This window comes from Candidatus Fermentibacter sp. (assembly GCA_030373045.1).
In the GTDB taxonomy this organism is placed as follows: domain Bacteria; phylum Fermentibacterota; class Fermentibacteria; order Fermentibacterales; family Fermentibacteraceae; genus Fermentibacter.
Window position 1 is genome coordinate 55,602 of sequence record JAUCPW010000060.1, and the last position, 57,671, is coordinate 113,272.

Sequence of the window (57,671 nt, forward strand, 5' to 3'; positions counted from 1 at the left end):
CAGTGACCCCTTGCATGTCAAGCAAGTACTCTAGCCAGCTGAGCTAATCGCCCACCGCATTTGTTCGGCAGGGATAAATAGGGCGGAACGGCCTTGCCGTCAAGGATCGGACGGCTTCGGCGGTTCCCCGGAGCGGTCGAGCGAGCCCTCCGAGCCCGGGACGATGACACCGCCCTCCGCCACTCTGCAGAAGACTCCGCGGGAGGGCATCACGCACCTCCCGACCTTCCTGAATATCGCGCAGCCGTCGCCGTGGCAGGCCTTCCCGACGGCGGTGACCACGAGCAGGGCTCCGCCGGCGGTGATCATGTCCCCCGGCCTCACGTCGCCGAGATCGATGCCGCGTGTGGTCAGGTTCTCTCCGAAGTCGCCGGGTCCCGCCTCGATGCCGGCGTCACGGGCGAAGGCCTCGATGGATTCGATGTCGAGGAGGCTGACTCCCCGGCCGGGAACACCCCTGTGGGCGTCTCCGGCGAGCCCTTCCGGGTCCGCCACTGCCCCGGGGACGGGGGTCTTTGCCGTCCCCTTCCGGGCTGACGTGTTGACCGAGACGATCCGGAAGGCGGCCATCCCGTCCGCCCTCAGTTCCCGCCGGCGGCTGCGAGCGCGCTCCCGAGGTACCACGGCCATATCAGGATCGCCAGCACGGCCTTCCAGAAGGCCAGCCGGAGGAACCCGATCGTGAAGAGCCATCCGATCGTCCACAGGGGGGCGGACACGCCGGCATGGCACCTTGTCGTGCAACGATCTCCCATGTCGCATCCTTCCACGCCCCGGCCGTTCCGGTAGCGGCCTGGAGCTCGAGAGTACCGGAGAGTCCGGCATCGGACACCCGCACCGGCAATATGCCTGCCGGGCGCCTCGGGGGACAGAGACCGGCCCGGATCTCAGCAGCCCTGGAATCTCTCCCTGATGCGGGATGCGAGCTCCGCCTGACCGTCGGTCTCGGGGCCCGAGCCGGCTGCGGACACTGCCTGCGAGGCCTCTCCGGGAGGGATGCCGAGCGCTGCCAGCACGCAGAGGGCGAACGTGCCCGTCCTGCCAATCCCCGCTCCGCAGTGCACCAGCACGCGGCGGCCGGCGAGGAGCAGGGAGGCCGCCCGTCCGACCTCGGCTGCATAAGCCTCGGGATCTTCAGGGACTCCGAAGTCCTCCACCGGGACCACCCTGAACTCCCACGGGAGGCTTCCCCGGTCCAGCAGTCCGGCATAGGCCGGCGACTTCGTGCGGATCTCCCGGAGCGGTGCGAGCGAGATCACCTCGTCCACTCCGATGCGGGCCATCTCGTCGAGCATCGCCTCGAGCGGGCCGTACCTGCCCGGCATGTGCGACAGGAAGAGCGATATTCCGGTTCTTCCGGTCACGACCCTGCGGATGCTCCCGCCCTCCGTAGCACGGTTCACAGGGGACCCCTGACGCCGGGGAGGAGGCTGCTCCATTCCAGGGCGGCCGCCCCCCGGGGAGTTGCGGACATGCGCCCGGCCAGCTCGGAGAACTCGTTCGGGTCGCGCGGGATCGCCGGTATGGTCGCTGTCACGGGTTGCATCTCTCTCCTCCGCCGTGCCGGCGCGCCCGACCGAGGCAGAGGAATGCCGCCAGAGGGAGCGCCATCGTGAACTGGCCCGCGAAGAAGCGGAGCCACGCCGCTGGGAAGACCAGGAAGTGAAGCAGAGCCGACAGGCCTGCCGCCATCAGCATGGATCGCGCATCCCCTTCCGGCCCGCGCGGGGAAGCCCGGCCTGGGGTGCCCGACGACAGGCCGATGACCACGACGGCAGCGAACAGGAACACCCAGGTCTCGGCGTGGGGGATCGCAGCCAGCGAGCTCCTGATCACCGCGAGGTAGTCCGCGGGGGTCACCGATCCGGACATGAGAGCGGGATGGGCGGCCTGTTCGAGGAATGTGTACCGGAACGTCGTCCCCCAGCCATACCCGCCGGTAAGATGGTGGAGCAGAGGCGCGAGGACTGTCGAGGCTGCCGCGCACAGCACGGTCGTGACCCTCGGGAAGGCCGGCCTGGCCAGCGCGAAGGCGCACAGGGGCAGGACGAACAGGAGCAGGTCGGTCCTCACCAGGACGCACAACGGAAACATGGCCGGGGCTGCCCTCCTGCCCCGGAGCAGGAGCGCGGTGACCGACACGGCGCAAAATGAGGCCAGAGCGTCCGGGGTGGCATGGCGGGCCACCTCGACCAGGCCTGCCCCCAGGCTCCCGATGGCGACTGCGGCCGTTCGTCCGGGCGTGCGCCTGCCCGGGACCAGCTGCAGCAGCAGCAGGAGCGTGGCGATGGCCGCGGCGGTGGATATCGCGGAAGACGCCTGCAGCGGATCGAGCCCGGCCTCCGTCAGCCCGGCCAGGAGGGCCGTGTAGACGGGTCGGGTCCTGTAGAACGGCAGGTGCTGGAGGAGGCTCGCATCGTCGGTGGCACGGGCGATGCGCCCGGGCGTCGAGGAGGCCATGTCGGCGTAGGCTTCGGGAGGGAGGGAGCCCTCGAGGCTCCGGTACGTCTCCTCCCGGAGCGAGGACTCCGGCGTACCGCGCAGTTCGAGCGCGCAGGCGGTGTAGCCCGCAAGGTCCCAGTTGCACAGGGGATCGGCGAGTCCGGCCCATGCGAGCACCGCGGCCGAAGCGAAGACCGCCGCGGCGGAGGCGGCCTGACGAAGCCCCTTCGGCATCCTCAACGCACAGGGATCACGGGAGCCCGCTCCCGATCCCGACCGAGAGGACGAGGTCCTCGAGCGCCTCTCCGGAGATCCTCCTGTAGACTCCGCCGTACAGCGACACGAGCATGACGGAGACGGAGGCCTCCAGGCCCAGGAACGCCGAGTCGTCACCCTCCCAGACGTACATCCCCGACACGGCGAGGCCGCCCCCGTATGCCGGGAGGAAGCTCATCCACCTGCGCCCGCATCCTATCCCGAGCTTCATCCCGTCCCTCCCCGCATCCACGGAGACGCCTGCGACGGAATGGGAGAACCGGGACGATCCATCGGGCTCGAGCAGGTTCAGGCCGATGCGACCGCCGAGATGGAGCGGCCAGGAGTATGTGGTCTGGGCCGTGGGGAAAAGGAAATGACCGCCTGCCGCGGGTGTTCCGGACGCTGCCAGCAGGGCGGCGAGCAGCAGCACGCATGGCTTCACGTTCCACCTCCCGGGTGCGGCGTCCGGCCCGCCGTTGACCGGCAGCGGGGCCTCGTGCCCATTATATCACCGGGGCGGGCCGGTATTCCAACCCCTGTGCGCCACACCGGAGGTGACGATGAGCCTGTTCATGCCGCTGTTGCTGCTGCCGTCCGCCCTCCCGGGGGCGGGATCCCCGTCTCCGGAGAGCAGGGCGGACTACAGGATCGAGGCGTCCCTCTCGCCCGAAAGCGTGCTGGTGACAGGGAGGATCGGGATAGACTTCATGCCCGCGTATCCCGCGGACACCCTCTGGCTCCACCTTTATCCGAACGCGTACCGCGATCCGTCGACATCCTTCGCAGGGGATCTGGCAACGATGGGTTACTACGACTTCGCAGGGGCCTCGGACGACGAATACGGCTGGATACTGCTCGACGGATGGACCGTGGACGGCTGCCCGGTCGATGTCATGGTAGACGAGACGATCGGCTCCGTTGCCCTGGGGAGGACGGCCCAGCCCGGAGACACGCTGAGGCTCGAGGGCGGCTTCACGGTGAAGGTCCCCACGATCTGGAGCAGGATGGGGCATGACGGAGACCACTACGAGATGACCCAGTGGTATCCGAAGATGTGCGTGCTCGACTCCGGAGGCTGGCACACATCCAGGTACCGTTCCGACGGCGAGTTCTACAGCGACTTCGGCGACTACCGGGTGACACTCACACTTCCTGACAGCTTCGTGACCGCCGCGACGGGCTCGGTGGACTCGGTGAGCTACTCGCCCGACTCCCTCTTCCGGACAGAGACCTGGACGGCATCTCCGGTGCACGACTTCGCCTGGGCCGCCGACCCCGCCTTCGTGCTCCTCGAGCACAACTTCATCCCTCCGGCCGGGTCGGGAGCCCCTCCCGTCAGGGTGCACCTTGCCGTGCAGGAATGCAGCGCGGATGCCTGGTCGGAAGTCGGCGCCTGGGCCGATTCCACGCTCCTCTACTACGGAGAGTGGTGCGGCTGGTACCCGTACGGCGATCTCTGGGTGGTCCAGAGCGCGATGTGGGGAGGCATGGAGTATCCCCAGCTCGTCATGGTCGAACCGTACGACCCCCCGTTCACCAGGTACTTCGAGATGGTGGTGATGCACGAGATAGGGCACCAGTGGTTCTACGGGATGCTGGGCAACGACGAGGTGGACGAGGCCTGGCTAGACGAGGGCATCAACAGCTTCTGCGAGATCAGGTACTTCGAGCGCAGGTACGGGATGTCGGGGAACATGACCAGCCTCCCGGGATGGGTCTCGGGCATATCCGACGCCGATTTCACGAGTTCGAGCTACGTCGGGATGGTCGCTTCCGGCGAGGAGGTGCCCGTGCTCAGCACGTCCACCGAGGCCGCCGGGGGCAGGTACGACTACGGAGCCCTCTACTACTCCAAGCCCGCCCTCTTCGTCAGGATGATCCAGAACCAGATCGGAGACGAAGCCTTCGACGACTTCCTGCTCGTATACTGCGACAGGTTCAGGTTCCATCACCCGCGGACCGGCGATTTCATGGCGATCCTCGAGGAGGTCACGGGCAGGTCCTGGCAGGAGGAGTCCGATTTCTGGCTCCGGACGACCGGATCGGCCGACGTCCGCGTCGAAGGGCTGGACTGGAGCGGAGACACCACTGTCGTCTGCGTGTCCGGAGACATCCCTCACCCGGTGGAGCTCGACCTTGCCGTAGGTCCTCCCGGCGGAGGCGTCTCGGCGCGGGTCGCGCTGACGCCCGGGGAGGTGTCGCAGGTCAGGATCCCGGGGCGGTGGTACAGGGCCGAGGTCGACCCCTGGACCCGCTTCCCCGACCGCCGTCCATGGAACAACTCCCTGCCTGCGGCGGGAACCGTTCGACCGATGATCGCTCCCATGGATCAGCCCTCGAGGTTCAACACGTGGCTTGCTCCGTTCCCGGGATACGCGGACGGCGAATGGGAGGCGGGGATCTACGGCTCGACCCATTCCGCCAGCAACTGGGCGGGCGGGCCGCTCGAGGTCACCGGCTTCCTGAGGCTCCCGGTCGAAGGAGGCCGCCCCGGTTCCTGGGCGCTGGCCCTGGACAGGCCCCTGGCCCGGAGCACCACCGGTTCGACCGGCCTCTCGGTGGACATGTCCTCGATGTACGGTCGCGAGGAGGTCTCGGCATCGGTCTACAGGACGTTCGAGGGGGTCTACCCGTCGGATCCGTCCGGATCGGTCTCGGCCGGAGCCTCCTTCGAGAGCGTGTCGGACAACTCCATGCTGGACGGGTCGGAGTACGACGAGGGTTGCGGAGCCGTGCTGAATGCCTCGGCCTCGTCGTGGGACATGGGCATGTCCTCGTACAGGAATGCATGGATCGCTCTCCGGGGCAGCCCGGACTGGGACGGGGAGCCATGGATCGCGGTCGAGGCGGAGGGTTCGCTCGGGCTCACGGCCCTCCCGGGGACGCCGGGGACGCGCGTGTTCGCCGGCTGCGCCTCGGAGGACACCCCGCTGCAGTACTCGTACCGCCCGGGAGGGGGCCTCGCATCATACGGGGCGCTCGGGTGGATGCTGCCGCCCTCGGGATACCTGTCGCCCCTGGAGCACTTCTTCGTCGAATCGGGCCCGGCCATGCCGGGTTACGGTGAAAGCGACCTGCACGGCACTGTCGGGATCGGGATCGGCGAGACCGTCTCGTTCTCGCCCCTGCCGGTCTCGGTCTTCGCCGATGTCGGCTGGATCGAGGACTCCTTCGGCGACATTAGCATGCCGGGCATGCTGGCGAACGCGGGCCTGAGCCTCCGGGCGGCCTTCGTCACGGCATGGTTCCCGGCGTGGGTCTCCGATCCGCCCGACGGAGAGGACGAATGGGAGATGCGCTGGAGGTTCGCCTTCAGCTTCTGGGGGCTGGCCTCGCTGCTGGGTTGAGCGGCCCCTTCAGCGGATCCTGGCCCTCTCCATCATGGCCTCGTAGTCCTCGAGCAGCGACTGGAGGTCCTCCTCGTGCTCGACTTCGTCGGCCAGGATGGCCTGGGCCATGTTGTACGTCACCATGTCCTTCTGGAAGGTCTCCTTAACGAGGCGGTCGTAGACCTCGATGGCGCACTGCTCCCCCTTGATGTTCTGCTGGAGGACCTTCTGGATGAAGGGGTCCTCGGGGGCGTCGTAGCCGCAGTTCGAGAGCCCGTACCAGTCCCCGGGCTTCAGCACGGGCGTCCCCCCGAGCTGCACGATGCGCAGCGAAACCATCTCCGCGTGCCGCATCTCGTCGGCGGCGTGCTGGACGAGCTCTGCGACGGCCGCGTCCTTCATCGGGCCCATCACGACCTTCGAGCCGACCCAGTACTGGTAGTGCGCCAGCCACTCGTCCGCGAGGGCCCTGTTCAGCGTGGCCACGAGCCCGTCGACGTCTAGACCCACGATCTGCCTTCCCCTGGTTCCCATGCCAGTCCTCCCGTCGATACGGTCGATCCCGATCCGCGGCTCGCGCCGCGGAGCCTGCCTTCAGCGAACCGTCTCCGACGGCGCGGCGCTCCCGCCGCCGCCGGAGTCCTTGGTGCCGTCACCCATGACGTAGACGTCGAAGAAGGTCTGGAAGTTCAGCCTGTTGTCGGCGGAGCAGGTGTCGAGGTAGGTCATCCCCGACTCGGTGACCCTGGCCGAGACGTTCTCGTTCGCGGCCAGGGCCCTGAGGACCGCAGCGGTCGTGGGGAATCGGAACGAGACCTCGTAGCCGCCCGAGGCGAGCTGCACGGGCGTCACGCAGGCGGCGGAACCCAGTGTGAACCTCGCGAACGGCGCACCGTCGGCCTCGAGGCGCAGGACCTCGGGCGAGCCCTGGACGTCGAGCCATGTTTCGTGGCTCGTGAGCACCAGTGTCAGGAAGTACTCGCACTCACCGGAGGAGATGTCGCGCCATGTCTCCGGGTTGAGCGAGATGCCGCGGGGGCTCTCCTCGGGGATGGCGCTCCGCCTGCCGTTGATCCCGTTCCCGAGGACTCGGTAGATCACGAGCGAATCGATGGTCGAGACGATCGTTTCCAGGCGGGCGGTGCCGGGCGTGAGCGTCTGCACCGAGGACCAGCGCCCGGGGATGATCGCACCCGTCCCCGAAGTGTCGGGGGGGACCGGCTGGACGGTGTCTCCGGAACCCGGGCCGGGGATGTGGGGTCCGGGCGGCACCGGGGTCCCGGATGAGGGCTTCACCACGAAGACGGTGTCCGGTCCGGGCTTTCCGGTATCCCCGTAGTTGTAGATGATGGTGGTGCTGGTGCACCCCGGCAGCAGCAGCAGGGATGCAATCCCGAAGAAGAGCACGATCCTCGTCAAGCCGGCCTCCTTGCCGATCCGCCCGACATGGGCGCAGCAATTATAGCCCGAGAGCCCCCCGGTGTTTCAGCCCGCGTCTCTGAAGAGCAGGAATCGCAGGCTCGCAGAGGGAGCGAAGCCGATCCTGGCCGCGCGCCTCCTCAGCCTCTCCCCCTCCGCGGCGAGTTCCCCGGCCCCGGGCGCGTCTTCCGGTATCCTGGCGGAATATGAATCGATGACGGCTCCGAGCCTCCCGATCTCCTCCGCTCCCGGAGAGGGACTTCCGCAGCCCTGCTTCGTACCCCGGCCGGCCCCGTCGTCGGTCCACGCCTCCAGGCGAAGCCCGTGTCCCGACAGGAGGCGGTGCATGGCCGCCCTCGTCATGGTCTCGAAGTGGGGGATCCCGTTCAGCCTGTCGATCCTGCCCCACCATGAGTGCATCAGCACGTGGGTCATTGACGGCCCCTTCTGCCCGTCCCGGTACATCTCGACCACGAGCATCGCCCCCCCGGGGCGGAGCAGTTCCGCCGCCCGGTCGACGACGATGGCGGGCCGCTCGAAGTGATGGAGCGAGTTGACCACAGATACGAGATCGGCCGATCCGGGCCTGATGGGGGGGTTCGATGCGTCGCCTGCCGCCAGCGGGAGCCCTGCCGCGTCATCCTGTGCCCGGGCCGCCCTGAGCGCCTTCAGGGACGAGTCGAAACCCACCGGGACCGAGCAGGAAGGGCAGGCCGCGAGTATCGCGCGGAGGGAGTCCCCCCTGCCCGTGGCCACGTCCACGCATATGCGGGGTTCGAGGCGCCCCAGGAGCGCATCGAAATCCCCGGGCGTGACCGGTGGGATCCTAGTGGTGATCCTGACATCCTCCGCCGTGGTGGCCGTGACCGGCGCAGACCGACCATGGGCCTGCCTTCGGGGCGCCGCCGGAGACCACGGCCGCGACAGCCTCGCCCACCGTGGAGGCCGAGACGATGTATACGTCTATCCCGGAGGCCGAGAGCCTTTCGAGCGCTCCAGCCCCCATGCCCGCTGCGGCCACCGCATCGGGCAGATCGCCCTCGAATGCCGCGAGGGGTCTGCACATGCCGTGGCCGTGCTCATGGCCCGGATTGGGCAGGTACGCAGCCGTCATCGTGGCGGTGTCTACCACCACGAATCCCGGCGCCGAGCCGAAGTGTTCGCAGATCGGGCTTTCCAGCCCGAGATCGGCCCTTGCCGGACAGGCGATTCTCATCACGGGACTCCCTTCGATCGATCCACACGTCAGTGTACGGAGCGCCCCGCCCCGCGGCATGCCGCCCGGACCGCCCGCATCCGCCCTGCGGCAGGAGGGACAGGTGCAGCAGCCGTCCCCTGAGCCGTGCAGGCCCGGTTCCATCGCGAGAGCGGACCCTGTGACGACCGCACGGGCGGTCTTGCGCCTGGCCCTCTCGAGTATCCTGCCGAAGGTGGCCCTGGAAACGCCCATGGAGCAGGCGCCCTCTTCCAGGTACAGGCCTTCGAGGTCGGCCAGCCTCAGGGCCTCCACCTCGTCGGTGCCCAGGACTTCGTCACAGGCTTCTCCACGGCCGTGGAAGACCGCGCGGCGACGAGCCGGGACATGCGAAACGTTGCAGGCGGTTCTGGGTCTGGCCATGGCCAATTATGAGAATATTCTCATTTCCCGTCCAGTCCCGGCCGGTGCTGGACTCGTCCGGCCGGCTGTTCAGCAACCGGCCAGCATGTCCGATTCGTGATCCGGGACGGCCGGTAGGGACGAGACGTCCTCGCCCATCGAGCGCAGCCTGGAGGCCGTCACCCAGGGGTACCGCCCCTCCGCGAGCCATCTCCGGTTGGATTCCACCGCCGCCGACCTGTCGGCATCGAGCGATGTGAGCCTCCAGAGGAGCCAGGAGGCTTCCGCGGCCGTCTCGAGGTCAGCCGAGCGGGCCTCTGCAGAGAGGATCACCAGGGATTCGCCCCTGCAGCCGGTCTGGGCGAGTGCGGCCGCCGTGATGATGGCGGCAGGCTTCCTGTAGTCGTCCATCATCGGGTGGCCGATGGCCTCCTCCACGGCCTCCATGGCCTCGCGCGGCCTTCCCGAACAGAGCAGCGCCCTCGCATGGACCAGGAGGAAGCTCCCGATGTAGTATTCGAACCCCTTCTCCCTGCAGAGTCTCACGGCTTCGGTGGAGTTGTGGAGCGCCTCCGCAGTTTCGCCGGTCCTGAGGCAATGATCACAGAGGTTCGAGCGCGCTATCCCCTCGTGCTGCGCCGCTCCGAGGTCGGCCGCCATCCGCGCCGCCCGCCTGAAAAGGTCGGCCGCACCGGCCCACTCCCACCCGCGGGAGAGCGAGCTGCCCAGATTGCCCAGGGCGAGCACCGCAAGGAGGTGGTTGCCCATCTCGTTCGCCAGCGCGAGCTGCTCCCTGAAGAGGGTGACCGCCCTCGCCTCGTCGCCGAGGTACTTGCTGGCGAGGGCCATGTTCCCCAGCGACAGTGCCTTGAGCTGGGTTATCCCGAGCCTCTCGGCTCCGTTCCTGACGTCCTCGTAATGGGAGAGCGCCGCGGCGAAGTTGCCGACCTCGAGGCAGTAGTTGCCCATGTTCCCCCTGACCCTGAGGCACTGCTCCTCGTCGCCCGACTGGATGGCGTACCGGAGCCCGGTCTCCAGGGCCTCCTCCATCCCCTCGCGGGTGTTGGACTGGAGCAGGAAGCTCGTTCTGACCATGATGATCCTCGACCTGGTGGAGTAATCCTCCTCCCTGTCGAGGCAGGCTTCGGCCTCGCGCAGGGTCTCCATGCCTGCATCCTCGTCGCCCGTGTCGAGCAGTATCCTCCCCGCCCGCTGGCGTGCGTTCGCCTCGAGCGCATGCAGCCCGAGAAGGCGGCACATGTCGATGGCCCAGCGGCAGTGGGCGAGGGCCTCGTCCCACGAGCCGGAAGCCCATTCCACGTCGGCCATCGCCAGGATGGCCCGGGCCTTCCCGCGCCCGTCGGGCAGCAGGGAGGCCAGCCGCGAGTAGAGATCCACGGCCTGGGAGTTCAGATAGCTGTGCGCAGCCTGGGCAGCGGCGAGCCCGAGGTACTCGACCGCCTCCGGGATCATCCCCGCGCGTTCGTAATGGTACGCCAGATCGTCCAGGAAGGCGGGATCCCCGCCCCGCAGAGCCCTGATCGCGCCGGCGGCGAGCGCGTGGAGCTCCGCGAGCCTCGCGCCGAGCTGCATCGAATAGGCCGCATCCCGCAGGAGCGCATGCCGGAACATGTGGAGCCGGCCCCCCGCGGGCTGCCAGATCTGCTCCTCGACACCCCGGAGGAGCACGGCCCCGGCATCGTCCTCCCCCAGCATGGATGCGAGCACGTCGGCCTCGAACTCCCTTCCGAGCACGGAAGCGGCCTGTACGGCCTGCCGCACACTGGTCGGAAGGCGGTCGATCCTGGCCACCAGCACCGGGTTGAGGTCGGCCGGAAGGCCCTCGACGACAGAAGAGAGCGCGAGGCCTCCGGAAGCTTCCTCCACCAGGCCGCGCTCAGAGAGGAAGCGGCAGTACTGCTCCACGAAGAGCGGGTTTCCCCCGGTATGGGCGTGGATGTACCCGGAAAGGGCTTCGGACGGGCTGCCGCGAAGCTCCGACGAGACCAGGGAGGCGGCGGCCCCCGGTTCGAGGCCTGGGAGGTCGATCACGGTGGCCCGGGATCCGGGAAGCGGCTCGAAGGGCTGATCCGAACCGGCCTGCGGCCTTGCGAGCGCCATCCAGAGTATGGGCTCCGCCGAAAGCGCCGGGGCGGCGAGTTCCAGGGCCTTCCTCGAATCACGGTCGAGCCAGTGGGCGTCCTCTATCACGATGACCGAGGGTGCTCCGCCCGCCAGGATGCCCAGGAGGCCTCTCAGGGATGTCAGGATGTTGTCGAACCTGAGTTTCGGATCGAGTTTCCCGAACACCGAATCGGGCCATTCCATCCCGAGCAGTGATCCGAGGGCCGGTGCGCGGCTCCTGAGGAACTCCGCCTGGTCGAGGAACTCGCCTCCGAAGCCGGGAACCGCAGCCCCGGGTCTTCCGAGCGAGGCGAGCCGCGCCTCGAAGAGCCGCCGGCCTTCCGGAGGATCCATCCCCTCCGAGTGCCCCGACAGCTGCCGGAGAAGCCTGGCGAAGGGGTTGAAACCCCTCTGCTGGATCCCGTCGCACCTGAGGTGATGGAACGCGGCTTCCCCGTGCACGGCTTCGAACTCGTGGAGGAGCCTGCTCTTGCCGGCACCGGCCTCCCCGGTGACCAGCACCTGCCGGGCGGGATCTCCGGGTCCGGCGGGGAGCAGTGCTCCGAGAGCATCCATCTCGGCCTGCCTTCCCGCAAAGATCCCGGAAAAACCGGACGCGGTCTCCCGGGATCCCCCCGGGGACAGACTCACCGCCTCCACACCGGCCCTGATGCCCTTCAGGCTTACGATCATGCCCTGCGAACGCCTGAGCAGGCTCCTGCGGGCGAACGACGGGCCGGAGAGAGCACAGCCGCCCGAGGCGAGGTACAGCAGCCGCGCGGCCAGGTTGACCGGGGCTCCGATCGCCGTATAGGCCGTATGGCTCCCCGAACCCAGCAGTCCGGCGAAGACCTCGCCGCACTCGACCCCCGCCCTGGCCGACCCGGCATGCGGCCCGAGCAGGTCGGCGAGGAAGCCGTCGGCCCTCGCCGCGTCGTCCTCGTGGGTGACGGGCGCGCCGAACAGCACCAGCAGGTTGGCACCCGCAGGCTTCGTATCCACTCCGCTGAGAAACCCGTCGTACCTTTCCGCAAGGTCTAGGACCCGCGCCACGAACTCCCTGCCCGGTCCCGGACCTTCTGCGGGTCCGGATACGAACACGCTCGTCACGAACCTGAACTCTCCCTGTGAGGCCAGCGAGCCCACACGCTCGGTCACGAAGAAGTCGCCCGAGCAGCAGGGCATCGGGGCGGATCCCGCGGCTCCCGCGGCAGGGGCGGCATCCGGCACGGCGACGTGACCCGCCGACCGGACCGCACCCGGGGCGCAGGCCTCCTGCTCCGCCGAGGCCGCGGCCACGGGAGCGCCCGAGAAATAGTGGAACAGCCGGCTGCGGCCCGGGATGACATCCCAGGACACCGTTCCGGAAGCGATGCCAATCTTCACGAGCGATCCGGGGCCGGAACCCTTTCGAGAGGCCAGCGCATGCGAGATCTCAGCGGCGGTCCTGGAGGCTTCCGCCGAGGTTCTCCCGGGCAGGACGCCCGTGACGGAATCCCCGGCGAAGCCCCCGATGAAGCCACCCGCGGCCACGATCCCCTCCACCGCGGTCCCGAGCATGCAGTTGAGAACGAGCGAGAGCTCCTCGGCGCCCCTGGTGCCGCGGGCCATGTATTCCTCTGTGAGCCCGGTGAAGCCCGGGAAGTCGATCATCACGACCGCCCCCGGGACCATTCCGCTGAAGAAGCCTCTTCTGGCTCCATCGACGATGAACGGGGGGACGAACACTCTCATCGCGTCGGCGGATCCTTCCGGCGAGGCTGGAATGACCGAAGTCGGCCGGGGGTGCATATTGCCCGGGGACCGGGCTCGTGGAATCTATCACGGCCTCGCGGGGTATGTACAGGTCGTGGACGGCAAACAGGAGGAGGATGAGAATGACGAGGACGATGATGGCGGCAGCAGTGCTGCTGATGGTCTGTGGGACAGCCTCGGCGCAGGACCCCTACGTCTATCCGCGCCAGATATCCGTCACCGGGACGGGGACGGCCTGGAGCGAGCCGGACATGGCCACCATAACCTTCGGGGTCGACGTGACCGGCTATTCGGCTGCGGAGGCCGTGGACGAGGCCTCGGGGATGATGCGGGGTGCACGGGACGCCGCCGTGCGCGAAGGTGTGGATGCCGACGACATCGCCACCAGCTCCTACAGCCTGTGGACCGAGTACGAGTACGACGAGTACACCTATGAGTACACCGACGTGCTGCTGTACCACGTCTCCGACTACGCCACGCTGAAACTGTACGACACCGAAAGTGTCGGAGACGTCCTGGCCGCGCTGGTGGAGGGCGGTGCCAACTACATCTCCTCGGTCTCCTTCGCCATCTCGGACAGGGCCGCGCTGTACGACGAGGCCAGGATCATGGCGGTCGAGGATGCGCAGAACAGGGCCGGACAGCTCGCATCGGCGACGGGCGTGACGCTGGGCGAGCCCACCATGATCAGCGAGTACTCCTACGACTACTACGATCCGTATTACGGATACGGGGCGATGTCCGCCTCCATAAGCACCGGCGAGTATGCAGGCGGAGGCATGGCGCCGCCGGCGATCACCCCCGCCGAGATGTCGGTCCAGACGAGCGTCACGATCACGTACGGGATAGAGTAGGGAGAGGCGGCCCCGGGGTCAGAGCAGACCCAGCAGGAATGCCTGCTCCGAGGCCGCGTCCTCCATCCATCCGAACCTGCCCGAGGCGCCGGCATGTCCGGCGCCCATCTCCGTCCTGAATACGAGCGGATCGTCGTCGGTCCGGAGCCTGCGGATCCTGGCCACCCACTTGGCCGGTTCCCAGTAGCAGACCTGCGAATCGTTCCATCCCGCCGTGACGTACAGCGCCGGGTAGTCGCGCGCCCCAACGTTGTCATAGGGCGAGTAGGACAGCATGTAGTCGTAGAAGACCGGATCGGAGGGGTCGCCCCACTCCTCGTACTCGTTGGTGGTCAAGGGGATGCTCGGGTCCAACATGGTGGTCACGACGTCCACGAACGGCACCTGGGCCACCACGCCCCTGAAGAGCTCCGGTCTCATCATGGCCACCGCCCCGACGAGCAGGCCGCCGGCGCTCCCGCCCCTTGCGAACATCCTGTCCGGGCCGGTCACGCCTGCATATGCCAGGTACTCGGCGCAGGCGATGAAGTCGAGGAAGGTGTTCCTCTTCAGGAGGAGCCTCCCGGATTCGTACCAGCTCCTGCCCATCTCCGAGCCACCCCTGACGTGGGCGGTGGCGAAGACGAACCCCCTGTCGAGAAGGCTGAGCATCGAGCTCGAGAACCACGGATCGGAGCTGTAGCCGTAGGCGCCGTATCCTTCCAGCAGCAGGGGCCTGTCGACGGGACCGCCCATGTCGGAACGCCAGACCATGGAGATGGGGATCTCGATCCCGTCGTGCGATGGAGCGTACATGACCGCCGAGCTGTACAGGGCGGCGTCGAAGCCGCCCCCGATGGAGTCCTGCTTCAGGATGGCGGAGACGCCCGTCTCGAGGTCGAGTGAGCGGGTCTGCACGGGGGTCGTCAGAGAGCAGTAGCCGTAGCGGACCAGACGGTCGGACGGCCGGCGGTTGCTCTCGAACCAGAGCGTCGAAGGCTCGTCGCTCCCCGCCGCCACGGTCTCGACGCCGGTGGAGAGGTCCACCGTGCGGAGCTGCGAGAAGCCTCCGCTCCTGACGAGCATCGCCAGGCAGCCGGGAAAGGCCTCTACATCCTCGATCAGCACGTCGTCCCTCGCGGGCACGGCCTCCGTCCAGCGGGCGGCGGCAGGCTCGGATGCCGGCACCGTCATCACGCGGAAGTTCTGCGCCGCGAGGTTGGTCAGGATGTAGAGCGTGTCGCCCAGGGTCTCCACGCTGTACTCGAGACCGGGGGTCCTCGGCTCTACGACGCGGAACGCGCCTTCGGGATCGTCGGCGTCGAGGATCCAGGTCTCGTAGGACTCGGTGCTGGAGGTCTCTATCAGGACGTATCCGTCGTCCGGGGACTTGTACACGTAGGGCCAGAAGGTGGGATCGTCCTCCTCGAAGACGATCGTGTCGGCCGCCGCCGGGGTGCCCAGCGCGTGCCTCATGATCCTGCAGGTGCGCCACGTGCTGTCCAGGGCTCCATAGAAGACGGTGCGCGAGTCGTTGCCCCAGACCAGGCTCCCGTCCGTGCCCCTGAGCGTGTCGTCCAGCAGCCTCCCGGTGCCCATCTCGACGAAGACCATAGTGTATTCGAGCGAACCCGTCGTGTCGAAGGCCACGCCCGCGATGGTGCCGTCAGGGCTCATCCCGGGCCACGCATCCATGTACTCCCTGCCGGATGCCAGCGCGGCGACGTCCAGGACCGTCTCGGCCTGGCCTCCGGTCTCGGGGCGCCTCATGTAGACGGGATAGTCGCTCCCCTCGTCGAAGCGGCTCCAGTAGAGGAATCCGTTGTAAGGATACGGGACGGACGAGTCGGAGAGCGGAATCCGGACCTCCATCTCGGCCACGAGGCTGTCGACGAGAGGCGCCGTCCCCGCCATCAGGGAGTCGGCGTAGGCGTTCTCCGCCTCGAGATAGGCGATCACGGCCGGGTCCTTCCTGTCGCGCATCCAGTAGTACTCGTCGACGCGGTCGCCGCAGGGGGACTCGACCGTGAAGGGGCGCATCTCTGCAACGGGCGGCGGAACCGGGCAGGCGGCCGGGTCGAGCGCTGCCAGCACGGGGATGAGATTCGCCAACAGCAACTCCATGAGGAACCTCCCGGGGAATCGGTCGCAGTGTGATGAAAAGCCTCAGTAATAGTACCAGATGCTCGAGTAGTCCGAGATGTCCTCGCCGTCCGCGGCGAGCCGGGACAGGTAGTCCAGCACGGGCACGTCCGTGCCCAGGTATCCCCCCTGTCTCGTGATGTTCTTCTCCCAGGGGTGGAACTCGTAGAGCCTCGAACCGTCCGGCATCACCGAGACCAGATCCCTGTTCAGATTGGCGAGAAGATAGTTCTTTCCGAGGCCGGGGACATTGTATACCGGCGTATCCGTCCGGCGGGTGCCGGGGAGGAGCCTGGCCTCCTCCTGGTATTCCTGCAGGATCCTTGCGATGGGCACCCTGTATTCGACTGTCTCCTGCTTGCCCTTGGGCACGAAGGTGTAGTAGGGATCGATCCCGATCCGGCGCAGGAGCATCCGGAGCTTCGCCGCCTCGAACCGCCTCGAGATGTAGTAGGTGAACACGAGCTGGTTGTAGACGGCGATCCCCCTCATCCTGACGGCATCGACCGCCCTCACTGCAGCGGGGGTGATCTCGCAGGGGTGCTGGACGTGGGTCACGACCGCCACTTCGCGCCTTCCCGGCGACCTCAAGTCGGAGAGGAGATCGAGAAGGCCGGGCGTGAACCTCATCGGCATGGTCACGGGAGTACGGGTGCCTATCCTCACCAGATCGACGTGGTCGATGGCGGCGATCCTCCGGAGTATCGAGCCCAGGCTGGAGTCGTCCATCGCGAGAGGATCGCCTCCGGTCACCAGCACCTCGCGGATCGACGGGTGGTCGGCAATCCAGTCCAGCGCATCGTTCAGACCGGATTCGGGGGCCATCGCAGTCGGCGACATGGCCCCCTCAATCTCCCAGTTGCGCTGGCAGTAGACGCAGACCTGCGGACAGGCGTTGTACGGCTTCAGGATCGCGATCGCGGGATACCTCCTCGTCACGAGGTCGACGGGTGACGTGTCCCTTTCGCGCATGAAGTCGAGATCCGCCCTGTGCCGCGCGGCCTCGAAGGACTCGACGTACTCCTTCGAGGGCACCACCTGCGCCCTGAGTGCGCGGTCGCCCGGGCCGGCGCCGGGGTCCATGAGGGACGCGTAGTAGGGGGTGACGGCGAACGGGATGGAGAGTCCGGCCGCCTTTTCGACCCCTGACGTGTCGATGCCCGGGATCAGCCTCGCGAGCAGCCCGGGCGATGTCACAGCGTTCGCGGCCTGCCAGCGCCAGTCGTCCCAGTCGCGTTCGCCGCCGCCCAGGATGTCGAGCACCCGCCGCCGCCCGTCCTCCCTCCGGCTGACGGCTTCCGGAGTCAGACCGTCCTCCCAGCGGTTCATCCAGGATTCGACGGTCTGCCAGATCCGGTCCAGCTCGCCTGATCTCCGGACGGCAGCCTCCCTGCCCGACAGGGATCTCGTGTCGGATTCGTCGTTCATCATCCAGGACCCGGCCCTGCCCGCCAGCCCCCTGAAGAGGTTGATGAACTCGGCATTGAACGCGGGCGACTGCCCGCCCCCGGCTCCGCCTCTCTGGATGGCGATCAGCTTCTCGAGGACGGAGAAGCCCGCCTTCTCCTCCGAGTGGGGCAGCAGCATGCCTCTGAGAGCCCTGGCGCAGTCCCTCACCGTCGAATATCTGAATCCCTGGTCGTCGGTGAAGCGGGCCTGGATTCCACCGAGCTCGTTCAGGATGCGTGTCCGGGCCCTGTCGAGCGTGCGGCAGCGCGAGACGGGGTCGATCAGCCAGGCGGCGGCGTCTCTCAGATCATCGCCGGTGTAGATGGACTCGAGGTTGCCATACATGGGTGCCTCGCCGTCTCCGGCTCTCGAAGGATTCCCGGGGCTGTCGCCGGGGAACAACCCGGTGGCCGAGTGTTATAATACCAATGTATGGGCATGACGGTTTCCTCGATCCTTCTTTCGGCGTGGGTGGCGGCATCCGCGCCCATGGGCGTTCCGGGGTCCGGTGCGGACGAAACCGCCCTGCCCTGCGGGATGGCCGGCACGGAGGAGCCCGCGGACGGGCGGCTCCTGCTGCTCCCGCGCGGGATCGAGTCCCTCGCGGCGGGCATGGCCTGCCGCGAGCGGGAGACGCTCATCCCGGTCCCGGACTGGCTCGACTCCTTCCTCGATCGCGCCCCCGCCCTCCGGGGCTCCGGGGTCAGCTTCCACTTCGACAGACGGAGCTTCCTCCTCGGCTACACCCTCGATCTGAGCATATAGGAAAGGGCGCCGGTCGCCCGGCGCCCTTCCGTCTCTTCCAGTCTGCTATTCTACAGCGAGCGGAATCCTCGTGATGGTCGTGTTCGGATCCGTGGCCTCGGTGACGTAGCGGATCTCGTACTCGCCGGCCGCGGGGGCGGTGAAGGTCAGGGTGCTGCCCTCGGCGACGTAGTACCACTCCCATCCCGCCCATTCACCCTCGGGGGTGCCGGAGGGGACGACCACGATGTACTCGCCTTCGGCAGCGGTGCCCGCCCACGTGACGTCGAACGCCGCGCCGGCCGTGACGGAGGCGGGGGCGGAGAGCGTGACGCCGCCCAGGCCGCTGACTGCGACAACGGCCCTGGCGAGGGTGGAGTCGGGCTCCGTGAGCTCGGTGGCGAACCTGATCTCGAAGTTGCCGGATACCGGCGGAGCGGTGAAGGTCAGGGGATTGCCGGAGCTGACGTAGTACCACTCCGAACCTGCCCAGTCACCCTCGGGCGCGCCCTCGGCCACCATGTACACATAGCAGTCGGGGTTCGCGGGGCCGGTCCAGGTGACCTCGAACTGGGTGCCCGCATCGGCGGTTGCAGGAGCGGTCACGGATGCCTCGACGGCGGTGACGGTGATCGTGATCCTGCCCAGCGTGGAGTCTGGCGTCGTCTTCTCGGTGGCGTACCTGACCTCGTACTGGCCTGCGGCATAGGGCGCGTGCAGTGTCACGGGATTGCCCTGCGCGGTGTAGGCGTACTCGGCCCAGTCACCCTCGGCTGCACCGGCTGGAACGATGGTGATGTAGTCGCCGACGCTGTCGGGTCCGACCCATGTCACCTGGAACTCGCTTCCCCCGGAGAGCTCCGCCGGGGCCTGCAGTTCGATCCTGGGCGCCGGCGCCTTGCACCCTGCGAGGACGAAGAGTACGGCAACGGCGGACACAAGCAAGCTTCTCATCGATCCCTCCTGTTGTTCCCCCACTCAACGGGGTTGGGTTATTATACTGCGGATGCGGGATGATACGGCAAGCTCGCCGGCGGTCGCGGCTGCCCCGTCCTGCAGGCTCCGACGGACAGTCATCACCGACCGCAACCGGTTCAGGCCACGGGCTCAAAGCGGCGGACACCTCCGCAGGCAGAACTGAACCACGGAGGTGCCGTTCCATGCCCGAAACCCGTGAACTGGGAGGCCTCGAAGGCCTGTCACACGAAGAGGCGGCAGCCAGGCTCGCCTCCGAAGGCCCCAACGAACTGCCCCGGTCGTCTTCGCGAGGGCTCTTCAAGCTCGTATTCGACGTCGTCAGCGAGCCCATGCTGCTCCTGCTCCTGGCTTCCGGCTGCCTCTACCTCTTCGTCGCCAGGGAGCCGCAGGACGCCGCCATGCTCCTGGGTTTCGTGGCTCTCGTGATCGTCATCACCATCGTCCAGGAACGCAGGACCGACAAGGCTCTCAAGGCGCTCAGGGACATCTCGAGCCCGAGGGCCCTGGTGGTGAGGAGCGGATCGAGGATCAGGATACCGGGGCGCGACGTCGTGCCCGGCGACCTGCTCATAGTCTCCGAGGGCGACAGGGTCGCGGCGGACGGCATGCTCGCCGACTCGATGAACCTGTTCGTGGACGAATCCTGCCTCACGGGCGAATCGGCACCGGTGCCGAAGGCCTCCGGCGACCCTGCGGACGATGCCGGTTCTTCCTCGCGCGTCTTCTCCGGGACTCTCGTGACATCCGGTTTCGGAGTCGCAGAGGTGACCGCCACGGGGGCGGGGACGGAGCTGGGCCGGATCGGCGTGATGATGAGGGAGACAGAGGCCCCGAGAACACCGCTACAGAGGGAGACTTCGCGGCTCGTCTCGAGGCTGGCCGTCCTGGGCCTCGCACTCTGCGCCCTGACCGCAGTCGTGTCGGCGCTTTCCAAGGGGGCCGGCCCGGAAGCCTGGAAGGACGGGATCCTGGCGGGCATCACCCTGGCGATGGCCACGCTCCCGGAAGAGTTCCCCGTGGTTCTCACGATCTTCCTCGCCCTGGGAGCATGGCGCCTGTCGAAGCACGGAGTGCTCTGCAGGACCATGCCCGCAGTGGAGGCGCTCGGCACAGCGACATTCCTCTGCGTGGACAAGACCGGCACCCTGACGTTGAACACACTGGAACTGGCCGGGATGGAGAACGGGAGCGGATCGTGGTCCGGAGGGGATCTCGCGGACGAGCTCCACGGCCTCCTCGAATACGCCGTGCTGGCCAGCAAGGGCAATCCCATCGACCCGGTGGACCGCGCCGTGAGGGAGGCGGGGACCTCCCTGCTCTCGGGCACCGCCCATCTCCACGACGACTGGATCCTCGTCAGGGAATACCCGCTGAGCTCCGAACTGATGGCCCTCTCCCACGTATGGAGGTCGCCGGACGGCTCCGAATACCTCATCGCCTCGAAGGGCGCGCCGGAGGCCATCGCCGACCTGTGCCACGAACCTCCGCAGAGGCTTGCCGACATCGAGGCGAGGGTCCAGGCCATGGCTGCCGGCGGCCTGAAGGTGCTGGGCGTGGCCGCAGCGGCCTTCGACGGAAGCCTTCCGGAGGGCCAGCACGATCTCGAATTCGAGTTCCTCGGACTGATAGGGCTGAGAGACCCGGTGAGGCCCTGCGTGGCCGACTCGGTGGCCGAATGCAGGGGCGCAGGGATCAACGTGATGATGATCACCGGCGACTACCCGGCGACTGCCCTCGAGGTCGCCTGCGACACCGGCCTCGGCGAGGGCGGGCTCATCACCGGCGGCGAACTGGACAGGATGAGCGACGACGAGCTGATGAGGAGGCTTCCGGAGGTGTCGGTCTTCGCCCGGGCGGTGCCCAGGCAGAAGCTCCGGGTGGTCGAGGCGCTCAGGCGCGCAGGCGAGACCGTCGCGATGACCGGAGACGGCGTGAACGACGCTCCGGCACTGAAGGCGGCGGACATCGGGGTTGCGATGGGGGCGCGGGGCACCGACGTGGCGAGGGAGGCCGCAGGTCTCGTCCTTCTCGACGACAACTTCCGCTCCATCGTCAGGGGGGTGCGCGAGGGCAGGAGGATCCGCGACAACATATCCAAGGCCTTCGCCTACATATTCGCGGTGCACGTCCCCGTGGCCGGCCTCTCGCTGCTGCCGGTGCTGATGGGCTGGCCGCTGATCCTCATGCCGGTTCACGTGGCCTTCCTCGAGATGATCATCGACCCGGCATGCTCCATAGTCTTCGAGGCCGAGGGTGAGGAGAGGGACGCCATGAGGCGCCCGCCCGACTCGCGCAGGCGAAGGCTCTTCGGCAGGAAGGCCCTGGTCGTGAGCCTTCTGCAGGGCCTGTCCGTGCTCGCGGTGACGACGGCGGTGTTCCTGTGGGCCACCGGTTCGGGGCATTCCGAGAACGACTCGCGGGCCCTCGCCTTTTCCACCCTGGTGGTGGCCAACATCATGCTCATAGCGACGAACCGGTCGTGGCGCCGGAGCCTGCCCGAGATCATCCGGACCCCCAACAGGGCCATGTGGATGGTCGCGTCGGGGGCTATGGCTTTTCTGGCGATGGTGATCTACATTCCATTCCTGGGCCGCCTGTTCCACTTCGACAGGCTCCATGCGGTCGACGTCGTTCTGTGCCTGGCGGCCGGCATTCTCGGGATAGTCTGGTTCGAGGCCTACAAGGCCATCTCCGGCAGGAGGGCGGCAGAATCCTCCGTCGACGGCCGGGAAAGGCGGTGACCGTGGCTGCTCAGGACAGGAGATACTTCAAGACGCTCACGGAGCAGGAGGAGGAAGCGATCCTCGCCAGGTGCTCCAGGGTAGAGATCGCCAAGAACGACGTGCTCTTCCGCAAGGGAGAGCAGTCCACGTCGATGTACATCGTCGCCGAAGGCGAGTTCGTCGTCACCGACGAGCGGCCCTCGCAGAAGGTATACCTCTCTTCGATCAGGGCCGGAGGGCTGATCGGCGAGATGTCGTTCCTCGACGAGAGCCCCAGGTCGGCGACAGTGACCGCCAGGGAGTCCGGGGTGGTGTATCGCCTCAACAAGGAGGACTTCGTCAGGACGCTCCTCGAGGCTCCCGCCCTCGGATCGCGGCTCCTGCTCGCCATAGCCATCCTCCTCGTCGACAGGCTCCGCAAGGCCGACGCCGCGCTCACTTCGCTCACGGTCGCCCCGTCGCGGGGCGGAGACGATGGCGGGCTGGCGAAGGCCGTCGAATCCGTCAGGGGGTCCTGAGGAGGCCGGGAACCGGCAGCGCACCGTCGGGCTTACAGAGTAATACATCCCCACAAACCCGGAGTTGGAATTGGCGCACTCAACTACCATCGAGCCGGTGCGTTCCGCGAGGGACATCTCCGAATTCGTCAGGCTGCCCTTCGACCTCTACCGGGGCGACCCACTCTGGATACCCCAGCTCGTCTCGCACGAGAAGGCCCAGTTCGACCCCCGGCGCAACCCCGCCTACGAGACCGCGCGGGCCCAGCTCTTCCGCGCCGTCAGGGACGGCCGCACGGTGGGCCGCGTGGCCGCCATCGTCTCGGACGCATATGTCGGCAAGTGGGACAGGAGGTGCGGGCGGTTCGGCTGGTTCGAGTGCGAGAGGGACCCGGCCACGGCGCGACTCCTCGTCTCGGCCGCCGAGGAGTGGGTGGCCTCTCAGGGCATGACGGAGATCAGCGGGCCGCTGGGCTTCACGGACAACGACCCCACCGGAGTTCTCGTCGAGGGCTTCGAGGAGCTGCCCACGATCGCGGGGAGCTACAATCCGCCGTGGTATCGCGACTTCCTCGAGGGGCTCGGCTACGCCAAGGAGGTCGACTACGTCGAGTACCGGATCACCGTCCCGTCCGAGCTGCCGGAGCGCATGCTGAAGCTCGCGGAGCAGATCTCCCGCAGGACGGGGATCCGCGTGTTCAGCGAGAAGTCCCGGAAGAACCTCGCCGGCAGATGGGGCAGGCAGATATTCGAGGTGCTCAACCTCAGCTATTCGGAGCTCTACGGCACCACCCTCCTGTCTGACGCCCAGATCGGCTTCTACATCGAGAGCTATCTCGGCCAGGTGGACCCCTCCTTCATCAAGCTGGCCGTCGACGGCGAGAAGCTCGTGGGCTTCATCATCGCCATGCCCAACCTCTCGCGGGCGTTCCAGAAGGCCCGCGGCAGGCTGCTCCCGTTCGGGTTCGTGCACATCCTCCGAGCCCTGAAGAAGAGCGACGTGCTCGACTTCTACCTGGCCGGGATACTGCCGGACTACAGGAACAAGGGCATCGACGCCATGCTGACGATGGACATGGGCAGGACCGCCCTGGGGAGGGGCATGAAGTTCGCCGAGAGCAACCACGAGCTCGAGGACAACACGCTGATCCAGTCGATGTGGAAGCTCTACGAGCGCCGCCTCCACCGCCGCTCCCGCGTCTTCAACCGGAAGCTCGGGGTCAGACTACCGTTATAACCGCCCTCGCATAGCCTTGCGGCCCCGTATGTTACAGCCATAGTCATTTTACAGGTTATCCTGTGAAGATAAGCGACATCCGCGTTAACACCGGTGGTGTCATAGCAGATTCAAGCGCATCATCATCTTGTGAAGAGGAGGGGTGTGTTGCCCCACCCCTATCTTCTCTTCGGAGCCTGGTAACCTAGTCGCCCAGTATCATCAGCCTCTGAGTCGCCGCCCTCGTTTCTTCGCCATACCAGACGAAGTAGCATTCCGGTGTTATGCAATTACTTGTGGATGTCATGGCATCCTGGGCACATACTCTCCCGACTGGATGTCCCAGTTCATAAACACCTTAACTCGATCTGCTTCATGGTTCCAGCGACATATTGTGACATTTCATCCAAATCATGTTTGCGCACAACCGTCTTATTGTTGTACTGCATTGAGATGCCGCTGCATCTGAATCGCCTGTTCCTGCAGCCGCAGGAACAGGCAGGCACGTCAGAAGTCCGCCACTCTGCGGATTCGTGAATGGCGGACTGCGAAAGTGCCGGCTTGCACCATCCTGCCGGCTCCGCTGGGAACCGGCAGAGCTACGGACGCCATGGCTTTCGTCATGGTCTCTCGCATGTTTGCTCCGCAAACATGCTGGCGAGCCTTCATTTCCGCTGACGCGGAAATGCTCTCCGGCCCTCCCATTGCCCGCCATGCAGATGAATCAGGATAATGGCGGGCAACTGACGGGCTCTTCATTTCCGCTGACGCGGAAATGAAGGGATCAGGAGCGGCGGCGGGGGATCAGGCAGACCGCGGTCGAGAGGACGACGAGGGCCAGGCCTGCGAAGAAAGCAGCTGAAGGCCTCTCCCCCGTCAGCGCGGCCGAGAATCCCGTGGCGAGCACCGGCTTCAGGAAGAAGATCAGCGACGCGGCCGAGACCGGCATCGCCTTCAGGGCGCGGAAGAACGTGAGATAACCCGCGCCGCTCACCAGCACGCCGAGGTGCGCGAACCGCAGCAGGTCGGCCGTACCGGCGCCCGAGAGATCTCGCGGCACGAGATCCCTGCCGGTGGCCGCCATGAAGACCGCCAGGGCGGCGACGCCGGCGGCGAACGACACCAGGTTGGCGGTGACGGGGCTGACCACTCCCGACACCTTCTTGCCGATGATCGTGTACGATGCGAAGGCAACAGCGCCGATGAGGGCGTAGACCGGCCCGGCCAGCCCTCCCCCGGGCGCGGCGGCCGAGACCAGCGCCACGCCGGCGAACGCGGCGGCGAAGGCCGCCGTCCTGATCCACGAGAACCTCTCCCAGCCGAGCGCCACCGAGGCCGCCAGGACGATGACCGGGTGTATGCAGAACACCGTTGCCGCCGTCGCGGGCGTGGCGTGGAGAACGGCGAGCTGCAGCAGCGACATGCTCAGGAAGGTGTTGAGCACCCCCATCGAGCAGAGCAGCAGCAGGGTCCTCCTGCCGAGCGTCCTGAACTCCAGGAGCCTGCCGCGGAATGCGGCGAAGACGACGAGCACGAGTATGCCGCAGAGGAACCGGCAGAAGGTGAGGGAGAACGGGTCGAAGAGGCCCATGAGGGGCTTCGATACCGCCTCCATCGAGCTCCAGACCACGAGGGTGATCAGAAACCAGACCAGTTCCTCACCTCCGGAGGCGGAACCTCACGCCGGGGCAGGACAGGCCGCGGGGCGGATCCCTTCAGGTCTGCGCCCCCGGCGGATCAGCGGCGGACACAGTCTACCGAATACCTGAAGTAGCCGCTCTCGGTCTTCCTCACCCTCGCGCCGTGCACCTCGCCCTCGAAACCCGGGAAGCGGTTGTGGAACTCCTGCAGGATCTCGAGGTACTCGAGCACCGGGCTGTCGGAGGCGCCGAACTCCTCCCCCGGCATGACCAGAGGGATGCCGGGCGGGTAGGGCACCACGGTGACCGCAGAGATCCTTCCGGCGAGGTGGGAGATCGAGACCTCCTCGACCTCGCCCGAGACCAGGCAGCCGTAGGCCTCGTCCGGCAGCATCCTCTGCACGGGCAGGCCGCCGAAGATCGCCGTCAGGACGCTCGAGATCGTCTTGTCCTTGAGGAAGTCGTGCATCTCCTGCACGAGGTCGCGCACGGTGCGGCCGGAATAGCTGACCGAGAACTGGTCGGTGAGCGTGGGGAACACCTGCGAGAGCCTGAAGTCCTCGTCGTAGGCCTCGCGGAAGTCGAAAAGCTCGGCCAGCAGGGTGCCGGACTTGCCCTTGGTTATCCCGAGCGTGAAGAGCACCAGCAGGCTGTAGAAGCCCGTCTTCTCCACGACGATCCCGCGCTCGCGGAGGAACCTCGCCACTATCCCGGCCGGTATCCCGAAGTCAGTCATCCGCCCGTCGGGGCCTATCCCCGGCGTGGTGATGGTCACCTTCAGGGGATCGAGCATGACGTAGTCACGGGAGATGTCGCTGAAGCCGTGCCACTTGGCGGAGGGATCGAGCTTCCAGCAGTCGGGGTCTGCCACGAGCCTCTTGTCGTCGACCTGCCCGAGATCCACGAGCCTCCTGGCCGACGGCTTCTTCGGGTCCGGCTCGAAGACCTCGTCGGGCTCCCAGATCCCGAACCACCAGCCCCCGGGGCCCCCGCCGCGCACCTGCTGGTCGATGTGCTCCATCTTAAGCCTGAACACGACGGCCTCCTCGAGAGCCTCCTCGACGAGCATCTTGCCCATGCCGCCCTCCATCATCCTCGCCGCGACGTCGAGAGAGGCGACGATCGAGTAGAGGGGCGAGGTCGAGGAGTGCATCATGTAGGCCTCGTTGAACCTGTCGTGGTTGAACTCGCGGCCGCCCTCCTTGATGTGGAGCATCGAGCCCTGGGAGATTGCCGCGAGCACCTTGTGCGAGGACTGCGAGGCGAAGACCGTCAGCCCGTGGTCCGCGTCGCCCTGGTACATGCCGTACCTCTCGCGGTAGAGGTCGTGGAACCGGGCGTAGGCGTACCAGGCCTCGTCGAAGAGCACGTTGTCGCAGACCCCGTCCAGCATGTCCTTCACCAGCTCTGTGTTGTAGCAGAGCCCGTCGTAGGTGGAGTTGGTGAGGACCGCGAGCTTGATCCTGGGGTTCGAGCCGGCCGGCAGGAAGGGGCAGGTCTCGATCTTCTCGCGCAGGGACTCCTGGGAGAACTCCGACACCGGCACGGGGCCGATGATGCCCAGGGCGTTCCGGCTCGACTTCAGGTAGATGGGAATGGCTCCGGTCATTATCACCGCGTGGATGATGGACTTGTGGCAGTTCCTGTCGAGGAGGACGAGGTCGCCGCTCTTCACGCAGCCGTGGAACACCATCTTGTTGGCGGTGGAGGTGCCGTTGGTGACGTAGTAGGTCCTGTCGGCACCGAATATCCTCGCCGCCAGCTTCTCCGACTCGCCGCTGACCCCGTTGTGCTCGAGGATCGACCCCAGGTCCGGCACGGAGGCGGAGATGTCGCTGCGGAAGAGGTTCTCGCCGTAGAACTGGTGGAACACCTTCCCCACCGGCGACTTGAGGAACGCCACGCCGCCCATGTGCCCTGGGGTGTGCCAGGAGTACCGGTACGACTGGACGTAGCTGTAGAGCGCCTTCAGGAAGGGCGGCATCAGGTTGTCGACGTACTGCCGCAGGTCGCGCTCGATCCTGCCCGCTATGAAGTCCGGCGTGTCCTCGAGGGCCCAGATGTATCCGTCGATGCGCTTCATCACCTCGAGCGGGATGTCGGCCACCGAGAGCTTGTCGGTGATCAGGAAGAGCGGGATCTCCATGCTCTTGTCCGTGATCTTCCGAACCATCGTCGCGGTGCTGTCGTACTCGGGGTTGCCGCTGCAGTCGAGCTCCCAGTCCAGGAGGATGCAGCCGATCTTCGCGAGGGACCTGAGGTGGACCTCCGCGTCGGAGCACGTGGGGGCCTCGAGGACGTTGATGTGCTCGTCCTGGAGTGCGTCGACGATGGCGCGCACCGCCCTGCTGTTGGCGGTGGAGCCCATCAGGTCGTTGTCTATGAAGAGTACGGGGAACTCGCTGTAAAGATCCATGCTCGGACACCCCCCGCGTTGCAGGCCAATGGCCGCCTCATCAAGGGACTATCGTGGTTCCGGTACCGCCGTCCAGCGACGAGAGGATGCTCTCGGGGCTCGTGATTACGACCCTCGAGCCCCCCTTGTCGATGAAGTCGAGGGAGGCGTCGATCTTCGGGAGCATCGAGCCGGCCGCGAAGTGGCCGTCGGCCCGCAGTTTCCGCAGTTCCTCCGCGCGTATGCTCCTGAGCGCCCTCTGATCGGGCCTGCCGAAGTTCACATAGACCTCGGGCACTCCGGTGGAGATGACGAAGTCCCGGGCGCCGAGGCCGGAGGCGAGGAGGGCGCTCGCTAGGTCCTTGTCGATCACGGCGGCCACCCCCTCGAAACGCTTCCCCCTGCGCACCACGGGGATGCCCCCGCCGCCCGTGCAGATCACGATCTGGCCGGAATGGACGAGGTTCCTGACCGACGGCAGCTCGAGGATCTTGAGGGGTCTCGGCGACGGGACGACCCTCCTGTGGCCGCGCCCCGCGTCCTCCCTCATCCTCCATCCCCTCTCGGAGGCGAGCTTCGCCGCCTCCTCCGCCGAATAGAACGGCCCGACGGGCTTGGTGGGATTCTGGAAGCCCGGATCGTCCGGATCCACCTCGACCTGCGTGACGAGGCTGCAGATCGGGACCTCCTCGTTCCTCTCCTCGAGCACGTCGCCGAGGACCTGCTGGAGGAGGTAGCCGATGTACCCCTGCGTCGCGGCCACGTTCACGTCCATCCCGTCGGGGGGGACGACGTCCTTCGCAGCCTCGTTGCGGAGCAGCTCGAATCCGACCTGGGGCCCGTTCCCGTGGGTCAGCACGACGCTCCCGTATCGACCCGCGAGGCTCGCTATCTGTTCGCACAGCTCCCGGGCGAGGTCATGGGTGTCGAGGTTGCCTCTCCTCCCCTTCGGATCGATTATCGAGTTCCCGCCGACGGCCACGACGACCGTGCCGGTGCTGCCGGTCTCCTCAGGCATTCTCCACCTTCCCCCCGTCCCTGTGCAGTATCACGAGCATGAGCGCGCCGACCGTGATCGCGATGTCCGCCACGTTGAAGGTGGGCCACCTGCGCGCTCCCAGGCCCATGTCGAGAAAGTCTATCACGCGGCCGTCACGGAAGATCCTGTCGCCCAGGTTCCCCAGGGCGCCCCCCAGGATGAGCCCCAGGCCCGCCATCCCGGCAGGGCTCCGCCTGCGCCAGCGGAGGATCGCGACGGTGACGGCCGCCGCCGCTGTCGCGGTCATGGCGATGAGCACACCCGGCCCGCCCCAGCTGAGGCTGAAGGCCGCCCCCTCGTTGAACTTGAGCACGAGCCGGAAGACGTCTCCGAGCAGGGGCACGGGTTCGACGGACGAGAGGTTCAGGAGGGCGAGCGACTTGGTGGCCTGGTCGAGCGCGACAGCCGCTGCGGCCACGATGAACGCCTTCACGGGACTGTCACTCCTCAACGTTCCCACCACCCGTCCCGACGACCGCCGCGCACCTGCCGCAGAGCCTCTCAGGGCTGGCCTCGACCTCAGGCATGTGCCTCCAGCACCTCTCGCACTTCCCGTGAGGAGTGCGGGAGACTGCGGCGGAGACCTCCCCGTCCGGCGAGGGCACGGCGTCGACCGTGGATACTATCAGGAAGTCGGCCCAGGGCTCGCCGTTCGCGGAATCCACCGCGTCGGCGGGCACGGTCAGGCGGACGTGCGCCTCGAGCGAGCTGCCGATCAGGCCAGCGGCCCTCGCATCCTCGAGGCTCTTCAGGGCGATGCGCCTGTACTCGAGGAACCTGTCCCATCCCGCCAGCTCGGCCTCCTCGGCCTCCGTGAGCGGCTCGTCGGGGAGCATCGCCATGTGAACGCTCCCTGCGCTCGACAGGCCCACGGGCAGCTCGCGCCAGCCCTCCTCGGAAGTGAACGGGAGAATCGGGGCGAGCAGCTCGAGGAAGCCCGTCGCCATCCACCCGAGCAGCATCCGGGTGCCGGAAGCCCCGGGGCCGCCGGGAGCGTCGCAGTAGAGCCTGTCCTTCCGCGCGTCGAGGAAGAGGCCGGAGAGCTCGATGGTAGCGAGATTGCGGAGCTCGCGGAAGACGCGGTGGAACTCGAACGAGCGGTATGCGTCCACGCACTCCGCCGCCGCCTTCCTGAACCTCAGGTACATGAACCTCTCCAGACCCCTGAAGTCCGGCCGGAAGTCCTCCGCGCGCTCGTCACCCGTCAGGTTGCCCAGGAGGAAGCGCACGGTGTTCCGCAGCTTGCGGTAGGCCTCGCGCATGTCGTCCAGGACGGACTTCTCGGCCCTGAAATCGGTCGTGTAGTCCACAGAGGCGAACCAGAGCCTGAGTATGTCGGCCCCGTAGGTCTCGATCACCTCGAGGGGCGAGACGACGTTCCCGAGCGACTTGGACATCTTCTTGCCCTGCGGGTCGAGGACCAGGCCGTGGGTGACGATGTTCCTCGAGGGGATGCCCAGCCCCAGGGCAGTGCTGGTGATAAGACTCACCCCGAACCAGCCCCTGTGCTGATCCGTCGCCTCGAGATAGACCGAGGCCGGCCTGGTGAGGCCGTACTCGGGGGTCAGCACGTTGCGGTGGCTCAGCGAGCTGTCGAACCATACGTCGAGGATGTCGTCCACCCTGTCGAAGTCCTTCGAACCGCATGCCGCGCAGACCGCCGGGCGCCCTGCGAGTGCCGCCAGATCGCGCGGATCCGTCTCGAACCAGGCGTCGGAGCCGCGCTCCGCCACGATCCGGGCGGCCGAGCGGGCCATGTCCTCGTCCAGGAAGGCCTCTCCGCAGGAGCGGCAGACCAGCGCGGGCAGCGCGACCCCCCACGCCCTCTGCCTCGACAGGCACCAGTCCGGCCTTGCCGACATCATGTTCTTCATGCGGTCGTAGCCCCAGCCGGGGTGCCACCCGATGCCGTCGACCGAAGCAAGGACCCGGTCCTTGAGCCCCTCGTGGGACAGGTCGAGGAAGAACTGGCTGGTCGCCCTGTAGATCAGGGGCCGGTGGCACCTCCAGCAGTGCTGGTAGCTGTGCTCGATCGTGCCGGACGCTACGAGCCTGCCCGAAGTACGCAGGTCTTCGATGATCACGGGGTCCGCCTTGTGTACGTGCATCCCCGCGTATCGGCCGGCAGCCGCGGTGAACATGCCGGACGGGTCCACCGGGCTCGCTACCTCGAGCCCGTATCTCATCCCCGCGGCGAAGTCGTCCGTGCCGTGCCCGGGGGCGGTGTGCACGCATCCCGTGCCGTCGTCCATCGTGACGTGCTCGGCGGTGATGACCCGAGAACGCAGGGCGGGATCGAGGGGATGCCTCAGCCGGAGTCCCTCGAGGTCGGAGCCCCTGAAACGGGGGGCGCCGCCCCGGATCGACGCCCCTTCGAGCATCGATGCGAAGTCGGGGGAGCGCCTGAGGGCCACGAGGAAACGCCTCGGCCCCTGATCGACGATGGTGTATTCCTCGGCGGGATTGAGCGCCACTGCCCTGTTCGCGGGAAGGGTCCAGGGCGTGGTGGTCCAGATCACGACCTCGACGCCCGCGGGCACGCCCCGGGCCTGCCATGCCGCCGGATCGTCCTGCTCGAACGCGACCCAGATCGAGGGTGAGCGCCTCTGGGCGTACTCGACCTCGGCGTCGGCGAGGGCGGTGTGGCACGAGCTGCACCAGCTTATCGGCCTGAGACCCTGATAGACGTACCCCTTCCCGACGAGGTCGGCGAAGGCCTCGAGGATGCCCGCCTCGTAGCTGCGCGACATGGTGAGGTACGGATGCTCCCAGTCGCCGAAGACGCCCAGCCTCTTGAACTCCTCGCGCTGGATCCCCACGTGTCTCTCGGCGTATTCGCGGCACTTCGAGCGGATCTCCGACCTGCCGGCAGCCCCTGCCGGGCCGGACGAATCGCTCGCGACCCTGTGCTCGATGGGCATGCCGTGGCAGTCCCATCCCGGGACGAACGGGCAGTCGTAGCCGAGCATGGTGTGCGACTTCACGACGAAGTCCTTGAGGATCTTGTTGAGGGCCGTGCCCAGATGGACGTTCCCGTTCGCGTACGGCGGCCCGTCGTGGAGGATGAACGTCTCGCGCCCCCGCCTCGATTCGCGGATCGCGCCATAGATGTCCCCTGCGGCCCAGGATGCGAGGATCTCGGGTTCGCGGGCGGGGAGGTTCGCCTTCATGGCGAATCCGGTGCTCGGAAGCCTTATGCTGTCCTTGTAGGAGGATTCCTTCAATTCTCTTCCCTCCGGGAGAGCCTCTCGACCAGTTCGGAGAGAGGCGGAGCGCTTCTGTTCCAGCGATTCGGCCCGTGGCACCTGACGAGGAGTGCGGCCTTCGCGCCGCCATGGCCGGCCTTCACGGCCTCGAGCACTCCCTCGGTCACGGCTGCCGCGGCGCCGGTGGCCGCGAGTTCGGCAGGTGTCGCCAGACGCCAGTCAGGCGAACGGAGCACCGTGCCCTTCAGGAACGGGCCGTCCACATCCACGTAGAGCCCGGAGAGCGAGGGGAACCTGGGACCGGCCCGGTCGTCGTTCGGACCCACCAGCGGGCCGTCGCCGAAGAGGTTGACATGGTCGGTCGCCAGCAGCCAGCAGGGCTTCGCGGCCATCCCGTCGGTACCTATGACGAACAGGCGCTCCGATTCGGCCAGGGCGCGCGCCACTTCGTCCAGGCACGGGCCGAACGGCCTTCGCCTGCAGACCGGGATTCCCTCCGGGGGGGTCCAGTCCCAGTCCGAAGGAACGATGAGCCGCATGCCGCCAGATCCTCCAACTCTACGGAAGAACGGGGATTATGCGCGATCGCGGATGGACCGGCAACTCGCCGACCCGAGCCGGACGGGCCGGCAGTTCAGCGATCCATTCCGTGGACCGGCTTCGAGTCGTCAGCCGGTGAACCAGGGAGGCCGCGCCGGGGGATCGCCTATCCTCACGAGTTTTCTCCTGGAGGATCTCCCCGAGCGGATCTCCACCGCGTCCCTGCCGGTGCCGAACTCGGAGGCGAGGAACCTGGCCAGCTCGTCGTTGGCCCTCCCGTCGACGGGCTCGGCTGCGAGGTCGATCCGGTAGACCGTGCCGCCCGCTTCGCCGGGGACCGTGCCGGGGGGGGGCCCCCCCCCGCCCCCCCCCGGTCCTGACGACCACGGACAGATAGAGATCGGAAGGCCTCGGCGCCTGTCTCAGCCCTCGTCCCCCAGGGGCGTGGCTTCGTCGATCAGCATGATCGGTATGTCCTCCTCGACCCGGTAGACGAGCCTGCAGGCGTGACACACCAGGACTTCGGACGGTTCCGTCCGGTACTCCAGCGGGCCCTTGCAGGCCGGGCAGGCCAGGATTTCGAGCAGCCTCTTGTCGAGCAATCCGACTCCTTCCGACTAGACCGCGAACCTGCCGGCGGAGATGATGCGCGTGGCGGCGCCCGAAGCGTCCAGACCGTCGACGCTCACCTCGTCCGAACCGATCATGAAGTCGACATGCACGAGCGATACGTTGCACCCGCGGGCGAGAAGGTCCTGCACCCCGGCGCCCCGGGCGCGCTCGACGCACTCGGTGTAGCCGTTGCCCAGGGCTATGTGGATGGCCGCGTTCTCGTCGAACAGTATGCTGTGGAAGATCCTGCCGCTGCGGTAGATGGGCGAGTCGGTGCCCACGAGGGCGATCTCGCCCAGGAAGCGTGCGTTCTCGTCGGTGGAGAGGTATTCGGCGAGGGCCCCCTCGTTCCTCGATGCCCCGAAGGCCTTCACCCTGCCGGCCTCGAACTCGAACCACGCCCCCTCGACGTTGGTCCCGTTGACCTGCACCGGGCGCGTGCATGCCGCCCTGCCCTCGGTCCGCCGGAAGTCGGGAGTGCTGAACACCTCCTCGGTGGGGATGTTGGGGAAGAAGTCGCGCCCGTCCCTGGCCACTCCCCTGCCCCCGGCGAAGACCCTGTCCGGGGCCATGCCGACATAGAGATCGGTTCCCGGTCCGGTGAGGTGGAACCTGTCGAACCTCGCCCCGTTCAGGAAGGACGCCCTCCTCTTGAGTTCGGCGTCGTGCGCGAGCCAGGCGGCCGCGGGATCGGCGGCATCGAGCCTCAGGATCGGCGTCAGGACCTCCCAGATCCTCCGCTCCCAGTCGTCGGGGGAGCCCAGCACCTTCGCGGCCCAGCCGGGGGTGGGCCACAGGCAGACACTCCAGCGTATCTTGTTGGAGGATATGGCTTCGAGCCATTCCCTGGTGGCCTTCGACATCGCCTTCCGCATGGAGCCGAGGCGTGCGGGATCCACCCCCTCGTAGGCATCGGGGTCCTCGGGGCCGGTGAGGGCCACGCTGGCCCAGTTCTCCTCGATGTATGTCCTGTAGAGCCCGGGGAGGAACGAGGGCACGTAGGAGAGCGTGTCGGCTCCGGCATGCGAGAGCCTTGCCAGCTCGAGCTTCGTGTCTCCGTAGACGGTGTAGACGTAGGGCGAACCCAGCGCGTAGGCCCTTCCCGCGAGCACTCCGGCGAACTCCCTGTTCGCGGGGTCGGCCCTGACGAAGAGAGGCTGGCCTGCGGCGAGGTTGACACCGCTCTTCAGGATGACATCGGCATATCTCTCCGCGGCTGCGAAGTCCATCGGTCCTCCTGTCGGCGGGCCTAGAAGAGGCCCAGGAAATCGACGGCCAGCGACCTGTACGTGTCGCCGCCGGCCTCGAGCATGTCCATGAACTGCATCGACACCCGCACCTGTCCGAAGCTCTGCCAGTAGCATTCGAAGTTCAGGAACCCGCCCGTCTCGTCGAAACGTGCGGATTCGGGTCCGCTGGTGGCCGGGTCCCAGTCGAGCGCGACCCCGAAGCCCGCGGGAAGCGACTTGTCTGCGCCGAACCAGCATCCCGCGTGGTCGGAATCCTCCAGTGAGAGGGAGATGCCGCCGTGGAAGGCCAGATCGCCGGCGAGGGCGAAGTTCTTCGAGAGGGCCATGTAGAGGCCGCGCGAAGGCCGCGTGTAGCTCCCTCCCGAGCGTTCCGGCTCCTGTTCGTTGCTGTAGCCCAGGGCGAACGCGGGGAAGGTCTCCGTCTCGTCGACGAAGCGGAACCTGGCGTGGAGGGCTATGTGGTCGAACCACTCGGGGTCGTCCATGCCCGTGACGTCCCATCCGCCGTAGGAGGCGCCGGCCATGAGCCGGGGCACTATCCCCACGTTCACGCCGAACCTCAGCCCGTCGGTGGGGAAGGTTCGCATGTCGGCGTAGTAGGTGCGGGGCGACAGCATCCCCGCGGTGGGCTCGGCCACTATGCGCATCAGCTCGCCCGCGGATGCGGCCGAGAAGGCCAGGAGCGCCGCCGCAAGCGACAGTCTCAACTCAGGCTCCTCACCCCGGGCGCCATGCGCACGGCATCGGCCCCGAGGAGATCCCGGAGGCCGGCAAGCAGGGAATCGGACGGATCCACCCTGATGGACCTGGACTCGGCCGCTACGATGCGCCCGGTGGACTGGACTATCTCCATCCTCACGGCTCCTCCTCCGGGGCTTCCCCTCAGCAGTTCGGCCACCCTGCAGTGCAGATCCGGGTTTCCCCCGGCGGTCGAGAACCTCAGGACGATGCCGGCCCTGAGCAGCCTCCGGGCATCCTCCATCGGCGCTACCGCCGACACGCTGAGCCTCGACTCGTCCCTGCGCTCGGAGACCTCCCCCTCCAGGAGCAGGAAGCTCCCGGGCTCGAAGGCCTGCCGGTGTTTCTGGAGTATATCACTGAAGGCTATGACCTCGCACGCGCCCTCGCGCCCCTCGACGGTGACGAATGCTATGGGACCCGAACGGGACGGTATCTCCTTCACCGAGGTCACGACCCCTGCGGTCCTTATCCTGCCCCCCCCGGCGGGCATCGGCTGGCCCGGCTCGAAGTCGGTGAATGCCTCGATGTCCTCGGAGAAGTCGTCCATGGGGTGACCCGAGAGGTAGAAGCCGAGGAGCGACTTCTCGAGGTTGAGTCTGGCCCTTGCCGACATCACGGGAGCCTCGGGGAGCTCCGGCACCACTCCGGCGTCGGGCTCCGGGCCGCCCCCGAAGAGCGACATCTGACCCGCCTCCCTCGCCTGCCTCACCCTCGCCCCGTAGTCCATGGCCGCCTCGATGCCGGCCATGACCCGGGCGCGGGAGGGTTCGAGGCAGTCGAACGCACCGGCACCGGCCAGGGAGTCGTACACCCTGCGGTTCACGAGGGCGGGGTCCACGCGTGAGGCGAAGTCGAACAGGTCGAGGAACGGGCCGTCCTCCCCGCGGACCCTGACGATCTCGGCGGCCGGGCCTTCCCCGACGTTCCTGACGGCCGAGAGCGCATAGGTGATCGAGCCGCCCGGGGTCACCCTGAAGGCGGACTCGCCTTCGTTGACCGATGGCGGCAGAAGGGGCACGCCCATCCTGCGGCAGTCCTCCGCCACTATCGAGAGCTGGTCGATGTTCCCTATCCAGCTCGACAACAGCGCGGCCAGGAACGGGGCCGGGTAGTGGGCCTTCATGTAGGCGGTCTGGAACGCCAGGAGCGCATAGCTCACGGCATGGGACTTGTTGAAGCCGTACTCGGCGAATTTCTCGATCTGGTCGAAGATCCCGACCGCCACGGCCTTCGGGATGCCTCTGCCGGTCGCTCCCGACACGAACCTCTCGCGCTGCTGCCCCATTATCGCGGCGTTCTTCTTCGAGATGGCCTTCCGGAACACGTCCGCTTCGGACATCGTCATGCCGCCCAGCCGGTTGGCTATGGCCATGACCTGCTCCTGGTAGATCATCACGCCGTACGTCTCGGAGAGGACCTCCTCCAGTTCGGGATGCAGGTAGCTTATGCGGAAGCCGTTACCCGCCTCCATGCCCTGCTTGTTCTTCGCGTAGGTGTCGATCATGTCCATCGAGCCGGGCCGGAAGATCGCCACCGCGGCCGTGACGTCCTCGAAGCGGTTCACCCCGATCTTCCTGAGGGCGTCCCTCATCCCCGACCCCTCGAGCTGGAACACCCCGGTGGTCTCGCCGCTCCGGAGGAGCGCAAGGGTCCCGGGGTCGTCGAGAGGGATCGAGCCGACGGATAGGTCGATGCCGGCCTCCCTGACCATCCTCTCGGCCTTCTGCAGCACTGTGACCGTGCGCAGACCGAGCACGTCGAGCTTGAGGAGGCCGGCACGGTCGAGGCTCTTCATCTCGTACTGCGTCATGATCTCGTTCTTCGTGCGGTAGAGGGGCACGAAGTCCAGCAGGTCGCCGGGGGCTATGATCACTCCCGCGGCATGGACCGAAGTGTTCCTCGCGTGGTTCTCGAGAACCTTGCACAGGTCGATGATCTTCGAGACGGTCTCGTCGGATGCGGCGCTCTGGGCGATCTGGGGCACCTCGGCCATGATCTCCTCGAGCGTGGCATTGGGATCCGTCACCTTAGAAGCCATCCGCGAGAGCTGGTCGCCGAGATCCACGGGCAGCCCCAGCGCCCGCACCACGTCCCTTATGACGCTCTTCGCCTTCATCCTGTTGAAGGTGACGATCTGGCTCACGTTGCCCCTGCCGTACATGGCGACGATGTGCTCGATGACCTCCTGCCGCCTCTCGACGCAGAAATCCAGGTCGATGTCGGGCATCTCGCGCCGCGCCGGGTTCAGGAACCGGCTGAAGTTGAGGCCGTGCACGAGCGGGTTCACGTCCGTGATGCCTGTGGCGTACGACACCAGGCTGCCGGCGGCGGAGCCCCTTCCGGGACCCATCGCGATCCCCTGCGACGAAGCCCAGCGCCTGAGCTCCGACACGATGAGGAAGTAGCCGGGAAAGCCCATGTCCTCGATAACGCGGAGCTCCGACTCGAGCCTCTCGCTCTCGGCCTGGTCGAGATCCCTGCCGAGCCGCCCGGCGAGTCCGGAGACGGCGCTCTCGCGCAGGAGAGAGGCCATCGTGCTGCCCTCGGGGATGGGGAAGGCGGGGAGCTGGATCTCGCCCTTCTCGAACCTGAAGCTGCACATGTCGGCTATCCGGGCGGTGTTCGGCACCGCCCCGGGGATCCAGTCGAACAGCCGTTCCATCTCCTGCGGGGTCTTCACGTAGAACTCGGAGGTGCCGAACCTCATCCTGCCGGGATCGTCGATGTTCCGTCCGGTCTGGATGCACAGCAGGACCTCGTGGGCGTAGGCGTGCTCCTTCCTGAGGTAATGTGCGTCGTTGGTGGCCACCGGGAGCGCCCCGGTATCGGCCGCGAGCCTCGCGAGGCCCGGGAGAACGGCCTTCTCGTCCTCCAGACCGTGGTCCATCAGCTCGATGAAGAACCTGTCGCGCCCCACGAGGTCGTGGTAGAAGCCGACAGCCTCCCTTGCCCCGCTCTCGTCGCCGGCCAGGATCCTCTCTGCCAGCTCGCCCTTCAGACAGGCCGAGCCTATGGCTATCCCGCCGCAGTAGCGGGCGAGGATGTCCCTGTCGATCCTCGGCTTGTAGTAGAAGCCGTCGAGATATCCGGTGGAGGATATCCTGCAGAGGTTCCTGTAGCCCGTCTCGTCCATGGCGAGGAGCGTGATGTGGTTGTATCTGGGTCCCCTGCCCCCTCCATCGCGCTCGGAGACCGGCGTCGGGGAGATGTACGCCTCCATGCCGATGATGGGGTGCAGTTCGCGCCTGGAGAGCGCGTCGTAGAACTCGATGGCGCCGAAGAGGCTGCCATGGTCGGTGATGGCGCAGCCACGCATGCCCGACTCGACGAGGAGGTCGGCCAGCTCGGAGGGCTGGATCGCTCCATCGAGCAGGCTGTACTCGGAGTGCAGATGCAGATGGTGGAAGTCGCTCAGGCCGGGCATCGAGGGGGCCTCAGGCCTGCTCGTCCGCTTCCGTGGCGGCTCCGGGGGCGGAATCGCCCGCGCAGCCGCGCTGTCCTGCTCCGGCCGACTCGTCCGCCGATCCGTACTGCCTCTCGAACTCTGCCAGATCCTCCTGATCGGCCCTGCGGAGCAGGTCCTCCCCGTCCTTCCTGCGCCTGACGGCGAGATAGATGACGGTCCAGGCCGAACTGCACGAGGAGAACCAGTAGGACGCAGCCACCAGGGCGATGGCCGCCCCCGACGCCGCCAGGAGTGCGCCGGCCAGCGGCTGCACGGCTGCCCCGGGCTGCCCCGAGACGCCGAGCACGTCGACGACTCCGGCGTAGGCGCCCACGAGCGACGGGGCCACGTATCTCAGCCCGCCCTGGAGCAGCGCATACGGGCTCGGTGCCCCGGCGAGGGCGGTGGTGTGGACGAGTATGCCCACAGCCATGGATCCGGCAGCAAGGAAGAGCGCCAGCGCCAGAACCCTCGTGATGAAGGAGGCCAGGGCATACAGCGCCAGCCTCCAGGGCTGCGATGTCACCGAAGAGAACAGCTCGAACATCGTCTCGAACGTGTCGCCCTTCGTGCAGGCCACAATAGCTGGCACGAGCGGGAAGGCCGCCAGGAGCGCGATCGATCCGAGCACGACGAGCAGGGCGCCCGACCAGGCCGGAACGGCGAGTATCCCGAGGAGAACGGGGCCGACGGCGGGTATGCGCCCGGCCAGGCCCAGCAGGAGGCCGCACAGCACGGCCAGGGCGAGGCCCGCAACGAGCGCGGCAGGCGTGGCATACAGGGGCCTGCCGTGCCTCCTCGCGAACTCCGCGGCCTCGCGGCCCGAGAAGAAGTCGTCCCCCCTGATCTGTTCGAACGTGATGCGGGATGCCCTGAGTGCGGCCGAGAGCATGACCGCCGTCATCACCAGGATGCCTGTCGCGAGGAGGGCGACGGACTGCCAGGAGGTCCAGAAGATCCCCGCCGGCAGAGGCAGAAGGCGGGACGAGCCCCAGACCGCGCCCAGCCCGGCCGGATCGGCGGCGAGCCATCCCAGGTAGGTGAACGCCGACCATGCCGCCCAGGACAGCACGAGCGCCTTGAACCAGATCCACATCTTCCTGCCGCTCAGCCCGAGCCTCGCGCAGGACGGCACGTCCCTCACGTCGAAGTACATCTTCCTTGACATCTCACAGCCCTCCGCGGTGCTTCCGTGCTAGTCCGAAGTCAGTCGATGATATCAACCCGGAACTCGGGGCGGTAGGTCAGCGTGAGCGCTCCCGCGACATCGCCCCCTGCTCCGGTGAGGAATCGCGCCGCCTCCTCCAGTGTGCTCCCGGTGGTCACGACGTCGTCCACCAGGATGAGCGGGGCTCCCTCCGGTACGGGCTCCCTGCCGCGCCTGAAGGTCCCCCGGACGTTCTCCCTGCGTTCGACTGCCTGGAGCCCGGCCTGGGGAGGCCTGTCCAGGCGCGACAGGCAGTCCGAGATCCCGGCGCCCAGCAGACGGGCGAGCGGGACGGCGATCTCCGAAGCCTGGTTGTAGCCCCTCTCCCCGATCCTCGAGGGACAGAGCGGCATCGGGACCAGGATGCATCCCGCAACCGCCGCTCCTCTGCCGGCTTCCGCCATCAGCCCGGCGGCGATGCGGCCGAGGCCGCGCCTGCCGCGGTACTTGAGTCCGAGGACCAGGTCGCGCGCCGAACCGGCATGCAGGAAGGGGCTCTCTGCGAGGATCCTCCCGCGTTCGCCGGGAAGCGGTACCGCGACTGCGGGGTGTCCGTTCGGGTAGAGCCGGGCGATGCACCAGGCGCAGAGCGCATCGGGCGCCTCCCGGAATCCGGAAGGACGCCCGCAGACGGGGCAGACGCGGAAGGCCACGAGAGACGCGATCCTGGAGACGAGAATCGAGGCGGACGGGATGAAGCTCACTCCGCGCGCCCGGGGGTCGTCACCGTCAGGAGGCCGGCCTCGCGGCCGCCGCCGTGCGCGCCCTGCCTGCCGCGCCATCTCTCAGGATCAGGATGGGTGCCGTGATGAATGATGCAGCCACCATGAGGAGGCTTATCAACTGGTTGTCCGTGATCCCGGATCTCCCGGCGAACACGCTGTAGCCGAGCAGATCGTTGGTCGCGTGGTCGAAGAACCTGAACTCCTCCATGCCGAACCGGGTGGCTCCGTACAACCCGAGGAACAGCACGAACAGGAAGCCCCTGAAGTGCGGCCGCCTGTCCGCCAGGAGGAGCACCGCCAGGATGAACAGGCCTGCCATGGAGTCGTAGATCTGCACGGGATGGAGATGGGCATTCCCGAAGACCGACCAGGGCAGCGAGCCTTCGGGGAACGTCACTCCCAGGCCGCAGGAGGTGGGCGAGCCGAAGCAGCATCCGTTGAGGAAGCAGCCTATCCTGGTGATGAAGTTGCCGAGCATGAAGGAGGGGATGGCGGCATCGGCCAGCTTCATCGCATCCCATCTCCTGACCGCTATGTACACGAAGGCGGTCGCCATCGCCAGCAGCACGCCTCCGAGCATGCTCAGGCCGTACAGCCCCTTCCAGATCGCGATCACGTCGAGCCAGTGCCCGCTGAACTCCGACAGGTGGGTCACCACGTAGAACGCCCTCGAGCCGGCTATGGCGGCCATCATCACCCAGACCCCGAGGTCGGCGATGTCGGCAGGCCTGAAGCCGAGCCTGGCCGCCCGCACCGAGGCGAGCTTCACGCCCAGCAGGAACGATATCGCCAGAGCCAGGCCGTAGCTGTTGACGGGGACGGACCCGAGTCTGAAGAGCACCGGGAACATGGCGACCTCCCGTGGAAGACCCGGGAATATGTGGACCGGCCCCGGTCCGCGGCCACCGCGTTAACGCGGGGGCCCCGCCCGGCTGGCCGCTAGAGCTCCCTCCAGTTCCGCGCCACGTTCATGCCGAGCCCTGCTATGAACATGGCCGAGAGCATGTGGCTCCCGCCGTAGCTCACGAGGACCAGCGGCAGGCCGGTGACCGGCATGATGCCCAGGGTCATCCCGATGTTGATGAACAGGTGCACCATGAAGTAGCAGGCACAACCCGCCGCCAGGGTCGACCTGAACGGGCTCATCGAGATCCTGGCCGCCCTGAGCAGCCGGAAGGCCAGCAGGCCGAAGGCGGACAGGAGGACGAGCGATCCGAAGAATCCCAGCTCCTCCGCCCACACGGAGAAGATGAAGTCAGTATGGCGCGCCGGGAGGAAGGCGAGCCCCTTCTGCGCACCCATGAGGTAGCCCTGCCCCCACAGCCCGCCCGATCCCGCCGCCACTTCGGACTGTATCACGTTCCATCCCGCCCCGTGCGGATCGGCTGCGGGGTTGAGGAAGGTGGTCAGCCTGGCCTGCTGGTAGGGATGCAGCAGGTTCCACACCACGGGCGTGAACGCGGCGATGAGGGTGTTACCCCCGAGCATCAGGATCCATACGGGAATCGAGGCCTTCCTCCTGAGCAGGATTATGACGAGCAGCGCGGTGAAGACGAGCCAGAACGCCAGGCGCGTGGACGAGAGGGCCGCGAAGACGGGGCTGACCACGAGGAAGATCCAGTCGGGACCATACCCGGCCCACCATGTCAGCAGAAGCAGGATGATCACGGTCGCGGCCGCCGTGCCCAGGTCGGGCTGCAGCCATGTCAGGAGGATCGCGGGCGAGGCTCCGAGGAACAGGAGGAGGACTCCGTACTTCCTGGGGCGGGCCCTCAGGTCGGCGAAGGCGCGCGAGGCTGCAACGATGATCGCGATCTTGGCGAACTCCGAGGGCTGTATCCTCAGGGGCCCGAGGATCAGCCACCTGCCGGCGGGCCCGCCGCCGAAGAATACCGTCAGCAGAAGGAGCAGGCAGACCCCTGCCAGGAAGATGTAGGCGAATTCCTCGATCAGCCTGAGCGCCAGCGAGGAGCCGAGGATGAAGGTGAGCACCCCGATGACCACCCAGAACACCTGCTTGACGAAGATGGACTCGCCCGGGACCGCTCTCGACGCCGAGTAGACGGCCAGGAGCCCGCAGACGAGGATGGCTGCGAGGGCGGCCAGCATCAAGCGGTCGGTCTTCGCCGCCGTCATCGGCTCTCCCCCAGATAACCGAGCAGGATCCGCGAGACTATCGGCGCGGCCACCGCGCCCCCGTGGCCTCCGTGCTCCACGACCACCGCCACGGCAAGGGGCATGGGCTCGCGGATGAATCCGACCACCCAGGCATGGTCGCCGGCGGAGCTCTCGGCCGTTCCGCTCTTGCCGTAGAAGGCCCAGGGAAGACCGTCCAGGGACGAGAGCGTGCCGGAGCTGCTGTCGACGGCCTCGCGCATGCCCTCCACTACCGTGGCCACCGTTCCTGCCGAGAGGTCGAGCTGCCTCCAGGGTGCGGGGGCTTCGGGTATCTCGCGCACCAGCCTGAGCCCGGGCATCTCCCCGCCCGATGCGAAGACTCCCGCCATGGCGGCCATCTGCAGCGGAGTGACCAGCAGCTCGCCCTGCCCTATCGACACGTTGAGGAGATTGCCGAGCCCCCATCCCCCCGGTCCGTAGAGGCTGTCGAGCAGGGCGCGGTCGGGCACCAGCCCGCTGCTCTCGCCCGGGAGTATCTCCGTGAGCCTGCCGCCCATGCCGAAACCGCGGGCGAAGGCTGCCAGGCCGTCCAGCGACCCGAGCTGGATGTTCCGGTAGAAGTACACGTCGCAGGACTGGGCGAGGGCGTCGACCATCGCGAGCCTGCCGTGCACGGACCAGCATCCGAAGTCGTTTCCGCCGAGATGATAGGATCCGTAGCAGGGATCCGGCCTGAAGTCGGCCGTGACGAATCCGTTCTCGAGCAGATAGGCTGCGGATACGAGCTTGAAGATCGAACCCGGCGGATACCTTGCGGCCCAGGCCCTGCAGAACATCGGCCTCTCGGGATCCTGGGAGATCGTCTGCCAGGCGGCGGTGCTGATGCCGTCCGACATCTCCTGGGGGTCGTACCCGGGGCTCGATGCGAGACAGAGGATCTCGCCCGTGGTGTAGTCGATCACCACCGCTGCGCCGGGAGCGGTCTCCTCCTCGAGTATGGCGCAGGTGAGGATCTGGAGGCGGGAATCGATCGTCAGGGTGAGATCGTGGCCGGGCACGGGGGCGACCTCGCCCGAACCCTCGAACTCGCTCACCACCCTGCCCACGGCGTCGACGACCTGCCTCCTGTAGCCGGGCTGTCCGGCGAGGAAGTAGTCGAGTTCGCTCTCGAGGCCGGAGATGCCTGTCATCTCGCCCTCGAAGGCGCCTTCCTCCCTGCTCTCGCCGACATATCCCACGATGTGGCAGAATTCGTGGCCGAAGGTGTAGCGGCGCCGCGGAACGACGTCGATGAGAAGGCCGCCGAAGCGGTGGAGGTTCTCGGCGATGGGGCTGATCTCCTCCACGGACATGTCGTCGCACAGGACGAACGGCCGGTAGGGTCTGGCGGAGGCCGATGCAAGCCTGGCCGCGAGTGTGTCCTGCGGCATGCCCAGGAGGGAGGCGACCTCGGGGATGCCGGCCGGATCGAACTCGGACGGCACCGCTGCCACCGCGAACGACGGCTCGTTGTCGACGAGGACTATCCCGTTCCTGTCCCTGACCACACCCCGCGGGGCGGGCCTGTAGATGACCCTGATGTGGTTGCTGGTGGAGATGCTCCTGTAGTAGTCGCCCTTCACGGACTGGAGGTAGAACAGCCTCGCGGACAGGCCCAGGAGCATGAGCAGGAACAGGATCGCAAAGCCCGCCGCCGGACGCCCGGCGCCAGACGCCGGTTCAGACAGCCTCATTATGCCTTCTGGATCGGAGGGCGGAGGCGGCCGAGAACAGGGTCGTGAAAACGAAGCCGGTCAGAAGGGTGATGGCGGACCTGGCGGCGATGGCCCCGACCCCCGGTCCGGCTCCGCTGAAGAGGGGCCTCGAGGCGCACAGGACGAAGACGACGTCGCAGACCAGCCCGGCCAGGGCTCCCGAGAGAACGAGCGTGAGCCTGTTCTCCCCCGGAGCTGCGGCGAGGAGCAGCCGGCCGGCCAGCAGGCCCGCCAGCAGGCCGAGCGACGTGCAGCCGATGGGCTGGTGGAGGAGGAGGTCGAGCGAGGCTCCGGACCAGAAGGCGCCCTCTATGGACCAGACATCGCCGTAGTTGATGGCGAGGTACGTGAGCACGAGAGCCAGGACGTTGGGAGCCTGCAGGATCCTGCCGGCCGTGACCTCGAGCAGGAGCTGCGCGATCACGGCCCCCACCACGAGCAGCACGCCATGGGCTCCAGGTCTACTCGACCTGTCCACGGCTTCCGTCCAGGAGTATCAGCACCTCGCCGAGGGACTCGAAATCGACCGCCGGAGTGACGACTATCTCGAGGGCCAGGCTCGCCCCGCTCTCGTCTATCCTGGAGACGATCCCTACGAGGAGGCCGTCGGGGTACACGCCTCCGAACCTGCTCGTGACCACCTCGTCGCCGGGCGAGGCTTCGAGCGAGGGATCCACGTGCAGCATCCTGAGCTCGCCATCCTCGAACTGGAGTATCCCAGTGGCGCCCGAGGGCCTTGTGGTGCAGCTCACCCTGACCTGAGGGGACGTGAGCGGAAGGACCTCGCAGGTCCCCTCGCCGCAGGACGTCACCACCCCGACCAGCCCGTCGGGCGCGAGGCATACGGAGTTGATCCCGACGCCGTCCGACGAGCCCCTGTCTACGACCATCGTCCCGCTCACGAGGCCTTCGGTGCGGTAGAGGACCCTCCCCGCGATGGCGTCCCTCGGGGACACCCTGGTCATGCCCAGGAGGAGGCGGTACCTGTCGGACTTCATGGCCTCCTCGCGGAGGGCCGCGTTCTCGAGCATCAGTTCGACGATCTGGGTTCTGAGCTCCTCGGAATCGGTTCTCCGGTCATCGCCCAGGACGAGGTCTGCGAACCTCGCGCCTGCCCAGCTCCCGACGCCCCCGAGCAGGGTAGGCCCCAGCACGAGCAGCAGAACGGTGGCGACGAGGTATTTCCAGAACCTCCCGCTCCCGCTCGGCAGCCCGCTCCTGCCGGGCATCTCAGCGGATGATCAGCTTCCTGAAGCGGAAGCTGTCCTCGAGTATGAGGCCGGCCCCGAGAACGGTGCAGGCCAGGGGATTGTCGGCGATGCGCACGGGCAGGTTGGTCTGGTTGGAGAGGAGCCGTCCTATCCCCCTCAGCATGGCTCCCCCGCCTGTGAGGACGATTCCCCTGTCGACTATGTCGCTCGCGAGCTCCGGCGGGGTCTTCTCCAGGCCGTGCATCACAGCCTCGACGATGGCTCCGACGGGTTCCTTGAGAGCCTCCCTGATGTCGGAGGACCTTATCCTGTAGGTCCGCGGGATCCCGTTCATGAAATCGAGCCCGCTCACGTCCATGCCCTCGTCGTCCTCCTCCAGGACGGTCCCTACGCGGAGCTTCACCGCCTCGGCTGTGCGTTCGCCTATCAGGAGGCTGAAGTGCTTCTTGAGGTAGTTGGTGATGGCGTCGTTCATCTCGTCTCCGCCTATGCGGATCGAGTTGGTCGCGGCTATCGAGGAGAGGGATATGACCGCGATCTCGCTGGTGCCGCCCCCGATGTCCACGATCATGTTCCCGGCCGGGCTCTCGATCGGGAGGCCCACACCGACCGCCGCCGCGAGGGGCTCGGGCACCAGGTAGACGTCCCGTGCGCCAGCCCGCTCGAGGGCGCTCCTCACCGCGGTGATCTCCACCTCGGTGATCCCGTTGGGAACGCAGACCAGCACCCTGGGCCTCATGGCGAACCTCTTGCCCTGGGCCCTCTCGAAGAAGATGCGCAGCATGGCCATGGTGGCGGTGGCGTTGGTGATGACACCGTCGTGGAGGGGCCTGAAGGCCTCGAGCATCGTGCCGGTGCGGCCGAGCATGGACTTGGCCTCGGTGCCCACGGCCACCACTTCGTTCGTCGCCTTCTCGATGGCGACGACACTGGGCTCCTCGAGGACTATCCCCCTGCCCTGCACGTATATGAGAGTGTTGGCCGTCCCCAGGTCTATGGCCATCTGCGTCGAGAGGAAGGAGGAAGCCCTGGGGACAAGACTGGAAATCCTCATCAATCCCTCCGTAAACAACTCAGGGAGCGTTCAATACCATAAGGATAGCGATGCGTCAACCGCCGGGGACGCCTTGTACCGTCCGGGGACCCGCCGGTCGCGTTAACTGGCTCTGCGTCAAGCCCGGGGAACCGGCCGGGAATGATCGCGTATCACCAAGGGGTGGAACAACCTGGAGTGCGTGAAAGAAGCGCTATCTGACGGGGATGACCCAGCCCGGGGCGATCGGCTGCGCGGGTGCGAGAGTGTCCACCGAGGTGGAGGGCGGGATCGTCAGATCCCACAATCCGGGCCAGGGTTCGGCCGGGTCGCGGAAGGATGTCAGGTCGACCACTGCCGTCACGCCGCCTGCAACGACCCTCCAGGCGGCGGGCCAGGCCCTGTACTCGTCGTGGGCGCTCGAGGAGGTGATGGATGCGCTGCCTCCGTCCCACACGAAGGAGGAGGGGAACAGGTCGCCCGGATCCATGGAAACGCAGATCCCGGCCTCGCCGGGCAGGAAGGTCCATTCCGCGGATCCGCCGGAAGCAGAGGCGCCTTCCGCAATCTGCCACGCCTCCAGAGCCACGGGGAACCCTGTTCTCACCAGGAACAGCAGGTCCTGCACGGGGAGCGAGAAGGGGCCTGCATCGAGACCGCCCGGGTGCACGAATGCGACCTCCTCCCGCGGCATGTAGAAGAGAGCGCGGGAGGAATCCACCGACCAGCTCAGGACGGGCATCCCGTCAGGCCCGCAGAGGTCGCCCCTCGTCCGGGAGCTTGCGATGTCGCCCCAGATCGCGAATCTCCCCTCGAAGAGGAAGTCGCCTCCGTCCACCCTGGCCCTGCCTGACACGAGGAAGACGCCTGCACTCTCCCACTGGGCCCTGCATCGTGAAGCGAAAAGCCCGGCCATGTCGCGGGCCTCGCCTGCGTCGAGGGATCGGCAACCCGTGAGATGGAGCAGGAGGAGAGGGAGGGTCAGGCGGAGCCGAATTTCTTCTCCAGCGCCTGCAGCCTGCGCTGCATCTCGAGTTCCGCCTGGTACTTGTTCCTGCGGGTCATCAGGGCGGGATTGTCCGGGGCCTTGGGCAGGAGGGAGTCGATCATCCGGACGGCCTTCTCCCTGTCGCCGGCCTTGGCGGTCTCGTCTATCTTCTCTATCAGTTCGCTGAGCTTGGCCATCGGTCACTCCTCCGTCAGTTCGATGTCACCGAAGCATCTCCGCAGGAATCCCTCGACCTGCGATACCTTCACCATGAAGACACCCTGCGTGCCGCCCATGCCTGCAGAATCCTCCGGCGACCCGTGGAAGTCCGTTCCGCCCGACACGAGCAGGCCGGCCTCCGCCGCCTCGCGCAGGAGCATCGCGACTGTCTCCGCGGAGTGCCTGGGGTAGTAGACCTCGAGGCCCGACAGGCCCCTGGGGACCAGGCTGCGGATCAGGGCCGGCAGGTTCCTGCCGTCTCCGTCCATCAGGCCGGGATGTGCCAGCACGGGAAGCCCGCCGAGGCTCCTTATCAGATCCAGGGCCGTGTTCTCCCACAGCCTCTCCCGCTCGACGTATGCGGGGCGGCCTCTTGCCAGGAAGCGGTCGAAGGCCTCGCGCGACGTCTGGACATAACCCCTCGCCAATAGCGCCTGTGCTATGTGAGGCCTGCCCACCACGTCTCCGCCCGCGAACTCGAGCACCTCCTCCTCGAAGAGAGGGAACCCGAGCTGGGCGAGCTTCTCGATGATCCTGGGATTCCTCGTGTCCCTGGCGGCGCGGACCCTGGCCAGGGCCAAGCCGAGGTCGGCCGACTTGTCGCACAGGACGTCGGGCTCCACGCCCGGGAAGTACCCCAGGAGGTGCGCGGAACCGCCCGAGAGGAGATTGACGCTGAGCTCGACGGCGGGAACGAAGCGCACTCCCGTTCCGGCGGAGGCCTCCCTGGCTTCGGGCAGACCGTCGACGGTGTCGTGGTCGCTTATGGCCAGAGCGGCCAGACCGAGCCTGGCTGCCGACTCGACTATCGCACCCGGCGTCAGCGCCCCGTCGGACGCCGTACTGTGCACATGGAGGTCGACCGAGGCATTCCTGTTCACGGCCTCAATATCGCGCTGCGGCGCCTGCCGTGCAAGAACTGGACGCGGGCCCCGGGTATGTGTTGAATCGGTGCATGGATGAAACAACGCGGTCCATCGTCTCGCAGGCCGAACTGGCCTTCCTCGCCGTCACCCGCCCGGGGTGCACGGAGGTGCGGCAGGGATGCAGCAACGAAGAGACGGCGCGGGACCTGAGGGCAATCCTCTGCCGGGATGCCGGCGGGAGGCTGGTCAGGAGGCTCCAGGCCGCATCGTGGCTTCGTCTCGAGCAGGCTCTCCGGTCGGTCTGCGGCCTGCTCGCCGAATCGGGCATAGAGGTATGGGGGTACAAGGGCGCGGATTACGCCCTCACGCTCTACCCCGACCCGTGCCTGAGGCCGATGACCGACCTGGACCTGATGGTGAGGCCCGGGCGGATCCTCGACGCCGCATGCGCCCTCCGCGGAGCGGGCTGGAGCCATTCGACCCCAGGGTCGGCCCTGCTTTCGTGCGGGATCGTGTCAGGGCTCCTGCTCTCGAAGGACGGCATCGCACTCGACCTGCACAGCCATCCCTCCTACTTCCCCTCGACCATCCCGGGCAGGCTGCCGCACCCGTCGGAGACGGAGGGCACCGCCACCGATGCGGGCTTCGTCTCGCCGCCGTCCCCCTACAGGCTTCTCCTCACCCTGCTGCACATGCACCGGCACGGCGCGGCGGGCAGGGGGATCTGGTGGGTCGACGCCGCCCTTCTGGCCCGCAGGCTCGACGCACGGGGATGGATCGAGTTCGCGAGGCTCGCCTCGGGCACGGGGCTCGCGGCGAGGCTCCTCCCCCTGCTGGACGGGATCGGCCGCTTCGAGGGAGTCGAGGTGCCCGGGGGGGTTCGGCGAGCCATGGCAGAGGCGCCTTCCAGGTGGCGCCTCCTCGATCCCGGCCCGAGGCCGGGGCGCGGATCCGGGACGCTGGCCGCGCTGTTGACGCTGGGGGGATGGAAGAGGACATCTTTCCTCTCTGTCGTACTTCTCAGGCTCGCGACGGGGGCTCCTCCCCGCCGCGGCGGGAAGGGTACTGGTGGAGGATCATGAACCGCGATTCCCGGAAGAAGGTCATGTACGTCCGAGACCCCGTCCTGGGGAGCATCAGGCTGTCGCCCCTGCAGGAGGATCTCCTCAAGACCGTCGAGGTGCAGAGGCTGAGCTTCATACACCAGCTAGGCACCACCTTCCAGAGCTACCCGGGCGCGCACTGCATGAGGCTGTCGCATGCCCTGGGCGTGTCCTCGCTGGCCGGCAGGATCGGCAGGGCGGTGATCCCCGACCCGGCAGGGGGAGGCGCGGGGATAGACCTGCTCGAAGCCGCCGGCATGCTGCACGACATAGGCCACACTCCGTGGTCGCACACGCTCGAGCCCCTCTTCCTCGAACTCTCGGGCATAGACCACATGGATCTGGTGGAGGGGCTCATCTGCGGCAGCGCGAGGATGGGCATCCCCGGATCGGGAAGGATCCCCGGCATCCTCGAGAGCCACGGGGTCGATCCGGTCGACGTGGCCTCGCTCATCAGGTCCGGCTACCGGGGGCCGAGATACATGCAGCAGATCATCTTCGGTGAGGTGGACGCCGACATGCTCGACTACCTCCAGCGCGACTTCCACTTCACCGGCGTGGCCTACGGACACATCGAGGTCGACAGGATCATCAGCACGATGGCGCTGGCGGAGGGCGAACTGGTCTTCCAGGACAAGGCGCTCGACGCGGTGCGGGACTTCCTGCTCGCCAGGCTGCAGATGTACTCGAGCGTCTACCTGCACAAGAAGACGCGCATAGTCGACCAGATGCTGCTCCGGGCAGCCCGCAGGAGCATCGTGGAGCTGGGCGAGATCGAGTGCTTCCACGAGCAGACCGACGACGAGATACTGAGTTTCCTGGTCAAGGGCTCGAGGGATCCGTGGGTCAGGGACATGGCCTGGAGGGTCAAGTACAGGCAGAATCTGTTTACGCAGGTGTTCAGGATCGACGCCGCATCGCCGTCGGGCGACGAGGAGCGCTTCCTCGAGCAGCTCCGCGGGCTGGGCGGCACGGCCCGTCAGGCGGCCGCCAGGCTCGAGGCCGACATCGCATCGCGTGCGGGGGCGCCTCCGGGTTCGATACTCGTCGACCTCCCGCTGGAGGCCGTGAAGGTGTCGGAGGAACGCTTCGAGAAGGTGGACATCATGTTCCTGAAGGGGTCGGGAAGGCTGGTGAGCCTGTCCGATATCGATCCGCCGTTCGCCAGGTATCTGTCTGATGCCAAGCCGAACCGGAATCTGCTGTCGGTGAGCTGTTCGCCGGAGATCAGGGACACGGTTGCGTCGGCCTGCGGGAAGGTACTGGAGGAGGCCGCCATACCGCTGTTCAAGGGGATGGATCTGGACTAGCGCTCCCCGTCGAGCTCCGGAGCCTCCGTCTTCCTGCCGCACCTGCCGCAGACGAAGGCCAGGTACTCCCAGACCGACAGAGAGACGAGCCATTCCACACGCGCCGGTGCCGGCCTGGACATCGTGCTCCCGCAGGCCGGGCACTTCCACTGGAGCAGCCTGCTGGTCCGCTGGACCGAGAGCGCCTTTTCGATGTGGCCGCAGTATTCGCGGTTGCCGGTGAAGGCGGCGATCCCGGCCGGGGTCTCGCCCTTGCGGTTCCTTGCCCAGACGATTGCCCCGGCCTCGATCAGCCTCTCCACTATCGAGTCGCACTGCCCCCGGGCTACCGCCAGATGAAGGGGCGTGTTACCCTCGGAATCCTCCGCGTTAACATCGGCGCCTGCCCTCAGGAGCAGCTCCACCATCCTGACGTCGCGGCCCGAGACCGCCGTATGCAGGGGTGTGAGCCCGCCGCCGCAGGCCGCCACCGGCGACGAGCCGGCAAGGCTCAGGGCTTCGACGACCCTCTCGTTCCCGTGGGATACCGCGACGTGCAGGGCGGTCTCGCCCTTGGGGCCTATGGGCGTGTTGAGGTCGAGCCCCGCCGCCGACAGCTTCCGCAGAAGCGTCCCGAAATCGTCGAGCGGGAGCGTGTCGCCCTCGCAGGCCTTCTCGACCAGGGAGCCGAGCACGGCTACATCGGTGCCGGGCTTCTCTTTGGAGAACGACATGCCGTCGGCCAGTGAAAGGAGGCGCTTCCAGTCGGAGGAGGGATCGTTCAACGCAGAGAGGAGTTTCTTGCCTGAACTTCCGAAGAGGGCCACGTTTCCTCCTACATGTGAGGGCGAGGTGGTATGGTAGTAAAAAAGCCGGCCGGAAGCAATGCAGACCCGCCGTTCAGCCCCTGAGTGCGAGCAGCGCATCCGACGCCGCCCTGGCCGATTCGTATCCTATCGCCGAGAGCTCCCTCGCCCTGTGGAACTCCGATCCCACGAATCCCGACATGTCCGGTTCGATGAGGACTTCGGGCCTGTCCAGGGACAGCCTCGAAGCCGCCAGGTTCCTCTCGGCGATCATCAGCGTCGAGAGGAGAACTGCGTTCAGGGAGGGCTTCCTCCCCGCCCTTCCGCCATTCCCGCCTTCGCTCTCCTCCCCGTCACCGGAACCGATCCCGGCGGTCCTGCTGTTGAGCCCGACCGCTATGACGGCATCTGCGCCCAGGGCCCTGGCCGCGCCCACGGGAACGGGGTCGGAGAGCCCTCCGTCGGAGAGCCATCTTCCGCGGGTGAACCTCGGCGGGAAGATCGCGGGGATCGCTATGCTGGCCATCAGTGCCGAGACGAGATCGCCCGATCGGAGCACGACGGCGTCACCCGTGGCGATGTCCGTGGCCACGGCGGCGAAGGGCGCCTGCAGGTCGCCGATGTCGGCGTGCCCGAACCAGGCCCTGAGCAGGTTGTGGATCCTGCGGGAGTCTATCAGGGCGCCCTCGCGGATGCCCGGCGACACATATGACAGCACCCTGATCAGGTCGGCCCCCATTATCTCGTCCAGCGCCGCCGGGAGCCTGCCGGAAGCCTTCAGGGCCCCCACGACCGCCCCGATGCTCGTCCCGCATATGACCGAGGGAGTCACGCCGATCTCGTCGAGGAGCGACAGCACTCCCAGGTGGGCCCATCCCCTCGCTGCTCCGCCGCCCAGAGCGAGCCCTATCCTGCGGGCCTTCACCCTCCCGCGGCGCACCCGCTACACCTCTGTGGACTGCTCGAGCCAGGCCACGTTGGAAACGCCGTCGAGGGCCCTGATCTCCTCCAGGAATGCAAGGGGATCGAACCTCCTGACGAAGTGGAGGTGGAAGATGAGCACGAAGCCGTCATCGGAGACGTCCATCTCCATGTCCATGGTCTTGAGCCCCCTGGAACCCAGGATCGCATTCACCCTGCCCGCTATGGCCGACGGCATGGGGCCGGCCCTGCAGATGATCCTGAGGACCCTCTGCCTGTTCCTCGGGATGTGCTCCTCGAGCACCGAGAGGATCGAGAGCACCGCCAGCGTGAAGACGGTCACGGCGAGAACCGGTACGGTCAGGCCGAACGCGGATGCGATCCCCGTGCCGGCGGCGACCCAGATGCACGCAGCCGTCGTGAGGCCCCTGATCATGTCGCGCGTGCGCAGGATGGCCCCGGCCCCGATGAAGCCGATGCCCGTGACGATCCCGGCGGCAATCCTGGTGGGATCGGACCCTGCGGGCAGTCCTCCGGGGGCCAGGGCGGCCATCCCCGAAAGCGCCATCAGCGCGGATCCCGTGGAGACGAGGATGTGGGTCCTGAGACCGGCAGGCCTGCCGTGGATCTGGCGCTCCAGGCCCAGAAGGGCGCCCGAGAGCGCGGCCAGCATGATCCTCGACAGGATCAGGGAGTCATCCATCCAGCCGCCTCCTATGGCTGGCCCGACGGCCTCATGGAGGCGACGAGCCGGGTGATCTCGCTCGATATCGACTCGGGCGGGTAGGGCTTCCTGAGGAAGCCGGCGCCGGGCCTCGACTTCAGGAAGCTGCTCACGTCCGCGGGGATCTCGTATCCGCTGGTGAAGAGCACGGCCATGGAGGGCCACCTCTCGCTGCACACCATCGCGACGTCGAGGGAGGGCCCCGCGAAAGTGCCGAGGTCGAGTATCAGCAGGTCGAAGCTCTCGTGGTCGAGCACTGCCAGAGCCTCCTCGCCGGAAGAGGCTTCCACGGCCCTGAACCCGAAGTGCTGGAGGATCCTGGCGGCCGTCTCCCTCACGATGATCTCGCTCTCGGCTATGAGCACGGAGATGTCGCTCCTCGAAGCGGCCTGCGCGAGGGCATCCGCCATCCTCTGCGCGGCGGGCAGCAGCATCCTTATGACCGTTCCGCGCTGATCCGGCGAGAAGACGAGCACGCCCTTCATCACCCGCACGGCCTGCTGCACCGCCGCCATCCCCGCTCCGTAGAGCTTCTCGATCTCGTACGGGTCGGACTCGGAAGTCGAGAGCGACCGCTGGAGGCCCACGGGGAGCAGGGTGCCATCGGAGATGCAGATGCTGACGCAGTGTATGCCGCAGAGGTTCCTGCACTGGCCGGCGAACCTCGGATCGGAGGAGGGGTCGGGTACATCCTCCACCCACAGCTTGATCCTGCCCGAGCCCTGGAGGGCTCCGGAGGACCGCAGAGCCATGTTGTAGATGGTCTGGCGGAAGAGGGAACGGTCGGCGATCACGCTCGGCAGCACACCCTTGAGGTTGACCTCCAGGGAGATGGATCTCGGCAGCACGCTCCTGAGGGCCTCGGTGGTCTCCTCCAGCTCCCGCACGGGATCGAGCGGCACCGCCCTGCTCTCCGTGAGCCCCGCGCTGTGGAAGAGCTCCTCCGAGATGGCGGAGGCCCGCTCGGTGGCGTTCAGTATGGCCTCGTACCTCTGCCTGTCGGGATTTCCCGGGTCGTGCACCGCCTCGCCGAGGGACGCGGCCCCGATGATGCTGGACAGGAGGTTGCTCAGATCGTGCGAGAAGCCCCTCACCATGGCAGCGAGGATGGCGTAGCTGTTGACGGCCATCTCCCGCTCCATGAGCCTTTCCTTCTCCTTCTTGAGGTTCTCGGCCTCCGTGACGTCGGTCAGGATCGCCAGCCAGGCAGGGCCGCCCGGGTCGGCTCCAGCGGGGGTGACGGAGATCCTGAGGTATCTCGGAGGCCCGGTGGCCTGGTCGACTTTCAGCGGCAGGCTCCTCGTGCTCCACTCTCCTGGATCCGGGCGGAGGGCAGCCCTCTCGGCCGGGCCGAAGCACGGAAGGGTCCTCATGCTCTGCCCCATGAAGTCCTCGGGTCTGCCGTCGAACAGGTTCGCGGCTGACTCGTTGAGGGCCTTCATCACGGCGGACCCGTCCATCAGGATCATGCCCGCGGTTCCGCGGGAGGATTTCACCGCCCCGGCGAGGATCCTGAAGGCTTCCTGGGGCTCCGGCCGGACCGATGGCGATTCGACGGGCGCATGGGGGGCGTAGAGTTCGAAGGAGTCGAGTTCCCTGCGCCTCGTGAAGAAGGAGATGTAGAGCAGGAAGATCACGGGGGTGACGAGGGCGAGGGAGAGGATGAAGAGCCCGGGTATCGACTCCCTGCGGAATCTGTCGAGTGCGATCTGCGAGAGGGGGATCCTGGCCGAGGCCACGGCGACGGCCACCGGAGAGCCAGCTCCGGGGCATTCGATCACGGCGCTGCTCAGGATGTCCCCTTCGCGCCTGGAGAGGGACGTTCCGGCCATGAAGGCTTCCATCGCGATAGGATCGACCCGCGTGCCTCCGGGAAAGCTGACGGTACCGGGCGGCAGCACGTAGACGAGTGCGCTCTCCAGGCCGGAGCCCGCCTGCTGGCCGGCTTCGAGCGAGAGCACGATCATGCCCGAGGAATCGAGGGAGAGCGTGTCGAGGACGGCAGCGTGCCTGCCGCCGGAAACTGCCGAGCTGGCCAGGGCGGTGGCCCGCCCGGAGAGGAGCTGCTCCGTTTCGGCCGTGGCCTTCTCGAGGTCGGCTCCGACCTGCACGGCCGCCGCGGCCAGTATCACCGCCACCGCGGCGAGGGCCACGGTGAAGGGGAAGACGAACCGGACCGGATCCCTCCCGGTGAGGCTGGATCTCTTCATCGACCCTCCGAGTGCGCCTGTTTCAGTGAGAATACTGTCGGGAGGGCCACGGTGCAACTCCCGCCCCGTGAAATTGACGGTGAGCATGCACATTCCGATATATCACGACGAGGATATGCAAATCAATGCATGCACCTAGCCGGATGGAGGCCGGGATGACCGGCGTCATGGGTCCAGACGATATCCGCCAGGCGCTGAGGCTGGACGGCAAGAGCCAGGGAACCGCGGCCAGCTATGTCTCGCACATCAGGCACCTCCTGCAGCACTTCGGGGACGGCGCGGCGGAGGCTGACGAGGCGGATGTCCGCGGCTACTTCACCGATCTCATCGCACAGGGCAGGTCGGCTTCCTACACCGCCCAGGCGCAGAGCGCCATAAGGTTCTACTACACCAGGATCGCTGGAAGGACCGACCCTCTCGCGGGAATGGGGTCGAGGGGGGCCGAGGCCGTCGAGAGGGTGCTCTCCCGCCTCGAGGTGGCATCCCTTCTCGAAGCGGTCGAACAGCCCGTCTACAGGCTGGCGCTCACGCTCATGTACTCCTCCGGGCTCAGGTCCGGCGAGGCGTGCTGCCTGAGGAGGAGGAACGTCGACACCGAAAAGATGCTGATCCGCGTCAACGACCGCGCGGGAAGGACCCTGAGGGAGACCATCCTGTCGAAGGCGAGCCTGCCCCTGCTCTTCCAGTGCCTGGCCAGGAGGGGCGACGACCAGCCTTATCTCTTCCCGGGGCGGGGCAGGACGGTCTGCGTCTCGGCCCGGACGCTGCAGAGGGTGTTCGTGGATGCGGCCTCCAGGGCCGGCGTCAGCACCGGGAGGAAGACCACGCTCAACCTTCTCCGCCACAGCTTCGCCGTACATCTGCTCGAAGACGGCATCGACAGAAGGCTCGTCCAGGAGCTCATGGGAGTGGGGTCATCCTCGATGATGACGCCATACGTGCGGCTCGCGGGCGGGAACGCCAGGCTGCGCGTGCTGAGCCCGCTCGACCGCCTCCCGTTCATGATCTGAGCAGAGCATCACGACAAAGCCGAGGGGCGGCCCTGCGGCCGCCCCTCTCCTGATCGTGCCCGGTGTCAGTAGGTGGGTATGCTGAGCCCGGCTCCGAGGCCGAAGTACCAGATGTCCTTGTTGTACCTCGAATCCTCGTAGACTCCGGCGCCCTCGCCCTCGACGCAGAACAGGTTCGCCACCGAGGCGGTGATCCCGAAGCCGGGGGAGGCTTCGTACCTGGCGCCGACACCGATGAAATGGGCGTCGATGCTGAACTCGAGGTCGTTGTACGTGGTGTCGCTGCCGCCGAGATCCGAGTACAGGTATCCCGTGCTCAGGTCGAGCCTGGGCGTCGCCTCGTACTGTATCCCCAGCCCTATGTCCATCCCGTTCTCGTAGTTGTCGTCGTAGCCGTCATCCTCGCCCTGGTCGGCATTCTCGAGGAAGTAGTAGTTCATGCTCAGGCTGACGAGAGACCTCTGGCAGGGCCTGACCTCGACGCCTGCGCCGAACACGGCCGGCAGGTCGCGGCGCTGCTCGTAGCCGTCCGTGAAGGATTCGAGGCCGGGAAGGGCGGCCCAGGCGCTGGGCTCGGCTTCGGTCTCGAATTCGAGCTTCGTTGCGGTCTCATACCTCAGGGCGGCGTTTACGGAAGGGCTGAACCTGTAGTCGAGGCTCACGACGGCGCCGAAGCCCGATGCGCTCTTGTCCGCATGCAGCTCCCTCGACAGGGTGTCGATCGGGGTGCCCGTCGAGCCGTCGATGACGGTGAAGTCGCCGATCGCGTCGTATGTCTTGTCGGCCGTCACGTACCTGCCCCCGATGGATGCGGAGAAACGGTCGGAAAGCGCCACCGAGATGCCGGCGCTGCCCGAGAGGTAGTTGGATGTGGCCTCGACGCTTCCGGAGTTCATCGCCGCGAAGACGTAGGGGCTCCCGTGGATGACCTGCTCGAGGCCGGTCTCGAACAGGGGCAGGACCCTGAGCCCGTCTTCGAAGTCGAGCTTGCCGCCGCCGGCCGGCACGGTGAAGGCGCCGAATGCGGCAAGCCTGCCGGTCCTGTAGACGGCGTACAGGTTCGGCAGCACGGGGGTGGGCTCGTTCGTCTCGTATTCGACGGGTTCCGAGGCT

49 protein-coding genes and 1 tRNA gene (2 of these 50 cut by a window edge) are annotated in these 57,671 nt (G+C 67.1%); 9 read left to right on the plus strand and 41 right to left on the minus strand.

Annotation, left to right across the window (positions count from 1 at the left end; translation table 11 throughout):
• The 7 genes from QUS11_10230 to QUS11_10260 all read right to left on the minus strand — a co-directional run.
• Positions 1 to 53, minus strand: a tRNA-Val gene (locus tag QUS11_10230); it reaches 24 nt to the left of the window's first position.
• 46 nt (positions 54 to 99) lie between these two features.
• Complete coding sequence (locus QUS11_10235) at positions 100 to 570, minus strand: hypothetical protein (GenBank protein MDM7993675.1); 471 nt, start codon at positions 568 to 570, stop codon at positions 100 to 102.
• 11 nt (positions 571 to 581) lie between these two features.
• Entirely contained in the window at positions 582 to 755 is a 174-nt protein-coding gene (locus QUS11_10240; protein ID MDM7993676.1) for a hypothetical protein, read from the minus strand.
• A 132-nt stretch (positions 756 to 887) separates the two neighbouring features.
• Positions 888 to 1,403, minus strand: a complete 516-nt coding sequence (locus QUS11_10245) for a tyrosine-protein phosphatase (GenBank protein ID MDM7993677.1) — start codon at positions 1,401 to 1,403, stop codon at positions 888 to 890.
• Positions 1,400 to 1,546, minus strand: a complete 147-nt coding sequence (locus QUS11_10250; GenBank protein ID MDM7993678.1) for a hypothetical protein — start codon at positions 1,544 to 1,546, stop codon at positions 1,400 to 1,402. Before QUS11_10250 ends, QUS11_10245 begins: the two co-directional genes overlap by 4 nt.
• Complete coding sequence (locus QUS11_10255; protein MDM7993679.1) at positions 1,534 to 2,676, minus strand: hypothetical protein; 1,143 nt, start codon at positions 2,674 to 2,676, stop codon at positions 1,534 to 1,536. Before QUS11_10255 ends, QUS11_10250 begins: the two co-directional genes overlap by 13 nt.
• A gap of 16 nt (positions 2,677 to 2,692) precedes the next feature.
• Positions 2,693 to 3,142, minus strand: coding sequence for a hypothetical protein (locus tag QUS11_10260; GenBank protein ID MDM7993680.1), 450 nt, complete (start codon positions 3,140 to 3,142; stop codon positions 2,693 to 2,695).
• Positions 3,143 to 3,260: 118 nt separating this feature from the next.
• On the opposite strand from QUS11_10260, the gene QUS11_10265 reads away from it, so the two are divergent.
• Entirely contained in the window at positions 3,261 to 6,047 is a 2,787-nt protein-coding gene (locus tag QUS11_10265) for a M1 family metallopeptidase (GenBank protein MDM7993681.1), read from the plus strand.
• A gap of 9 nt (positions 6,048 to 6,056) precedes the next feature.
• Here the strand turns inward: QUS11_10265 and QUS11_10270 are convergent, their stop codons facing one another.
• From QUS11_10270 to QUS11_10290, 5 genes are all read right to left on the minus strand, one after another.
• A complete protein-coding gene (locus QUS11_10270) occupies positions 6,057 to 6,563 on the minus strand; it encodes a ferritin-like domain-containing protein (GenBank protein ID MDM7993682.1) in 507 nt (168 codons plus the stop codon).
• Positions 6,564 to 6,623: 60 nt separating this feature from the next.
• The gene (locus QUS11_10275; protein ID MDM7993683.1) at positions 6,624 to 7,448 is read right to left on the minus strand and encodes a hypothetical protein; all 825 of its coding nucleotides are present in this window, start codon (positions 7,446 to 7,448) and stop codon (positions 6,624 to 6,626) included.
• A gap of 66 nt (positions 7,449 to 7,514) precedes the next feature.
• The gene (locus tag QUS11_10280) at positions 7,515 to 8,216 is read right to left on the minus strand and encodes a class I SAM-dependent methyltransferase (GenBank protein MDM7993684.1); all 702 of its coding nucleotides are present in this window, start codon (positions 8,214 to 8,216) and stop codon (positions 7,515 to 7,517) included.
• 58 nt (positions 8,217 to 8,274) lie between these two features.
• Entirely contained in the window at positions 8,275 to 9,066 is a 792-nt protein-coding gene (locus QUS11_10285) for a NifB/NifX family molybdenum-iron cluster-binding protein (GenBank protein ID MDM7993685.1), read from the minus strand.
• Positions 9,067 to 9,135: 69 nt separating this feature from the next.
• Positions 9,136 to 12,903 (minus strand): AAA family ATPase, encoded by a 3,768-nt coding sequence (locus QUS11_10290; protein ID MDM7993686.1) that lies wholly within the window; start codon positions 12,901 to 12,903, stop codon positions 9,136 to 9,138.
• A 143-nt stretch (positions 12,904 to 13,046) separates the two neighbouring features.
• Here QUS11_10290 and QUS11_10295 point away from each other — a divergent pair, with 143 nt between their 5' ends.
• Positions 13,047 to 13,778 (plus strand): SIMPL domain-containing protein, encoded by a 732-nt coding sequence (locus QUS11_10295; GenBank protein ID MDM7993687.1) that lies wholly within the window; start codon positions 13,047 to 13,049, stop codon positions 13,776 to 13,778.
• A gap of 18 nt (positions 13,779 to 13,796) precedes the next feature.
• On the opposite strand, the gene QUS11_10300 is transcribed toward QUS11_10295, so the two are convergent.
• Both QUS11_10300 and QUS11_10305 read right to left on the minus strand, forming a co-directional pair.
• A complete protein-coding gene (locus QUS11_10300) occupies positions 13,797 to 15,881 on the minus strand; it encodes a S9 family peptidase (protein MDM7993688.1) in 2,085 nt (694 codons plus the stop codon).
• A gap of 42 nt (positions 15,882 to 15,923) precedes the next feature.
• Entirely contained in the window at positions 15,924 to 17,693 is a 1,770-nt protein-coding gene (locus QUS11_10305; GenBank protein MDM7993689.1) for a KamA family radical SAM protein, read from the minus strand.
• Positions 17,694 to 17,780: 87 nt separating this feature from the next.
• Between QUS11_10305 and QUS11_10310 the strand changes: the two genes are divergently transcribed.
• Positions 17,781 to 18,113 carry a hypothetical protein gene (locus tag QUS11_10310; protein MDM7993690.1) on the plus strand — a complete coding sequence of 111 codons (333 nt, stop codon included), beginning with the start codon at positions 17,781 to 17,783 and terminating at the stop codon, positions 18,111 to 18,113.
• 45 nt (positions 18,114 to 18,158) lie between these two features.
• On the opposite strand, the gene QUS11_10315 is transcribed toward QUS11_10310, so the two are convergent.
• On the minus strand, positions 18,159 to 19,046 hold the full coding sequence (locus tag QUS11_10315; protein MDM7993691.1) for a hypothetical protein: 888 nt from the start codon (positions 19,044 to 19,046) through the stop codon (positions 18,159 to 18,161).
• A 206-nt stretch (positions 19,047 to 19,252) separates the two neighbouring features.
• Between QUS11_10315 and QUS11_10320 the strand changes: the two genes are divergently transcribed.
• The 3 genes from QUS11_10320 (at position 19,253) to QUS11_10330 (ending at position 23,527) form a co-directional block, all read left to right on the plus strand.
• Positions 19,253 to 21,811: a cation-translocating P-type ATPase gene (locus QUS11_10320; protein ID MDM7993692.1), complete on the plus strand. Its 2,559-nt coding sequence runs from the start codon at positions 19,253 to 19,255 to the stop codon at positions 21,809 to 21,811.
• A complete protein-coding gene (locus QUS11_10325) occupies positions 21,808 to 22,311 on the plus strand; it encodes a cyclic nucleotide-binding domain-containing protein (protein ID MDM7993693.1) in 504 nt (167 codons plus the stop codon). Before QUS11_10320 ends, QUS11_10325 begins: the two co-directional genes overlap by 4 nt.
• A 70-nt stretch (positions 22,312 to 22,381) precedes the next feature.
• Positions 22,382 to 23,527 carry a hypothetical protein gene (locus QUS11_10330; GenBank protein MDM7993694.1) on the plus strand — a complete coding sequence of 382 codons (1,146 nt, stop codon included), beginning with the start codon at positions 22,382 to 22,384 and terminating at the stop codon, positions 23,525 to 23,527.
• Positions 23,528 to 24,290: 763 nt separating this feature from the next.
• On the opposite strand, the gene QUS11_10335 is transcribed toward QUS11_10330, so the two are convergent.
• From QUS11_10335 to QUS11_10435, 21 genes are all read right to left on the minus strand, one after another.
• Positions 24,291 to 25,145 carry a DMT family transporter gene (locus QUS11_10335; GenBank protein MDM7993695.1) on the minus strand — a complete coding sequence of 285 codons (855 nt, stop codon included), beginning with the start codon at positions 25,143 to 25,145 and terminating at the stop codon, positions 24,291 to 24,293.
• Positions 25,146 to 25,243: 98 nt separating this feature from the next.
• A complete protein-coding gene (locus tag QUS11_10340) occupies positions 25,244 to 27,562 on the minus strand; it encodes an Orn/Lys/Arg decarboxylase N-terminal domain-containing protein (protein MDM7993696.1) in 2,319 nt (772 codons plus the stop codon).
• 40 nt (positions 27,563 to 27,602) lie between these two features.
• Positions 27,603 to 28,559: a carbamate kinase gene (gene arcC / locus QUS11_10345; GenBank protein MDM7993697.1), complete on the minus strand. Its 957-nt coding sequence runs from the start codon at positions 28,557 to 28,559 to the stop codon at positions 27,603 to 27,605.
• Entirely contained in the window at positions 28,552 to 29,031 is a 480-nt protein-coding gene (lspA, locus tag QUS11_10350) for a signal peptidase II (protein MDM7993698.1), read from the minus strand. The genes arcC and lspA overlap by 8 nt, the downstream gene beginning before the upstream one ends.
• The gene (ileS, locus tag QUS11_10355) at positions 29,021 to 31,804 is read right to left on the minus strand and encodes an isoleucine--tRNA ligase (GenBank protein ID MDM7993699.1); all 2,784 of its coding nucleotides are present in this window, start codon (positions 31,802 to 31,804) and stop codon (positions 29,021 to 29,023) included. Before ileS ends, lspA begins: the two co-directional genes overlap by 11 nt.
• Entirely contained in the window at positions 31,801 to 32,325 is a 525-nt protein-coding gene (locus QUS11_10360) for a hypothetical protein (protein ID MDM7993700.1), read from the minus strand. The genes ileS and QUS11_10360 overlap by 4 nt, the downstream gene beginning before the upstream one ends.
• Before the next feature lie 423 nt (positions 32,326 to 32,748).
• Positions 32,749 to 32,928 carry a Trm112 family protein gene (locus QUS11_10365; GenBank protein MDM7993701.1) on the minus strand — a complete coding sequence of 60 codons (180 nt, stop codon included), beginning with the start codon at positions 32,926 to 32,928 and terminating at the stop codon, positions 32,749 to 32,751.
• 15 nt (positions 32,929 to 32,943) lie between these two features.
• Positions 32,944 to 34,167, minus strand: coding sequence for an aminopeptidase (locus tag QUS11_10370; protein MDM7993702.1), 1,224 nt, complete (start codon positions 34,165 to 34,167; stop codon positions 32,944 to 32,946).
• Between the two features lie 20 nt (positions 34,168 to 34,187).
• The gene (locus QUS11_10375; GenBank protein MDM7993703.1) at positions 34,188 to 34,895 is read right to left on the minus strand and encodes a hypothetical protein; all 708 of its coding nucleotides are present in this window, start codon (positions 34,893 to 34,895) and stop codon (positions 34,188 to 34,190) included.
• Positions 34,892 to 38,353: a DNA polymerase III subunit alpha gene (gene dnaE / locus QUS11_10380; protein ID MDM7993704.1), complete on the minus strand. Its 3,462-nt coding sequence runs from the start codon at positions 38,351 to 38,353 to the stop codon at positions 34,892 to 34,894. Before dnaE ends, QUS11_10375 begins: the two co-directional genes overlap by 4 nt.
• 10 nt (positions 38,354 to 38,363) lie before the next feature.
• Positions 38,364 to 39,542 carry a hypothetical protein gene (locus QUS11_10385; GenBank protein MDM7993705.1) on the minus strand — a complete coding sequence of 393 codons (1,179 nt, stop codon included), beginning with the start codon at positions 39,540 to 39,542 and terminating at the stop codon, positions 38,364 to 38,366.
• A gap of 38 nt (positions 39,543 to 39,580) precedes the next feature.
• Positions 39,581 to 40,285: a phosphoribosyltransferase family protein gene (locus QUS11_10390; GenBank protein MDM7993706.1), complete on the minus strand. Its 705-nt coding sequence runs from the start codon at positions 40,283 to 40,285 to the stop codon at positions 39,581 to 39,583.
• 25 nt (positions 40,286 to 40,310) lie between these two features.
• Positions 40,311 to 41,156, minus strand: coding sequence for a prolipoprotein diacylglyceryl transferase (locus QUS11_10395; protein ID MDM7993707.1), 846 nt, complete (start codon positions 41,154 to 41,156; stop codon positions 40,311 to 40,313).
• 89 nt (positions 41,157 to 41,245) lie between these two features.
• Positions 41,246 to 42,442 (minus strand): FtsW/RodA/SpoVE family cell cycle protein, encoded by a 1,197-nt coding sequence (locus tag QUS11_10400; GenBank protein ID MDM7993708.1) that lies wholly within the window; start codon positions 42,440 to 42,442, stop codon positions 41,246 to 41,248.
• Positions 42,439 to 44,157, minus strand: a complete 1,719-nt coding sequence (locus tag QUS11_10405) for a penicillin-binding transpeptidase domain-containing protein (GenBank protein MDM7993709.1) — start codon at positions 44,155 to 44,157, stop codon at positions 42,439 to 42,441. Before QUS11_10405 ends, QUS11_10400 begins: the two co-directional genes overlap by 4 nt.
• Complete coding sequence (locus QUS11_10410) at positions 44,144 to 44,656, minus strand: hypothetical protein (GenBank protein ID MDM7993710.1); 513 nt, start codon at positions 44,654 to 44,656, stop codon at positions 44,144 to 44,146. The genes QUS11_10405 and QUS11_10410 overlap by 14 nt, the downstream gene beginning before the upstream one ends.
• Positions 44,640 to 45,407, minus strand: a complete 768-nt coding sequence (mreC, locus tag QUS11_10415; GenBank protein ID MDM7993711.1) for a rod shape-determining protein MreC — start codon at positions 45,405 to 45,407, stop codon at positions 44,640 to 44,642. The genes QUS11_10410 and mreC overlap by 17 nt, the downstream gene beginning before the upstream one ends.
• 1 nt (position 45,408) lies before the next feature.
• A complete protein-coding gene (locus QUS11_10420; GenBank protein ID MDM7993712.1) occupies positions 45,409 to 46,443 on the minus strand; it encodes a rod shape-determining protein in 1,035 nt (344 codons plus the stop codon).
• A gap of 193 nt (positions 46,444 to 46,636) precedes the next feature.
• Positions 46,637 to 47,338: a hypothetical protein gene (locus QUS11_10425; protein MDM7993713.1), complete on the minus strand. Its 702-nt coding sequence runs from the start codon at positions 47,336 to 47,338 to the stop codon at positions 46,637 to 46,639.
• 65 nt (positions 47,339 to 47,403) lie between these two features.
• Positions 47,404 to 47,607 (minus strand): hypothetical protein, encoded by a 204-nt coding sequence (locus QUS11_10430; GenBank protein ID MDM7993714.1) that lies wholly within the window; start codon positions 47,605 to 47,607, stop codon positions 47,404 to 47,406.
• 3 nt (positions 47,608 to 47,610) lie between these two features.
• Positions 47,611 to 48,510, minus strand: coding sequence for a PHP domain-containing protein (locus QUS11_10435; GenBank protein MDM7993715.1), 900 nt, complete (start codon positions 48,508 to 48,510; stop codon positions 47,611 to 47,613).
• Positions 48,511 to 48,584: 74 nt separating this feature from the next.
• On the opposite strand from QUS11_10435, the gene QUS11_10440 reads away from it, so the two are divergent.
• Both QUS11_10440 and QUS11_10445 read left to right on the plus strand, forming a co-directional pair.
• Complete coding sequence (locus QUS11_10440; GenBank protein MDM7993716.1) at positions 48,585 to 49,577, plus strand: nucleotidyltransferase family protein; 993 nt, start codon at positions 48,585 to 48,587, stop codon at positions 49,575 to 49,577.
• Positions 49,574 to 50,908, plus strand: coding sequence for an HD domain-containing protein (locus QUS11_10445; protein ID MDM7993717.1), 1,335 nt, complete (start codon positions 49,574 to 49,576; stop codon positions 50,906 to 50,908). Before QUS11_10440 ends, QUS11_10445 begins: the two co-directional genes overlap by 4 nt.
• Here QUS11_10445 and QUS11_10450 read toward each other — a convergent pair.
• From QUS11_10450 to QUS11_10465, 4 genes are all read right to left on the minus strand, one after another.
• Positions 50,905 to 51,714, minus strand: coding sequence for an ankyrin repeat domain-containing protein (locus QUS11_10450; GenBank protein MDM7993718.1), 810 nt, complete (start codon positions 51,712 to 51,714; stop codon positions 50,905 to 50,907). The genes QUS11_10445 and QUS11_10450 overlap by 4 nt on opposite strands.
• Before the next feature lie 73 nt (positions 51,715 to 51,787).
• Positions 51,788 to 52,633: a patatin-like phospholipase family protein gene (locus tag QUS11_10455; GenBank protein MDM7993719.1), complete on the minus strand. Its 846-nt coding sequence runs from the start codon at positions 52,631 to 52,633 to the stop codon at positions 51,788 to 51,790.
• A gap of 3 nt (positions 52,634 to 52,636) precedes the next feature.
• Complete coding sequence (locus QUS11_10460) at positions 52,637 to 53,317, minus strand: MgtC/SapB family protein (protein MDM7993720.1); 681 nt, start codon at positions 53,315 to 53,317, stop codon at positions 52,637 to 52,639.
• Between the two features lie 11 nt (positions 53,318 to 53,328).
• Complete coding sequence (locus QUS11_10465) at positions 53,329 to 55,548, minus strand: response regulator (protein ID MDM7993721.1); 2,220 nt, start codon at positions 55,546 to 55,548, stop codon at positions 53,329 to 53,331.
• Between the two features lie 155 nt (positions 55,549 to 55,703).
• Here QUS11_10465 and QUS11_10470 point away from each other — a divergent pair, with 155 nt between their 5' ends.
• Positions 55,704 to 56,558, plus strand: coding sequence for a tyrosine-type recombinase/integrase (locus QUS11_10470; GenBank protein ID MDM7993722.1), 855 nt, complete (start codon positions 55,704 to 55,706; stop codon positions 56,556 to 56,558).
• Between the two features lie 65 nt (positions 56,559 to 56,623).
• Here QUS11_10470 and QUS11_10475 read toward each other — a convergent pair whose 3' ends face one another.
• Positions 56,624 to 57,671: the 3' portion of a hypothetical protein gene (locus tag QUS11_10475; GenBank protein ID MDM7993723.1), read on the minus strand. The gene runs 254 nt beyond the window's last position; 1,048 of the gene's 1,302 nt are visible here — the last part of the coding sequence; its start codon lies beyond the right edge, outside the window; its stop codon occupies positions 56,624 to 56,626.

What these genes read in the sequence shown, in the direction of transcription:
- QUS11_10300 (MDM7993688.1), bottom strand. Translation starts at nt 15,881, where the DNA reads ATGGAGTTGCTGTTGGCGAATCTCATCCCCGTGCTGGCAGCGCTCGAC.
- QUS11_10470 (MDM7993722.1), top strand. Translation starts at nt 55,704, where the DNA reads ATGACCGGCGTCATGGGTCCAGACGATATCCGCCAGGCGCTGAGGCTG.
- arcC (MDM7993697.1), bottom strand. Translation starts at nt 28,559, where the DNA reads ATGCCTGAGGAGACCGGCAGCACCGGCACGGTCGTCGTGGCCGTCGGC.
- QUS11_10385 (MDM7993705.1), bottom strand. Translation starts at nt 39,542, where the DNA reads ATGTCAAGGAAGATGTACTTCGACGTGAGGGACGTGCCGTCCTGCGCG.
- QUS11_10320 (MDM7993692.1), top strand. Translation starts at nt 19,253, where the DNA reads ATGCCCGAAACCCGTGAACTGGGAGGCCTCGAAGGCCTGTCACACGAA.
- QUS11_10250 (MDM7993678.1), bottom strand. Translation starts at nt 1,546, where the DNA reads ATGCAACCCGTGACAGCGACCATACCGGCGATCCCGCGCGACCCGAAC.
- QUS11_10255 (MDM7993679.1), bottom strand. Translation starts at nt 2,676, where the DNA reads ATGCCGAAGGGGCTTCGTCAGGCCGCCTCCGCCGCGGCGGTCTTCGCT.
- QUS11_10440 (MDM7993716.1), top strand. Translation starts at nt 48,585, where the DNA reads ATGGATGAAACAACGCGGTCCATCGTCTCGCAGGCCGAACTGGCCTTC.
- dnaE (MDM7993704.1), bottom strand. Translation starts at nt 38,353, where the DNA reads ATGCCCGGCCTGAGCGACTTCCACCATCTGCATCTGCACTCCGAGTAC.
- QUS11_10310 (MDM7993690.1), top strand. Translation starts at nt 17,781, where the DNA reads ATGGGCATGACGGTTTCCTCGATCCTTCTTTCGGCGTGGGTGGCGGCA.
- QUS11_10265 (MDM7993681.1), top strand. Translation starts at nt 3,261, where the DNA reads ATGAGCCTGTTCATGCCGCTGTTGCTGCTGCCGTCCGCCCTCCCGGGG.
- QUS11_10235 (MDM7993675.1), bottom strand. Translation starts at nt 570, where the DNA reads ATGGCCGCCTTCCGGATCGTCTCGGTCAACACGTCAGCCCGGAAGGGG.
- QUS11_10295 (MDM7993687.1), top strand. Translation starts at nt 13,047, where the DNA reads ATGACGAGGACGATGATGGCGGCAGCAGTGCTGCTGATGGTCTGTGGG.
- QUS11_10315 (MDM7993691.1), bottom strand. Translation starts at nt 19,046, where the DNA reads ATGAGAAGCTTGCTTGTGTCCGCCGTTGCCGTACTCTTCGTCCTCGCA.
- QUS11_10405 (MDM7993709.1), bottom strand. Translation starts at nt 44,157, where the DNA reads ATGAGGCTGTCTGAACCGGCGTCTGGCGCCGGGCGTCCGGCGGCGGGC.
- QUS11_10425 (MDM7993713.1), bottom strand. Translation starts at nt 47,338, where the DNA reads ATGGCCGGGCTTTTCGCTTCACGATGCAGGGCCCAGTGGGAGAGTGCA.
- QUS11_10270 (MDM7993682.1), bottom strand. Translation starts at nt 6,563, where the DNA reads ATGGGAACCAGGGGAAGGCAGATCGTGGGTCTAGACGTCGACGGGCTC.
- QUS11_10305 (MDM7993689.1), bottom strand. Translation starts at nt 17,693, where the DNA reads ATGTATGGCAACCTCGAGTCCATCTACACCGGCGATGATCTGAGAGAC.
- QUS11_10240 (MDM7993676.1), bottom strand. Translation starts at nt 755, where the DNA reads ATGGGAGATCGTTGCACGACAAGGTGCCATGCCGGCGTGTCCGCCCCC.
- QUS11_10430 (MDM7993714.1), bottom strand. Translation starts at nt 47,607, where the DNA reads ATGGCCAAGCTCAGCGAACTGATAGAGAAGATAGACGAGACCGCCAAG.
- QUS11_10465 (MDM7993721.1), bottom strand. Translation starts at nt 55,548, where the DNA reads ATGAAGAGATCCAGCCTCACCGGGAGGGATCCGGTCCGGTTCGTCTTC.
- QUS11_10400 (MDM7993708.1), bottom strand. Translation starts at nt 42,442, where the DNA reads ATGACGGCGGCGAAGACCGACCGCTTGATGCTGGCCGCCCTCGCAGCC.
- QUS11_10340 (MDM7993696.1), bottom strand. Translation starts at nt 27,562, where the DNA reads ATGGATCTTTACAGCGAGTTCCCCGTACTCTTCATAGACAACGACCTG.
- QUS11_10360 (MDM7993700.1), bottom strand. Translation starts at nt 32,325, where the DNA reads ATGCGGCTCATCGTTCCTTCGGACTGGGACTGGACCCCCCCGGAGGGA.
- QUS11_10420 (MDM7993712.1), bottom strand. Translation starts at nt 46,443, where the DNA reads ATGAGGATTTCCAGTCTTGTCCCCAGGGCTTCCTCCTTCCTCTCGACG.
- QUS11_10370 (MDM7993702.1), bottom strand. Translation starts at nt 34,167, where the DNA reads ATGGACTTCGCAGCCGCGGAGAGATATGCCGATGTCATCCTGAAGAGC.
- QUS11_10395 (MDM7993707.1), bottom strand. Translation starts at nt 41,156, where the DNA reads ATGTTCCCGGTGCTCTTCAGACTCGGGTCCGTCCCCGTCAACAGCTAC.
- QUS11_10285 (MDM7993685.1), bottom strand. Translation starts at nt 9,066, where the DNA reads ATGGCCAGACCCAGAACCGCCTGCAACGTTTCGCATGTCCCGGCTCGT.
- QUS11_10445 (MDM7993717.1), top strand. Translation starts at nt 49,574, where the DNA reads ATGAACCGCGATTCCCGGAAGAAGGTCATGTACGTCCGAGACCCCGTC.
- mreC (MDM7993711.1), bottom strand. Translation starts at nt 45,407, where the DNA reads ATGCCCGGCAGGAGCGGGCTGCCGAGCGGGAGCGGGAGGTTCTGGAAA.
- QUS11_10460 (MDM7993720.1), bottom strand. Translation starts at nt 53,317, where the DNA reads ATGGATGACTCCCTGATCCTGTCGAGGATCATGCTGGCCGCGCTCTCG.
- QUS11_10290 (MDM7993686.1), bottom strand. Translation starts at nt 12,903, where the DNA reads ATGAGAGTGTTCGTCCCCCCGTTCATCGTCGATGGAGCCAGAAGAGGC.